The sequence below is a fragment of the Arcobacter cryaerophilus gv. crypticus genome (assembly GCF_002993025.1).
GTDB lineage: Bacteria > Campylobacterota > Campylobacteria > Campylobacterales > Arcobacteraceae > Aliarcobacter > Aliarcobacter cryaerophilus_B.
The window spans coordinates 1-57671 of record NZ_NXGI01000004.1; the positions used below are offsets into that span (position 1 = coordinate 1).

General features: G+C 27.8%; 59 protein-coding genes and 6 tRNA genes (1 of these 65 running past the window's edge). 32 read left to right on the forward strand and 33 right to left on the reverse strand.

Going from position 1 to position 57671, the window contains the following annotated elements:
* The first annotated feature begins 240 nt into the window (after positions 1-240).
* The 7 genes from CJ670_RS02840 (at position 241) to CJ670_RS02870 (ending at position 8153) form a co-directional block, all read left to right on the forward strand.
* Positions 241-1173: a ribose-phosphate pyrophosphokinase gene (locus CJ670_RS02840; RefSeq protein WP_105938781.1), complete on the forward strand. Its 933-nt coding sequence runs from the start codon at positions 241-243 to the stop codon at positions 1171-1173.
* A gap of 61 nt (positions 1174-1234) precedes the next feature.
* Complete coding sequence (locus CJ670_RS11030; protein WP_105938782.1) at positions 1235-2251, forward strand: OmpA family protein; 1017 nt, start codon at positions 1235-1237, stop codon at positions 2249-2251.
* Between the two features lie 146 nt (positions 2252-2397).
* Positions 2398-4185, forward strand: coding sequence for a translation elongation factor 4 (gene lepA / locus CJ670_RS02850; RefSeq protein WP_105938783.1), 1788 nt, complete (start codon positions 2398-2400; stop codon positions 4183-4185).
* Between the two features lie 11 nt (positions 4186-4196).
* A complete protein-coding gene (locus CJ670_RS02855) occupies positions 4197-4769 on the forward strand; it encodes a ComF family protein (protein ID WP_105938784.1) in 573 nt (190 codons plus the stop codon).
* Between the two features lie 34 nt (positions 4770-4803).
* Positions 4804-5409 carry an imidazole glycerol phosphate synthase subunit HisH gene (gene hisH, locus CJ670_RS02860; protein WP_105938785.1) on the forward strand — a complete coding sequence of 202 codons (606 nt, stop codon included), beginning with the start codon at positions 4804-4806 and terminating at the stop codon, positions 5407-5409.
* Positions 5410-5566: 157 nt separating this feature from the next.
* The gene (gene hisA, locus CJ670_RS02865) at positions 5567-6280 is read left to right on the forward strand and encodes a 1-(5-phosphoribosyl)-5-[(5-phosphoribosylamino)methylideneamino]imidazole-4-carboxamide isomerase (protein WP_105938786.1); all 714 of its coding nucleotides are present in this window, start codon (positions 5567-5569) and stop codon (positions 6278-6280) included.
* A 16-nt stretch (positions 6281-6296) separates the two neighbouring features.
* A complete protein-coding gene (locus tag CJ670_RS02870; RefSeq protein ID WP_105938787.1) occupies positions 6297-8153 on the forward strand; it encodes a GGDEF domain-containing protein in 1857 nt (618 codons plus the stop codon).
* Between the two features lie 42 nt (positions 8154-8195).
* Here the strand turns inward: CJ670_RS02870 and CJ670_RS02875 are convergent, their stop codons facing one another.
* From CJ670_RS02875 to CJ670_RS02990, 24 genes are all read right to left on the reverse strand, one after another.
* Positions 8196-8801 (reverse strand): transglutaminase-like domain-containing protein, encoded by a 606-nt coding sequence (locus CJ670_RS02875; protein ID WP_105910912.1) that lies wholly within the window; start codon positions 8799-8801, stop codon positions 8196-8198.
* Positions 8801-9400, reverse strand: coding sequence for a MarC family protein (locus CJ670_RS02880; RefSeq protein WP_105910911.1), 600 nt, complete (start codon positions 9398-9400; stop codon positions 8801-8803). Before CJ670_RS02880 ends, CJ670_RS02875 begins: the two co-directional genes overlap by 1 nt.
* A gap of 84 nt (positions 9401-9484) precedes the next feature.
* The gene (locus tag CJ670_RS02885; RefSeq protein WP_105938788.1) at positions 9485-12439 is read right to left on the reverse strand and encodes a MutS-related protein; all 2955 of its coding nucleotides are present in this window, start codon (positions 12437-12439) and stop codon (positions 9485-9487) included.
* Positions 12439-12858: a heme-binding domain-containing protein gene (locus CJ670_RS02890; RefSeq protein WP_105938845.1), complete on the reverse strand. Its 420-nt coding sequence runs from the start codon at positions 12856-12858 to the stop codon at positions 12439-12441. Before CJ670_RS02890 ends, CJ670_RS02885 begins: the two co-directional genes overlap by 1 nt.
* A 1-nt stretch (position 12859) precedes the next feature.
* Positions 12860-13186: a thioredoxin family protein gene (locus CJ670_RS02895; RefSeq protein ID WP_105938789.1), complete on the reverse strand. Its 327-nt coding sequence runs from the start codon at positions 13184-13186 to the stop codon at positions 12860-12862.
* A gap of 32 nt (positions 13187-13218) precedes the next feature.
* Positions 13219-14769, reverse strand: a complete 1551-nt coding sequence (locus CJ670_RS02900) for a 2-isopropylmalate synthase (RefSeq protein ID WP_105938790.1) — start codon at positions 14767-14769, stop codon at positions 13219-13221.
* A gap of 257 nt (positions 14770-15026) precedes the next feature.
* Entirely contained in the window at positions 15027-15554 is a 528-nt protein-coding gene (locus CJ670_RS02905) for a YiiX/YebB-like N1pC/P60 family cysteine hydrolase (protein ID WP_105938791.1), read from the reverse strand.
* Positions 15555-15631: 77 nt separating this feature from the next.
* Entirely contained in the window at positions 15632-16039 is a 408-nt protein-coding gene (locus CJ670_RS02910; protein ID WP_105938792.1) for a DUF4878 domain-containing protein, read from the reverse strand.
* An 8-nt stretch (positions 16040-16047) separates the two neighbouring features.
* Positions 16048-16794, reverse strand: coding sequence for a DUF996 domain-containing protein (locus CJ670_RS02915; RefSeq protein WP_105938793.1), 747 nt, complete (start codon positions 16792-16794; stop codon positions 16048-16050).
* A gap of 20 nt (positions 16795-16814) precedes the next feature.
* Positions 16815-17633: a hypothetical protein gene (locus tag CJ670_RS02920; RefSeq protein WP_105938794.1), complete on the reverse strand. Its 819-nt coding sequence runs from the start codon at positions 17631-17633 to the stop codon at positions 16815-16817.
* Positions 17630-19234 carry a zinc ribbon domain-containing protein gene (locus tag CJ670_RS02925; protein WP_105910903.1) on the reverse strand — a complete coding sequence of 535 codons (1605 nt, stop codon included), beginning with the start codon at positions 19232-19234 and terminating at the stop codon, positions 17630-17632. The genes CJ670_RS02920 and CJ670_RS02925 overlap by 4 nt, the downstream gene beginning before the upstream one ends.
* 12 nt (positions 19235-19246) lie before the next feature.
* Complete coding sequence (locus tag CJ670_RS02930; protein WP_105938795.1) at positions 19247-20806, reverse strand: OmpA family protein; 1560 nt, start codon at positions 20804-20806, stop codon at positions 19247-19249.
* 42 nt (positions 20807-20848) lie between these two features.
* Positions 20849-22888 carry an ATP-dependent zinc metalloprotease FtsH gene (gene ftsH, locus CJ670_RS02935; protein WP_105938796.1) on the reverse strand — a complete coding sequence of 680 codons (2040 nt, stop codon included), beginning with the start codon at positions 22886-22888 and terminating at the stop codon, positions 20849-20851.
* Between the two features lie 11 nt (positions 22889-22899).
* Positions 22900-23706, reverse strand: coding sequence for a 50S ribosomal protein L11 methyltransferase (locus CJ670_RS02940; protein WP_105910900.1), 807 nt, complete (start codon positions 23704-23706; stop codon positions 22900-22902).
* Between the two features lie 69 nt (positions 23707-23775).
* Positions 23776-24708 (reverse strand): tRNA dihydrouridine synthase, encoded by a 933-nt coding sequence (locus CJ670_RS02945; RefSeq protein ID WP_105938797.1) that lies wholly within the window; start codon positions 24706-24708, stop codon positions 23776-23778.
* A gap of 2 nt (positions 24709-24710) precedes the next feature.
* Complete coding sequence (locus CJ670_RS02950) at positions 24711-25721, reverse strand: hypothetical protein (RefSeq protein WP_105938798.1); 1011 nt, start codon at positions 25719-25721, stop codon at positions 24711-24713.
* Between the two features lie 58 nt (positions 25722-25779).
* Positions 25780-26235 (reverse strand): 23S rRNA (pseudouridine(1915)-N(3))-methyltransferase RlmH, encoded by a 456-nt coding sequence (locus CJ670_RS02955; protein ID WP_105910897.1) that lies wholly within the window; start codon positions 26233-26235, stop codon positions 25780-25782.
* Positions 26225-26836: a thiamine phosphate synthase gene (locus CJ670_RS02960; RefSeq protein WP_105938799.1), complete on the reverse strand. Its 612-nt coding sequence runs from the start codon at positions 26834-26836 to the stop codon at positions 26225-26227. Before CJ670_RS02960 ends, CJ670_RS02955 begins: the two co-directional genes overlap by 11 nt.
* Positions 26836-27702, reverse strand: coding sequence for an acetyl-CoA carboxylase, carboxyltransferase subunit beta (gene accD / locus CJ670_RS02965; protein WP_105938800.1), 867 nt, complete (start codon positions 27700-27702; stop codon positions 26836-26838). Before accD ends, CJ670_RS02960 begins: the two co-directional genes overlap by 1 nt.
* 46 nt (positions 27703-27748) lie before the next feature.
* Positions 27749-28957, reverse strand: a complete 1209-nt coding sequence (gene metK / locus CJ670_RS02970) for a methionine adenosyltransferase (RefSeq protein WP_165785173.1) — start codon at positions 28955-28957, stop codon at positions 27749-27751.
* A gap of 159 nt (positions 28958-29116) precedes the next feature.
* Positions 29117-29347, reverse strand: a complete 231-nt coding sequence (locus CJ670_RS02975; protein WP_105938802.1) for a hypothetical protein — start codon at positions 29345-29347, stop codon at positions 29117-29119.
* Positions 29325-31097 (reverse strand): Na/Pi cotransporter family protein, encoded by a 1773-nt coding sequence (locus CJ670_RS02980; protein ID WP_105938803.1) that lies wholly within the window; start codon positions 31095-31097, stop codon positions 29325-29327. Before CJ670_RS02980 ends, CJ670_RS02975 begins: the two co-directional genes overlap by 23 nt.
* Positions 31098-32900 carry a glutamine--fructose-6-phosphate transaminase (isomerizing) gene (gene glmS / locus CJ670_RS02985; RefSeq protein WP_105938804.1) on the reverse strand — a complete coding sequence of 601 codons (1803 nt, stop codon included), beginning with the start codon at positions 32898-32900 and terminating at the stop codon, positions 31098-31100. It abuts the gene before it with no gap.
* A 51-nt stretch (positions 32901-32951) separates the two neighbouring features.
* Positions 32952-33725 (reverse strand): inositol monophosphatase family protein, encoded by a 774-nt coding sequence (locus tag CJ670_RS02990; protein ID WP_105938805.1) that lies wholly within the window; start codon positions 33723-33725, stop codon positions 32952-32954.
* A 63-nt stretch (positions 33726-33788) separates the two neighbouring features.
* On the opposite strand from CJ670_RS02990, the gene CJ670_RS02995 reads away from it, so the two are divergent.
* Positions 33789-34352, forward strand: coding sequence for a YkgJ family cysteine cluster protein (locus CJ670_RS02995; RefSeq protein ID WP_105938806.1), 564 nt, complete (start codon positions 33789-33791; stop codon positions 34350-34352).
* A 5-nt stretch (positions 34353-34357) separates the two neighbouring features.
* Here CJ670_RS02995 and CJ670_RS03000 read toward each other — a convergent pair whose 3' ends face one another.
* Positions 34358-36286 carry a methyl-accepting chemotaxis protein gene (locus CJ670_RS03000; protein ID WP_105938807.1) on the reverse strand — a complete coding sequence of 643 codons (1929 nt, stop codon included), beginning with the start codon at positions 36284-36286 and terminating at the stop codon, positions 34358-34360.
* Positions 36287-36590: 304 nt separating this feature from the next.
* Between CJ670_RS03000 and CJ670_RS03005 the strand changes: the two genes are divergently transcribed.
* From CJ670_RS03005 to CJ670_RS03035, 7 genes are all read left to right on the forward strand, one after another.
* A tRNA-Gly gene (locus CJ670_RS03005) sits at positions 36591-36667 on the forward strand.
* A 38-nt stretch (positions 36668-36705) separates the two neighbouring features.
* Positions 36706-36782, forward strand: a tRNA-Met gene (locus CJ670_RS03010).
* A 16-nt stretch (positions 36783-36798) separates the two neighbouring features.
* A tRNA-Met gene (locus CJ670_RS03015) sits at positions 36799-36875 on the forward strand.
* A gap of 17 nt (positions 36876-36892) precedes the next feature.
* Positions 36893-36969 (forward strand) — tRNA-Thr (locus tag CJ670_RS03020).
* Positions 36970-36993: 24 nt separating this feature from the next.
* A tRNA-Gln gene (locus CJ670_RS03025) sits at positions 36994-37068 on the forward strand.
* 59 nt (positions 37069-37127) lie between these two features.
* A tRNA-Met gene (locus tag CJ670_RS03030) sits at positions 37128-37204 on the forward strand.
* 144 nt (positions 37205-37348) lie between these two features.
* Positions 37349-37753 (forward strand): hypothetical protein, encoded by a 405-nt coding sequence (locus tag CJ670_RS03035; RefSeq protein ID WP_105910888.1) that lies wholly within the window; start codon positions 37349-37351, stop codon positions 37751-37753.
* Between the two features lie 50 nt (positions 37754-37803).
* Here CJ670_RS03035 and CJ670_RS03040 read toward each other — a convergent pair whose 3' ends face one another.
* The 4 genes from CJ670_RS03040 to CJ670_RS03055 are packed head-to-tail and all read right to left on the reverse strand — an operon-like array spanning position 37804 to position 41702.
* Positions 37804-39225, reverse strand: coding sequence for a leucyl aminopeptidase (locus CJ670_RS03040; protein ID WP_105938808.1), 1422 nt, complete (start codon positions 39223-39225; stop codon positions 37804-37806).
* Positions 39215-39916 (reverse strand): DedA family protein, encoded by a 702-nt coding sequence (locus CJ670_RS03045; protein ID WP_105938809.1) that lies wholly within the window; start codon positions 39914-39916, stop codon positions 39215-39217. The genes CJ670_RS03040 and CJ670_RS03045 overlap by 11 nt, the downstream gene beginning before the upstream one ends.
* 8 nt (positions 39917-39924) lie before the next feature.
* Complete coding sequence (trpB, locus tag CJ670_RS03050; RefSeq protein ID WP_105938810.1) at positions 39925-41151, reverse strand: tryptophan synthase subunit beta; 1227 nt, start codon at positions 41149-41151, stop codon at positions 39925-39927.
* A complete protein-coding gene (locus CJ670_RS03055; protein WP_207761788.1) occupies positions 41148-41702 on the reverse strand; it encodes an adenine phosphoribosyltransferase in 555 nt (184 codons plus the stop codon). Before CJ670_RS03055 ends, trpB begins: the two co-directional genes overlap by 4 nt.
* 50 nt (positions 41703-41752) lie before the next feature.
* On the opposite strand from CJ670_RS03055, the gene CJ670_RS03060 reads away from it, so the two are divergent.
* Positions 41753-42592, forward strand: coding sequence for a DNA ligase (locus tag CJ670_RS03060; RefSeq protein ID WP_105938811.1), 840 nt, complete (start codon positions 41753-41755; stop codon positions 42590-42592).
* A 3-nt stretch (positions 42593-42595) separates the two neighbouring features.
* Here CJ670_RS03060 and CJ670_RS10805 read toward each other — a convergent pair whose 3' ends face one another.
* A complete protein-coding gene (locus CJ670_RS10805; protein WP_165785171.1) occupies positions 42596-42763 on the reverse strand; it encodes a hypothetical protein in 168 nt (55 codons plus the stop codon).
* 117 nt (positions 42764-42880) lie between these two features.
* On the opposite strand from CJ670_RS10805, the gene CJ670_RS03065 reads away from it, so the two are divergent.
* Genes CJ670_RS03065 through CJ670_RS03080 form a run of 4 tightly spaced genes read left to right on the forward strand, consistent with a single transcriptional unit; the run spans position 42881 to position 46434 of the window.
* Positions 42881-44032 carry a trans-sulfuration enzyme family protein gene (locus tag CJ670_RS03065; protein ID WP_105938812.1) on the forward strand — a complete coding sequence of 384 codons (1152 nt, stop codon included), beginning with the start codon at positions 42881-42883 and terminating at the stop codon, positions 44030-44032.
* Positions 44029-45528: a PLP-dependent transferase gene (locus tag CJ670_RS03070; protein WP_228154189.1), complete on the forward strand. Its 1500-nt coding sequence runs from the start codon at positions 44029-44031 to the stop codon at positions 45526-45528. The genes CJ670_RS03065 and CJ670_RS03070 overlap by 4 nt, the downstream gene beginning before the upstream one ends.
* A 13-nt stretch (positions 45529-45541) precedes the next feature.
* Positions 45542-46102 (forward strand): GNAT family N-acetyltransferase, encoded by a 561-nt coding sequence (locus tag CJ670_RS03075; protein ID WP_105938813.1) that lies wholly within the window; start codon positions 45542-45544, stop codon positions 46100-46102.
* A gap of 11 nt (positions 46103-46113) precedes the next feature.
* Positions 46114-46434, forward strand: coding sequence for a putative quinol monooxygenase (locus CJ670_RS03080; protein ID WP_105938814.1), 321 nt, complete (start codon positions 46114-46116; stop codon positions 46432-46434).
* A 75-nt stretch (positions 46435-46509) separates the two neighbouring features.
* Here CJ670_RS03080 and CJ670_RS10945 read toward each other — a convergent pair whose 3' ends face one another.
* The 3 genes from CJ670_RS10945 to CJ670_RS03090 are packed head-to-tail and all read right to left on the reverse strand — an operon-like array spanning position 46510 to position 48877.
* Positions 46510-47241, reverse strand: coding sequence for a HoxN/HupN/NixA family nickel/cobalt transporter (locus CJ670_RS10945; protein ID WP_207763603.1), 732 nt, complete (start codon positions 47239-47241; stop codon positions 46510-46512).
* Complete coding sequence (locus tag CJ670_RS10950) at positions 47220-47972, reverse strand: DUF1007 family protein (RefSeq protein WP_207763600.1); 753 nt, start codon at positions 47970-47972, stop codon at positions 47220-47222. The genes CJ670_RS10945 and CJ670_RS10950 overlap by 22 nt, the downstream gene beginning before the upstream one ends.
* On the reverse strand, positions 47969-48877 hold the full coding sequence (locus CJ670_RS03090; RefSeq protein WP_105938815.1) for a metal ABC transporter solute-binding protein, Zn/Mn family: 909 nt from the start codon (positions 48875-48877) through the stop codon (positions 47969-47971). The genes CJ670_RS10950 and CJ670_RS03090 overlap by 4 nt, the downstream gene beginning before the upstream one ends.
* Positions 48878-48996: 119 nt before the next feature.
* Here CJ670_RS03090 and CJ670_RS03095 point away from each other — a divergent pair, with 119 nt between their 5' ends.
* The 12 genes from CJ670_RS03095 to CJ670_RS03150 all read left to right on the forward strand — a co-directional run.
* On the forward strand, positions 48997-49359 hold the full coding sequence (locus tag CJ670_RS03095) for a Fur family transcriptional regulator (protein ID WP_105910879.1): 363 nt from the start codon (positions 48997-48999) through the stop codon (positions 49357-49359).
* 37 nt (positions 49360-49396) lie between these two features.
* Complete coding sequence (nhaA, locus tag CJ670_RS03100; RefSeq protein WP_425352268.1) at positions 49397-50617, forward strand: Na+/H+ antiporter NhaA; 1221 nt, start codon at positions 49397-49399, stop codon at positions 50615-50617.
* On the forward strand, positions 50607-50921 hold the full coding sequence (locus tag CJ670_RS03105) for a hypothetical protein (RefSeq protein ID WP_105910877.1): 315 nt from the start codon (positions 50607-50609) through the stop codon (positions 50919-50921). The genes nhaA and CJ670_RS03105 overlap by 11 nt, the downstream gene beginning before the upstream one ends.
* Positions 50921-51604: a ferritin-like domain-containing protein gene (locus CJ670_RS03110; protein WP_105910876.1), complete on the forward strand. Its 684-nt coding sequence runs from the start codon at positions 50921-50923 to the stop codon at positions 51602-51604. Before CJ670_RS03105 ends, CJ670_RS03110 begins: the two co-directional genes overlap by 1 nt.
* A gap of 3 nt (positions 51605-51607) precedes the next feature.
* Positions 51608-51847, forward strand: a complete 240-nt coding sequence (locus CJ670_RS03115; RefSeq protein WP_105910875.1) for a hypothetical protein — start codon at positions 51608-51610, stop codon at positions 51845-51847.
* Positions 51847-52200 carry a magnetosome protein MamC family protein gene (locus CJ670_RS03120; RefSeq protein WP_105938817.1) on the forward strand — a complete coding sequence of 118 codons (354 nt, stop codon included), beginning with the start codon at positions 51847-51849 and terminating at the stop codon, positions 52198-52200. The genes CJ670_RS03115 and CJ670_RS03120 overlap by 1 nt, the downstream gene beginning before the upstream one ends.
* The gene (locus CJ670_RS03125) at positions 52193-52561 is read left to right on the forward strand and encodes a hypothetical protein (RefSeq protein WP_105938818.1); all 369 of its coding nucleotides are present in this window, start codon (positions 52193-52195) and stop codon (positions 52559-52561) included. The genes CJ670_RS03120 and CJ670_RS03125 overlap by 8 nt, the downstream gene beginning before the upstream one ends.
* 5 nt (positions 52562-52566) lie before the next feature.
* The gene (locus tag CJ670_RS03130; protein ID WP_105938819.1) at positions 52567-54684 is read left to right on the forward strand and encodes a heavy metal translocating P-type ATPase; all 2118 of its coding nucleotides are present in this window, start codon (positions 52567-52569) and stop codon (positions 54682-54684) included.
* 155 nt (positions 54685-54839) lie between these two features.
* Complete coding sequence (locus CJ670_RS03135; protein ID WP_228154190.1) at positions 54840-55109, forward strand: hypothetical protein; 270 nt, start codon at positions 54840-54842, stop codon at positions 55107-55109.
* Between the two features lie 60 nt (positions 55110-55169).
* The gene (pyrH, locus tag CJ670_RS03140) at positions 55170-55877 is read left to right on the forward strand and encodes a UMP kinase (RefSeq protein ID WP_105910870.1); all 708 of its coding nucleotides are present in this window, start codon (positions 55170-55172) and stop codon (positions 55875-55877) included.
* A 32-nt stretch (positions 55878-55909) separates the two neighbouring features.
* Complete coding sequence (locus CJ670_RS03145) at positions 55910-56128, forward strand: DNA-directed RNA polymerase subunit omega (protein ID WP_105910869.1); 219 nt, start codon at positions 55910-55912, stop codon at positions 56126-56128.
* A 20-nt stretch (positions 56129-56148) separates the two neighbouring features.
* Positions 56149-57671, forward strand: partial view of a RelA/SpoT family protein gene (locus CJ670_RS03150; RefSeq protein WP_105938820.1) — the 5' portion only. 640 nt of this gene lie beyond the right edge of the window; 1523 of the gene's 2163 nt are visible here — the first part of the coding sequence; its start codon is at positions 56149-56151; its stop codon lies beyond the right edge, outside the window.

The following is a 57671-nucleotide window of genomic DNA, read 5'->3' on the forward strand; positions in this document are numbered from 1 at the left end:
TTCAATGGAACTGTTTTTAAAAATATTAGAACAACTAGTTCAAGTCCAAAAAATTGTCAAGAGAAATAAAGATTTAGAACAAATCATCTTAATGCTAAGGGTTTACACTAAAAAACAGTTAGGTTTTATGTGCGAAAGTTGAGTAATTTATTAATCTTTTATTAATTATCAACAAATTTTTATTAAGTAGATTTTCGATACTATTTTAAACAAAAAAATCAAAAGAATAGAGGAATTTTTATGTCTACTTTTAAACTCTTTAGTGGAAGTGCAAATCCTGAATTTGCAAAAAAAGTCGGTGACTACTTAGGAATGAATGTATCTGATGCTAAATTAAATAAATTTAGTGATGGTGAAATATCTGTTCAAATAACTCAAAGTGTAAGAGGTCAAGATGTTTATATTATTCAACCAACTTGTGCTCCTGCAAATGATAATTTAATGGAACTTTTAATAATGATAGATGCACTTAAAAGATCAAGTGCAAAATCAATAAATGCTGTAATTGCTTATTATGGATATGCAAGACAAGATAGAAAGGCTGCTCCAAGAGTTCCTATTAGCGCAAAATTAGTTGCTGATTTATTAGAAAAAGCTGGAATAAATAGAGTTGTAACTATTGATTTACATGCTGCTCAAATTCAAGGATTTTTCAATATTCCTGCTGATAACTTATTTGGTTCTATTTTATTTGTAAACTATATTAAAAGTAAAAATTTAAAAAATCCAATTATTGCGAGTCCAGATATTGGTGGGGTTGCAAGAGCTAGACAATATGCTGATAAATTAGGATATGACTTAGTAATTGTTGATAAAAAAAGAGAAAAAGCAAATGAGTCTCAAGTTATGAACATAATTGGTGATGTAAAAGGCAAAGATGTTATTTTAGTTGATGATATGGTTGATACAGCAGGAACTTTAGTAAAAGCAGCTGAAGTTTTAAAAGAAAAAGGAGCAACATCTGTAATGGCATGTTGTACTCATGGAGTTTTAAGTGGTCCAGCTTATGATAGAGTTGCAAATGGTGTTTTAGATGAATTAGTTATCTCAGATACAATTCCAACTAAAAAAAATGCAAAAAAAATAACTGTTCTAACAGCTTCAACAATAATAGGCGAAGCAATAAGAAGAATACATAATAACGAGTCAGTGAATTCAATTTTTAATAATTAATAAAAAATTAATAAATTATAGATATAATTCGCGTATGATAATTTAAATTTAAGGAAAATAAATGAAAAAAATATTACTATCTTCATTAGCTTGTGCTTCTTTAGTACTTGCTGCTAATAGTGACTATAAATATGAGATTACTCCATTAATAGGAGGAGCTCTAGGTGAAGGTAATCATAATTTAGAAAGAAATTATGCAAATGCTGGATTAGCTTTAGGTTTTAATCAATCAGAGGATTCAATAATTGACCAATTTGAATTAGGTTTTTTAAGAACAGTTCAAGATGTTGATGGAAAAAATTCTGTAAGAAATCAAGATACTTCAATTACTAGAGTGTTTGGTAACTTAGTTAAAGATTATGGTTTAACTACTGATTTATCTTTATATGCATTAGCAGGACTTGGAGTTGAGTTTTTTGATAATGAATTAACTAAACACCAAAAAGATGGTCTATTTGGAAACTATGGAGTTGGTTTAAAATATCAATTAACAGATGCAATGGCTTTAAAATTTGATTTAAGACATTTAATATCTGCACAAAATGGAGACAGTACTTTATTATATAACTTTGGTTTAGCTATTCCATTTGGTGAAAAAGCTGCAAAAGTTGCTCCTGTAGCAGTAGCTCCTGTAGTTGCAAAAGCTGCTCCAAAAGATAGTGATGCAGATGGAATTATTGATGAATTAGATCAATGTCCAGATACAATAAAAGGTGCAAAAGTTGATACTGTTGGTTGTATGACTCTAGTTAATTTAAATGTTAATTTTGATACAGATAAATCTGAAATTAAAGATATCTATGGAACAAAAATTCATGATTTTGCAAAAGCTATGAATACAGATAAAAAATTAAAAGCTGATATAGAAGGTCATACAGACTCTGTTGGTTCAGATAAATATAATCAAAAATTATCAGAAAGAAGAGCAGCTTCAGTTGTTAAAGCTTTAACAGATTTAGGTGTTGATAAATCAAGATTAAAAGCTGTTGGTTATGGGGAATCTAATCCTATAGCTTCTAACGAAACTGCAGAAGGTAAAGCAGAAAACAGAAGAGTTCACGCTGTAATAGTTAAATAATTTTAGTTTTTCACTTAAATTATAAAAGGGGCTAGAAATTCTAGCCCCTTTTTTTTATTCTAAAAATTATTTAACAAAAAACTTACCGCTTTTTAGATATAATCTTGCCACTTTACAAATAATCTTTTAAAATTATAGGAAAAAAATTGCAAAAAAATATTAGAAACTTTAGTATCATAGCTCATATTGACCACGGTAAATCAACACTTGCAGATAGAATCATTCAAGAGTGTGGAGGAATAAGTGATAGAGAAATGACTTCTCAAGTTATGGACAATATGGATATTGAAAAAGAAAGAGGAATTACAATAAAAGCTCAAAGTGTAAGATTAAACTACACTTTAAATGGAGAAAAATATATTCTAAATCTTATAGATACTCCAGGTCACGTTGATTTCTCTTATGAAGTAAGCCGCTCTTTAGCATCATCTGAAGGTGCTTTGCTTATAGTTGATTCAACTCAAGGGGTTGAAGCACAAACAATAGCAAATGTGTATATTGCAATGGATAATGAGTTAGAACTTCTTCCAGTTGTTAATAAAATAGATCTACCAAGTGCTGATCCAATGCGTGTTTTAGCAGAGGTTGAAGAGGCTATAGGAGTTGATTGTACAGAGCATAATTTAATAAGTGCAAAAACAGGACTTGGAGTAAAAGAGCTTATTGAAGCTATTATTAAAAGAGTTCCATCTCCAGTTGGAGACGATAGTGCACCTACAAAAGCTTTAATATATGACTCATGGTTTGATAATTATTTGGGAGCTTTGGCACTTGTAAGAGTTTATGATGGAAGTATTAAAAAAGGTCAAACTTTAAGAATGATGAATACAAAAGTTGAGCATCAAGTTTTAAGTTTGATGTATCCTCATCCACTAAAAAAAGAAGATACTTTAGAGATAAAAACAGGTGAGATTGGGATTGTTGTGCTTGGTCTTAAAACTTTAGATGGAATTGCAGTTGGTGATACAATGACTGATGCAAAAAACCCAACTAAAGAGATTATTGATGGATTTGAACCTGCTAAACCATTTGTTTTTGCAGGACTATATCCAATTGAAACAGATAAATTTGAAGATTTAAGAGAGGCTTTAAATAAATTAAAATTAAGCGACTCATCAATATCTTTTGAACCTGAAAGCTCAATGGCTCTTGGAAGTGGATTTAGAACAGGATTTTTAGGAATGCTTCATATGGAAGTTATTAAAGAGAGACTTGAGCGAGAGTTTGATTTAGATTTAATAGCAACTGCTCCAACAGTTATTTATGAAGTTTTAAAAAGAGATGGAGAAAAAATCGTAATTCAAAATCCAAGTGAACTTCCTGAACCAAACTATATAGAGACAATTTTTGAACCATATGTAAAATCTACTATTTTAGTTCCTGATGAGTTTTTAGGAAATGTTATAAAACTTTTAAACGATAAAAGAGGAATTCAGTTAAAAATGGATTACATAGGAAAAAGAGTTCTTCTTGAATATGACTTACCTATGAATGAAATTGTTATGGATTTTTATGATAAGTTAAAATCTACAACTAAAGGTTATGCATCTTTTGATTATGACCCAGTTGGATTTAGACCTGGAAATTTAAAAAAACTTGATGTTAGAGTTGCTGGAGATATAGTTGATGCACTATCTATTATTGTTCCTGAGGATAAAGCTGTTTCAAGAGGAAGAGAGTTTGTAAAAGCTCTAAAAGAGCTAATTCCTAGACAACTTTTTGAAGTAGCAATTCAAGCTAGTGTTGGAAGTACAATAATTGCTAGAGAGACTGTAAAATCTATGGGGAAAAATGTAACTGCAAAGTGTTATGGTGGAGATATTACAAGAAAAAGAAAACTTCTTGAAAAACAAAAAGCTGGTAAAAAAAGAATGAAATCTATAGGAAAAGTAAATGTTCCTCAAGAGGCTTTTATGGCTGTTTTAAAAATCTAAAAGGTTTTATTTTGAAGTGTACAAGTTGTGACAAGTTATCTTTACAAATCATTTGCAAAACTTGTCAAACTACACTTCTTGCTCCAAACTTTTATAAAAAAGAGTTAGAAAAGGATTTTTTTGTCTACTCTTTTTATGACTACAAAGATTTGGAAGATTTAATCCAAAGCAAATATCACTTTTATGGAGATAAAGTTTTTAATATTTTAGCTAAACTTAGTTTTACTAAATTTGCTTCAAATTTTGAATTCACCCACCCTATTTTGGCTCTTCCAATAGATGACCACACAAGACACGATTTCTCTCAAACTGCTATTTTGGCAAAGCATTTAAAAAGTTCTTTTATAAAACCAGTTTTCAACACTTTAAAAGCTAAAAATATTGTTAAATATGCTGGGAAAAATTTGGAGTTTAGACAAAAAAATCCAAGAAAATTTATCTATAGTGGAGTAAAAAATTGTGATGTAATTTTAGTTGATGATGTTCTTACAACAGGAACAACTATTTTAGAGGCTAAAAAAGCTTTAAAAAAAGAGGGTGTGAATGTTTTGTTTGCTCTTACTCTATGCTCATTTTTAAATTAATAAAAGATATAATCTACGCTTTAAAAGGATTTAGATGCTAGGAATAATAGACTACAATATGGGAAATCTGGCAAGTGTTTATAACGCTTGTTCAAAATTTACAAAAGATTTAAAAATTGTAAAAAATGCAGATGATTTAAAAAATTTAGACAAAATAATACTTCCAGGAGTTGGAGCATATAAAGATGCTATGCAACATTTAGAAAATAGTGTCTTAAAAGATGCTATTTTAGATTTTGCAAATAGTAAAAAACCACTTCTTGGAATTTGCCTTGGAATGCAACTTTTGTTTGAAAGTTCTGAAGAGTTTGGATATACAAAAGGTTTAGGATTAATTGAAGGAAAAGTTGTGAAGTTTGATAAATCAAAAATGAGTAGTGATTTAAAAATTCCACATATGGGATGGAATAAAATAGAAAATAAAGAGAATCAACTTTTTAAAGATTTAAAAAATCCATATTTATATTTTGTACACTCTTATCATATTATTACAGATGATAAAAATATTATTGGAAAAACAAATTATGGATATGAGTTTGCAAGTGCTGTAAACAAAGATAATATTTTTGGATTTCAACCTCATCCAGAAAAGTCTCATAACAACGGACTTAAAATATTAGAAAACTTTATAAATTTATAATAAAAAAGGCTTTGTTCTCTTGTGCCTATGGCACTCTCTGTGAGAAAGCCCTTTAGGTTTTTGCTACTTTTTAGGGGATTTTCAATCCCCGCTATAAAAAGTAGTAATTGAGAAAAAGGTTCCTTTTTAAATAGGAACTATTTAAAAAGGAGAAATTATGGATATATTACCAGCGATTGATTTAAAAGATGGAAAAGCTGTAAGACTTAGCAAAGGTCTTATGGATAGTGCAAAAATCTACTCAGATGAGCCATGGCAAGTAGCAAAAAGGTTTGAAGAGCTTGGAAGTAAGTGGGTTCATATAGTTGATTTAAATGGAGCATTTGAAGGAAAACCAGCAAACTTAGAGCAGATTAAAAAAATTAGAGAGAACTGTAATTTAAAAATTGAGCTTGGTGGTGGTATTCGAGATGAAAAAACTATTCAAATGTATTTAGAACTTGGAGTTGATAGATTAATTTTAGGCTCTATTGCTGTAAAAGACCCTCAATTTGTAAAAGATATGGCAAAAAAATATCCAATCGCTGTTGGAATTGATGCGATGAACGGTATGGTTGCAGTTGAGGGTTGGGCAGAAGTTTCAAATATGGAAGCTAGCTCTTTAGCACAAGAGTTTGCAAATGCTGGTGTTGAAGCAATTATTTGTACAGATATAAGCAAAGATGGTATGCTTTGTGGAGTTAATGTTGAATTTACAGAAAGTATCGCACTTGCTAGTAAAGTTTACACAATTGCAAGTGGTGGAGTTAAAGATATTGAAGATATTAAAAACTGTAAAGCAAATGGAAATATTGGTGGAGTTATTGTTGGAAAAGCTTTTTATGAAGGTACTTTAGATTTAGAAGAAGCTTTTAAAATTTTAATTAAATAATATAAAAGGTTAAAAAATGAAATCAAATACAAAAATAACACTTATTATTTTTTCTATGGTTGTACTTTTAACTTCAATTATTGTTGTCTTAGTTGCAATTGGTTCTAGACAAATAGGATATGATGGAGTTAAAAATAAAGCATATTTAACAGCTGATATAGTTAAAAACTCTCTTACTTCACATATGATAAATGGAAATATGTCTCAAAGAGATGTATTTTTAGATAGTATGAGTCAACTAAAAAATGTGCAATCTTTGTGGCTTGTTAGAGCCAAAAGTGTTAGTGACCAGTTTGGAAATTCTAATTTAGCAAATGAAAAACCAAAAGATGATATTGATTTAGAAGTTTTAAACACTGGGCTTGAAAAAATTGTAATAGAAGAGTCTTTATACACTGCAAATCTTAGAATTACAATTCCATATACAGCATCTTCACTAGATAAACCAAATTGTCTTTCTTGTCACAATGCAAAAGAGGGAGAAGTTTTAGGAGCTATCTCTTTAAGCTTTGATATAAGTGAAGATAGGGGTTCAAATGTTATGGTTTTACTATATATCATTGGAACTATCTCTATATTTTTAATTATTTTCTTAATTTTTATTAGAAAAAGAATAACTCCGTACACAAACTCTTTTGACTCTTTAGCAAATGTATTAAAAAAAGTTCATGAAGGAGATTATTCTGTTAGAGCAAATGCTGGTGTTTTAAAAGAGGATAAAGAGGTTTCAAATTGGTTAAATGAATTAATAGAAAAACTTGAAACAGTATTAACTGGAATTGAGAAAAATTTAACATCTTTTGTTCATAATAGAACATCAAATGTAAATCATGATAAATTAATTACAGCAAAAGAGATAATTGAAGATATTAGTGAAATTTATCACTACAAAAAAACTATTGAAAATGATTTAACTATTGATGATATTTATCATAGATTAATTATAGTTTTAAAAGATAAATTAGAAATAGATTCTTTTATAATTTTTGAGACTGATTTAGTAAAAGATATAAGAAAAACTATATATTCAACAGATGGTGCTATAGCTTGTTGTGATTTAAAACAAAATATTAAAGATATTTGTAGAGCAGAAAGAATAAATAGTATAGTTGCTTCTGAAAACTTCCCAGAAATTTGTAGAGTTGCAAAATGTAAAACTGGTGAAAACTATATTTGTATTCCTTTTTATGTAAATGAACAAAAAAATATTGTAATCCATATTATTTCAAAATCACAAGATGAACTAAATAATTTAAAATATAAAATAGGAATTATTAAAAAATATCTTGAAGAGACAAAACCAATTTTAGAAAGTAAGATTTTGATGGAAGCATTAAGACAAAAAAATCTTACGGACTCTCTAACAGGTTTATACAATAGAAAATATTTAGATGAAATTGTAGAAAAACAACTATCCCTTGATATGAAAAATGGTGTTGTTTATGCAATTATGTTTTTAGATATTGATTACTTTAAAATGGTAAACGATACTTACGGACACGATATTGGAGATGATATTTTAAGAAAACTTGCAATTACTATGAAAAAATCAATCTCTTCAAATGAGATTTTAATTAGATATGGTGGTGAAGAGTTTTTAATCTTAATGAAAAATGCAACACAAGAGAGTGCAAAAGAGTTAGCAAATAAAATAAATGCTGATTTCTCAAAAATAATATTTAACTATGGCGGAGATAGTTTCTCAAAAACTGTAAGTATTGGATACTCTTTCTTCCCAACAGATACAGATCAGTTCTGGAAATGTATAAAATATGCTGATATATCTTTATATGAAGCAAAAGCAACGGGAAGAAACAAGGTTGTTAAATTCTCAAAAGATATTTTGAAAAATGATGATAAGATTGACTACTAAATTTTATAATTCATAAAAATTTCCTAAACTAGAGTATAAAATTTATTTATACTCTAGTTTCTCTATAACTAATTTTTTATTTATAAATGGATTTATAACAGCCTCAATCTCTTCAATTTTATATTTCAATGGAAAAGCTATTTTTGAATTTGTTGCGGTTGTTTCCAAAATATAGTATTTTTTATTATTTACATATAGTGCTTTTTTATTTAAATTTATATCTTCAAGATTTATTATCACAAAAATATGATTTGGAACTAGTACAAAATATGCTTCATAATCTTTTACTTTCAAAAGTGAAATAAGTAAATTTGACTTATCATCACAATCTCCAAAATTTTGTTCAACTACTTTTTTTGGACTTTTTGCAATACTTTCATTTATTTTATATGGAATTTGTGTAACAAAATCTAATATATTTTGAACTTCACACATAGGCTCTTGTTTACAGTTTTTTGCTAAAAAATCTGCTAACTTTTTTGTATATTCATCTATTCTTACTTGATTTACATAAGTTGATTTTCCAATATCTGTAAACTGGTTTTTAACTATAAAAAAAGAGCTATAAATCATATAAAAAAGATTTATTAAAAATATTATAGATATTAAAAAAGATAAATTTCTTAAACTTTTACTCTTTATAAACACTATAATCCTAAGAAACTTTTTATTCCATCAAATATTAGTTGAGCAGATAATGCAGCCAAAAAAAGTCCTGTAATTTTTGATAAAATCAAAAGACCATTTTTTCCAATAAATCTCTCTATTAAGCTAGATAAATAGAGCATACAACCTATTAACAAAATTGCACAAAGAAGTGCCAAACTTCCAATAACTAGTTTTGAAAAGCTATTAAACTCAACTCCCATTACCAATAAAACTCCAATAGTTCCAGGTCCAATAGTAATAGGCAAAGCCAAAGGAACAACTGCTAAATCTGATAAGTTTTTATCTGTTGGTTTTTGTCCATCTTTATTTCCATAAATTAGCCCAACAGCTGTTAAAAATAGCAAAGCTCCAGCACCTATTTTAAAAGCATCTAAAGTTATCCCAAAGATTTTGAAAATATATTGTCCAAAAAATAATAAAACTAAAGAGATAACAACAACTGATAGTGTAACTTTAATTGCCAACTTTCTTTTCTCAATAAGTGTAGCATCATTTGTGATAGTTAAAAAAACTGTAAGTACAAAAAATGGTGTCATAATAAAAAACATTTTAATAAAAGTCGAAATAAAAAAATCCATGATTTTTCCTATAGTAAGCTAATTTTTGGCTTATTCTAGCTTTTATATTTTAAAAGAGTGGTTAATCATTAAAAAAAATAAATTCTACTCTTCAATCATAGTGTAGTGAAGTTCCAGTCCTTTTGAAGTTGCTACAAAACCGTTTACATTTATCTTTCCATCATGTACCATTTTGTGATGAAGTTTACAAAGTGGTATTAGATTATATTTATGATTTGCATTTATATGTCCTATAAATCCATCTTTATTTGCTTTTTTTTGCTCTTGTATATGATGAACTTCATCACAAGCACGACCGCATACTATACAAGTGCTTGTGTATAAATTTGTATTATATTTTGAACTATTTTTTTGTGAAATTCTTTCAATTTTTGTATAATCATCTGCTAATCTTTTTCTAATATCATTTGCAACATTTAAAAACTCTTTATCAATATGAAGAGATTTTGCAAACTCCAAACCATATATAGATGAGCCACTTCCAAAAGCTAATTTTCTATCAAAAATTAATTTATCTTCATCGTTACAATACATCACAGATAAATGAAGACAAATTATATTTTTAAGTTTTTCAATCTCAGAAATTTGTGGTAGTTGATGCAAATGTGTAGCAAATACAAAAAGGGCTTCAAGCTTTGAGAGTTTTAAAATAGCACTTGCAACTATGCTTAAACCACTTAAAGTTTCTGTACTGTGACTTATCTCATCACCTAAAATAAGAGATTTTTTACTTGCACGGTTGAAAATATTTTTTAAATCCATCATCTCAACTGCAAAACTTGATAATCCTTTTGCAATATTATCAGCTCCACTAATTCTTGTAAAAATTGAGTCAAATATTGAAAATCTCATAGATTTACAAGGTACAAAAAATCCAGCTTGAGCTAAAATTACACTTATTCCAATTGCTTTCATTAAAGATGATTTTCCAGAGCTATTTATTCCAAAAAGTAATACTCCATGCATTTTATTACTTTGAAGATTTGTAGGATTTGAATTTTTTACTATAATATTCTCTTCATACTCTTTGCTAACTAAGTTTAGTTCTCCTAAAACAATATCGTTTGTAACATAAACTCCCCTATCCTCATTTGCTTCAATTATTGGATGTCGTAAATCTATAAGTTCTAAAAAATTCTCATCGTCTTTTGTTTTTACAATTTTTGGGCAAGTGTAGTTATATTTTTTACTAGTTTTTATATTTGAAACAGTTAAATCAACTTCAGCTATAAACATTACAAGTTCACTTAAAAGCGTTGAAAACTTTTTCTCGAATTCAAGAAGTTTTTCTTTAAATACAAGTTTATTTATCTCAACTATTTTTTTAAGATTATGAACATATTTATCTGAAATATCATCAGTTAAAGAACAAGATATTTTTACACTATTTGTTTGAGTTTTTATTGAAAAATCTTTAAAAAGTAGAAGTTTATCATCAATTATAAGATGTGATTTTAAAAGTTCCTCTTTTATAAGGTTATATCTATTTTTTGTTATTGAGATATAAAAACCCTCTTTATCAAGCCTATTTACAGTTACAAAACTTTTTTCATCTGATTTAAAAAAAGATAAAATATGATTTTTTAAAATTTCCAATTTATCTAAAAGTAGTTTATTTTGTCTATTTAAATCATCAATTTGAAGATTAATTCCACTTGTTATCATATTTTCATCTACATCTTTTAGCATAAATCTTCCACTTATACTTAAATCAAAAGTCGAGTTAATCGATGTTAAAAAAGAGTTTATCTCATCACTACTACAAGGAGGTGTTATAAATTTATAACTCTCCATAAATTTCACAATCTCTTTTATACTAACTAAAGAATCATACAAATAGTTCAACTCAAAAGGGTGTAGTCTTGATAACTTTATTCTTCTTGTAAGTCTTTCTATATCGTAAATACTTGCTAGTTCATTCTCTATTGGAGTGTGAAAATCGTACAACTCTTTTGATAGACTGTATCTTCGTAAAAGCTCTTTTGAATCTTTTATTGGATTTGTAATTCTCTCTTTTAAAAGCCTTTTACCCATAGCAGTTGAAGTGTTGTTTATTAATCTTATTAGACTTAAATTATGAGTAGTATCTATAATATTTAACTGCTCTAAAGCATTATTTCCAATATATATGTATCTGCTCACATCTAATTTTATAGGATTTGAGAGTTTTTGAATAATTGCACTATCATGAGCTATTACAAAGTCTATTAAAATTGCCAATGATTCACTAGAAAGTGGACATCTTTCCATATCTAAATGCTCTATTGGAGTTAAAAGTGACTCAATACTAAAAACATTTTTAAAAAGCTCATTTTGATATGTAATTTTTGGTCTAAAATTTCTTAAATGAAAACTTTTTAAATTTAACTCCAAATAATCTATTATCTCTTTTTGATTAATATTTTTATCTACAAGGGTAACTATTATTTCGCTAGTTTTGTGCATATTCATATAATTAAAGACTTCGTCAAGTGCAAAAAATTTATCTTCGTGCGTTCCAAAAACTTCGTTGTAATAGCACTTTGCTGTTGTTACATCAATAGCACTATAACCTATTAAGTAGTTTCCTCTTATTTGATCAACTACAATTGAAGTTATAAAATTATCATCTTGTTCTACTACAAAATCAAAGTTTGTACCAGGACTTACAACTACATCCAAATATCTACTCACATTTGGTGGAGTTCCTTTTTGTCGTATTATTGCTATTGTATATTTTTGCTCAGCAATAATACGTGCTAGATGTTTTTCAAATGAAATTGCTGGAACTCCAGCCATAATTGGATTCTCTTTTGAATTTTCAAGTATTGATTTATTTTTTCTTGTTAATTGAATATTTAAAAGTTCTGCTATCTCTTTTGCTTTTCCTATTTTTTCTTTTTCATTGTTTACTTCGTAAACTTCAAAAAAAGTTCCAATTTCCATAAGAACTAAAGCATTTTCTCCATACTTTTTATCAAATAACTCTTGAATCTTAAAATATGTAATAGTTAGAAGTTCATTTCTATTTTGTAAAAGAGCAGTTACTTCTTCTCTCACTATTTTCGCACTCCTGTCCAATCTCTAATTTTTTCTCTCTCTTCTTTTGAAAGTTCTGCTTCAATGTGAGCCCATGTATAAGCAGGAAGAGGCATTGATGAATGAGCTGTTCTATAAATTGCCTTTAATTTTTCATTTTGTTGTGTTTTAGTATATTTTTCCCAATTTGAAAAATTTAAAGCATTTACACCTTCATTTGTATGATTTGCAACAACCCAAGAAAAAGGTGCAACATTTGAGTACCAAGGATAGTTAATCTTATTTGAATGACAATCATAACAAGCTCTTACAAATATCTCTTTTATATCTTCAGGCAAAACTATTTCATATGTTTTATCCTCATTATATTCAACTTTTTGGGGTATTATAAACTGCATCAATACAAAAACTACAAAACAAATTATCAAAGCTCTATTCATTTTAAAATACCATCTCATATAATCTTTTTATTTCATTATTAAAAATATCTAAACTAATATTTCTACCATATCTTTTAAACTCTTTTCCTTCAAAAAAGACCAAAATAGTCGGACTTGAAAAAATATTAAAGTGTGAAGTAATATCTAAATTTTGATTACTATTTATATAATATTGCTTCATTTTAGAAAAATTACAAGAAATATTCATCTCTATTTTTGGTCTCAAAACTTCACAAACACTACAATTTGTAGCTCCAAAATATAGTAAAACACAATTTGATTTTTCTAAAATCTCTAAAAGTTCTTCTTTATTATTTATTTCTATCATAAATTTAAAAAGATAGGAAAACTCCTATCTTTTTATACCTGATGTCCGCAATTTTTAGTAAGCCTATTTTTTTGTGATAAATATGAATTTAAAGCACCCAAATATGCATTTGCAGTTGCTTGCATTGTATCAATACTCAAACCATGACCAACAAAAGATGTACTGTTTTCAAAGCAAACTCTAGTTGTTACTTTTGCTAGAGAATCTTTTCCTTCGCTTACAGATATAACTTTATAATCTTTTAATTCACCTGCAAAACCAGTAATTCTATCTATTGTTTTAAAAATAGCATCCATAGTTCCATCACCCAAACCTGCATCTTTTATAATTTCATCTTTATATTTTATAGATACAGCAGCCATTGGTAAACCCTCTGAGCAATCGCTTATTTGTAATCCTACTAACTCATATATTTTATCGTGGTTTAAAGCTTCATCAGTGATTAACATTCTAATATCATCATCTGTGATATCTTTTTTCTTATCAGCTAAAGTTTTAAATCTTTCAAATACTGCATTTAACTCAACATCACTTACACTATCAAAACCTAATTGTGTAATCTTATCTTTAAATGCTGCACGTCCTGAATGTTTTCCTAAAATCAATGTGCTATCTTTAATAACTCCAACATCCTCTGGTCTCATAATCTCATATGTCTCTTGATGTTTTAAAACACCATCTTGATGAATTCCACTCTCATGTGCAAATGCATTTTTTCCAACTATTGCTTTGTTTTGCTGTGGCTCAACACCTGTAATTGTAGCAACTAATCTTGAAGTTGCATAAATTTCAGGTGTATTTATATTTGTATATAAATCTCCAAATACATCTTTTCGCACCTTTATAGCCATAACAGCTTCTTCTAAAGCAGAGTTTCCAGCACGCTCGCCTAAACCATTTATTGTAACTTCAATTTGTCTAGCTCCATTTACAACAGCAGCTAAAGTATTTGCAGTTGCAAGTCCTAAATCGTTGTGATTGTGAACTGAAATTATTGCTCTATTATTTGCAAATTCGCTTAACTCTTTAACCATAGCACCCAACTCTGTTGGTAATCTATATCCAACAGTATCTGGTAAATTAATTGTACTAGCACCTGCACTTATAACTGCATCCATAACTTCTTTCATAAAAGACATTTCACTTCTTCCAGCATCTTCTAAAGAGAACTCGACATCATTTACAAAAGTTCTAGCATATTGTACTGCATGAATTGCTCTTTTTATAACTTCTTCTGGACTCATTTTTAATTTATATTTCATATGAATAGGACTTGTAGCTATAAATGTATGAATTCTATGTTTTGGCGCATGAGAAACAGCAAGTCCTGCTTGTTTTATATCATTTTCAATAGCACGGCTTAATGAACAAATGCTAGCATTTTTAATAGTTTTGGCTATTTGACTAACTGCATCAAAATCACCAGGACTAGCAGCTGCAAATCCAGCTTCAATAACATCAACTCCCAATTTTTCTAACTGTAAAGCAACTCTTAATTTCTCTTCTGTGTTCATAGAACAACCAGGGCTTTGCTCTCCATCTCTTAAAGTAGTATCAAATACAATAATTTTATTTTTATCCATAATATTTACCTTTTAATTTAACATTTGATTATATCTTTTTTTAAATAAAAAAAGAAAAACAGATTTTTTTGGAAACTTAAACTATAAAATTTATAAATTTAGAGTGAATATTTAAGAAGGAGTAGAGAGTTTACACTTTTTAGAAAATTGCTTTTTGAAATACTAAATATTTTCATTTTTACTCTCCTTTTTTAATTAGGCTAGAAGTATAATTTAATTTAGTTTATTTGTCAAGGATAATTTTTATTGTTTAGAAACTATTTTTGATTTATCTCGATTTGTAAAATCTCTTTCAAATTTTTGTTTTTAAGTATTCCATTTATTGTAATTCCTTTTTTTCCATAAAAATCATATAAATAGCTATATATGTTTTCATTAAAAAGTTTTAAAAATAAATCATTTATTAGCTCTGTGCAGTATAATTTATCATTTTTTAAATCAAAATCCATATCAAATTCTATTTTATTTTTTTCATATTCTTCAAGAATTTGTGCTATTTTTTCTGTATCTACTTCTTTATAATATCTATAAACTGCTATTTTTGAAGAAAATTTAGTAAATTTTTCAAAAGTATCTACTTTTAAATCATCTTTTTCTTGATTTGATTCAATATGATATATTTTTAGATTTTCATCAACTTTAAGTACAATTGCTATGTGAGAATACTCTGATTTATCAATATTAGAAAACATATCACTCAGAAAATTACTCTCTTTTCTAAATATTATATCTCCAGTTTTTATACTATGTAAGCTAAAAGACAAGTCATTTTCTTTGTGACTCATCTTTTCTTGAAATAAATTAATAACTACACATATAACCAAGGTAGTAGTTATAATCAGTAAAAATAGTTTATTTTTCACTATTTACTTATGTTTATCTTCCATTCATCTGCAAATTTTTCTAAGTTGTAACTTTCTTTTTTTATCTTTCCATCTTTAGTATAAATTTCCGCTGTTACAATAGCTGAAGTTTTTCCATTATCTTGTACATCAACAACTTTGTATTTTGAAATATCTTGAGTTATATTTTTTAAACAAGTTGATAATGCACTATCCTCTTTAATAGCACCTTTACACTGCATAGATAGAGCAAATGCCATAACTTGTTGAGTCGTTTCAGTTGAATATTTTCTAAAATCTTGAACATTTCCATCTTTCATAGCATTTAAAAATCCCAAAGTTGCACCTTTTGGACTATTATCACTACATCCTGCTAAAACTAACAATCCTATAATTGTTATAAATATTAATTTAAATATATTTTTCATTTTTTTCCTTATTGTTTTTCAATTTTAAGATAAGCAAAGATTTTCAAAATAAATGTAATAAATAAAACAAGATAACCTATTCCAAACAAAGGAACAAGAACAATTCCAATTACATAACCTTTTGCAACTAGTTTCATCAAAGATACATTGTACTCAATTCCAATAGAGTTAATAGCTTTATACATTTTTATAACCCCATAAATAGCAAATCCTAAGTAGATAAAAATTCCAAAAAACATACCACCCATTCCAATACCAGAACCAGCATTATCCATATTCATAGCGCCACCTATCATACTAGCACCAAGAATCATAGTCATAATAACAGTACCAAGAATAATAGCACCATAACCCCAAATAAAATTTATAAAAATATCTCTTTGTTTTGGTGCATTATCAGATAGTTTTTTTACCCCTATAAATTCTAAAATAATACCACCTACTAGAAATAAAATTCCAAGAATAGGAATAATGCTCAAAAAAGTCAATCCAGAGCCAATAGCAGCAAAAACTGCACCTTTTCTAGCTTCACTTCCATCTATATTTAAAGAACTTGCAAAATCTGTAACTTGACTTTTGAGCAAATAAATAGCTTTTGCACTTTGACCATCTATTTCAAAATCAACAGTTTGATTTACTTTTGGACTTTCACTTGCTTTCCACTCACTGTTTGAAAAACTATATCTTTCCCCATCATCACCAGATATTATTCCTGTACTTTCTTGAATATTATAATCTAAAATTTTACCTTTCATTTATACCCCTTTTTTTAATTTTATTTTATTTCATTTTTTAAAGCTGGTTGCCCCAACTCTACTAAGTTTGCATTTGATTTTTTGAAATACTCTTCCCAAAAGTTTTTTAGAGATATTAAAATTTTTGGGTCTCTATATGTTGTACTATTTTTTCCAGTTACTATTCCTGTTCCAACAACATACAAAGCAGCTCCTCCAAAATCGCTAATAAGATTATTCTTTTCAACTATTTGTATCTCTTTTTTTGAATCAATTATTCTTGTAGTTCCTTTTGAGTAAAAAGAGCTTATAGTTGAGTTTTCAAGTAAATCTGAAGCTAAAATAACTATTTTTTCATCTGCTTCTACTCTTGAAATTACATTTTTACCAAAATCATCTAAAGCATAAAATATATCAGATTTTTCAATATTTTCATTTGGTTTTAAAAATGATTTTTTTATATTTTCAATAGTTTGAACTTTTGCAAAACCAACTTGATCTTTTAAACATTTATCAATTTTCTTTAAACTATCTTTTCTCTCATTGTATCTTTGTTTTTCATCTAGTGGTTTATCTAGCTTAAAATCAAAAACTTTTTCATTGTAGTGATTTCCAATAAAAGCAGAAAATTTAGCAATATAAATATAATTTCCAGCCTCAATATGTTTTATACTGTTTTTTAAAATCTGATCTTGTAGGCTATCATTAAAAAATGTTGTTTCATCTATAAGTACAAAAATTGCCTTATTAATTTTTGTATCAGCTTTTACTTCAGTTTTATAAATTTCATAACAAGAACTGTTTGCATTCAAAGATAAAAAAGCTAGTGTAGATAAAATAAAATATTTTATAAAACTCATACTAACTCCAACTCTTTTCCATCGTTTGAACAAAATTTAACACTATTTTCATAAGTTGTCTTGCATTCTGGACAAGTTGGTACTAACTCTTTTAATACAACTTTCTCTCCACATGATGGACAAAATTTTGAATTTTCATCTAAATTAGTATTACATTTTTTACAAATTAGTATATCTTTTTTTACTTCTGTTCCACAAGAGTTACAAAATTTAGAGTTTGTATCTAAAACAGAACTGCAGTTTGTACATAAAGTAACATGATTTTCTATATTACCGACTTTTATATCTTTTTTTAAATCAGTTTTTGTATAAGTTTGTTCTTTTGTTTTTTCTATGTCATTATGAAAATTTATATTTTCTCTGGCTTCATTTTTTACATACTCTTTAAATGTTCTATAATCTTTTGTTTTTAACATATCCATCTCTTTTGCAGAGGTAGAAATCATACTCCCTTTTTGATACATTTTTTGTTGTAAAAGTTTCAGTTTTTGTTCAGCAATTTTTATTATAGTATCTTTTTCTCTTTTGAAATAGTTTACAAAATCTTGTTTCGTTCTAAAATCACTTGAATCTTCAAAAGCAATTTGGCTCTCTTTTCCTACAAATCCCCACTTAAATCCAAATAAAATACCTAGAAGCTGAATAAATACAAAAAGAACTGCTAAAACTATAAATGTAGCCCAACCACCTTTTCTATCACTATCTTGTACTTCATCAAAAGCTTTTGTATCTGCACTTTCTTGAGATTTAACTATAGTACTAGGTAAAGATTGTTCATAAACATTTGTTTGCGTCATCGACTTTTCTTCTGTAAGTTGTTTTTCTAAAACCTGTCCTCTTACATATGTAGCACCAATTGCAATTACAATAACAAAAATAGCAGTTACAATTGAAATAATCCAAGTTGGAGTAACAGTTGCATTTGTAGTGACTCTATTTAAAAGTTGTAAATAATTTTTTTCTTCATCATCAAGATTATTATTTTCTAATTTTACTCTACTATCTGGCTCTAAATTTTTTTTATCTTCTCTTCTATCATTTGAATAGTAAGTTCTTATTTTCTTTAAAATACTATTTTTATAAATCTCATAACCAGTCCAGTGTGTAAAACCAACTAAAATAATAGATATAATTAAAGCAATACCAAATGCACCATATTGCTGTAAAGATTCACTAGCCCCTGGAATTGTAAATCCAGCTAAAACATAAGCAAACCCTAAAGCTTCTAAAATAACTAATGCAAAAACAATTAACCACATAATTAAAGGAAAAGGTTTTCTTCCTAGTTCATCAGCTTTTGATAAATATGATTTACATCTGTCGTAATGTTCTGGATCTTTATCAAATCTATCATAGTATCTATGGAAAGCAGAACAAAGTGTAGTTTCACTACTAAACCATCCTTTTTCATCAACACTTGTAATATCTTTTGATAACTTAGAAATTTTTCCAATTACTGGAAAACTATACCAAGTGCAAGTCCACCAAAATTTAACTCTATCCCAATATTTCATTATAATAACAGCTGCAATTAATGTCAATACAATAATTGATAATAATGTCTTATGTGTTACTAAAACCTCTTCTAAAAACTCTACCATCTTTTCTCCCTTTTATTTTATTCTTGCTATATCAAACTCTTTTTCAAGAATTTGACTATTTTTTGTGTAATATAAAACACCTTTTGAACTATTTACATTTTTATCATCAAAAACTATATCCATACATTTCATTTGTGAGTTTGTTTCATCAAAAAATACTCTATAAATAAGCCCTTGAGTTCCTTGATAAGTATTTATTGATGTTGCTAGCTCTAAAGTTGGTTTTGCATCTTTTTCACCTTTAAAATCATTATAAAAGCTTGCATTTGGATAAGTTGAAGCAGCTGAGCCATTTTCCAACACAGCGACTGGATTTATAGCAATCAAACTTCCGTTTATATTTGTAACAAATGGTACACTATTTAAACCTTTTTTATAGTCAATAGTTTTATAAACAACTTTATTAGTTTCAAGAGATTTTACATCTGCTTTTGCTCTTGGTTTATCGGCTAAACAATTTTGATACATACTTGTAGATGCACTTGCTTGTGCTTTTGTAATAAAAGAAAAACTACTAGATGAAACAACCGATTCTCCAAAATTTGTCTTTAATGCAAAGCTATTGTCTACAACTTTTTTACCTTGAAAATCAAAAATATCTTTTGAAGTATCTGTTTTTTTTGAATTATCTTTTTCATTTATATTTGTTGATTCTATATCAACTTTAGATAATTTTTTATTTTCTATTTTTGTAGTTTTTTCATTATTTCCTGATTTATCATTTTTAGCAGAATTTGATTTAGTTATTTGTGTAACATTATCTAATTTTTTATTTTTTGTTGCGATAACAACTTTGGGTTCAACTTTTTTGAAGAACTCAGGATTTGAAGTTTTTGAAGCATAATTTACAATATCATTTTCATCTTTTAATTCAACAATTTCAACTCTTCTATTTTTAGTTGCGCCAAGAGTAGTATTGTTATTCGCAATAGGATTATTTTCACCAGCTCCCAAATAATATATATTTGATTTTTTAACACCATTTAAACTAAAAATATTACCTACATTTTTGGCTCTATCTTCAGATAGTTTTTGGTTATAAGATGAGTTTCCACTATCGTCTGTGTGACCAATTATTAAGATTTTTTTATCACTGTTTTTGTACTCATTTGCAACTTTACTAAAAACTTTTTCAGATTTTTGACTTAAATTACTTGAATTTACTGCAAATTGTTCTTCATTTGAAAAAACTGTAAAAGAGTCACCTATTACATTTTTACTATCAACTTTTTCATTTGAATCTTGTGATACAAATTGGTTGTTACTTTGAACAATATTCTGAGATACAACTTCAATTTTCTCTTCTTGAGCTAACTTTGCTAAATTTTCTCTTCTAGTGTCAATTTCATTTCCAATTAAATATCCAATTCCACCACCAACTAATGCACCAATTATCAACCCAGCATCACCACCTAGTTGTTTCCCAATAACAGCTCCAGCTCCAGCTCCAACAGCAGTTCCACCAATTTTTCCAGCATTTTGCTCTAGAACTGCAGCACAACCACCAAATAGAAGCAAACAAGATGTTGTAACTGCAACAGTTTTTGTAATATATAATTTATTTAATAACAATTTTAAATTTCCCCCTAATAGATATTTTTTTTACACAAGAGATTATTGCTCTTCTTTTTTATTCTCCTGTTTTTCTTCATTTTTTTCAGTATCAGATTCTTTAGTTTGAATACCTTCTTTTACATCAGTTTTATCCAAACTATCACTGTGCAAATCGTCTCCTTCAAAAACTATTCCACCATTCTCTTTGATAATCTCTCTTACTCTTTCTCCTGTAATTACCTCTATTTCAAGTAATTCAGAAGTCATTTGCTCAATTGCATCTTTATTATCTCTTAAAGATTGAAGAACTATTTTATATCTTTCATTTAAACTGTTTTTAACATGATCATCTAAATCTTTTGCCATAGCATCAGAGAAATCTTTTTGAGTTTGCCCACCTAAAAATTGATTTGTTCTTCTTTCTAGTACCATAAGTCCAGCAATATCACTCATACCATAAATAGTTGCCATAGATTTTATAATATTTGTAGCTCTTTCCAAGTCATTTCCAGCACCTGTACTAATCTCACCAATAAATACCTCTTCAGCAGCACGACCTCCTAAAAGAACATCGACTTCAGCTATTAGCTCATGTTTTTGCATTAAATATTTATTCTCTTCAGGAGTATTAAGTGTATACCCAAGTGCAGCTAAACCTCTTGGAACAATTGATACTTTATTTACTTTTTTAGCACCTTTTGTAATTTCAGCTATCAAAGCATGACCACTTTCATGGTAAGCAACGATACGTCTTTCTTTTGGAGATATTCTTTTAGATTTTTTCTCTAAACCTGCAATTTGTCTCTCTACAGCTTCTTTAAAATCACTAGCTTGTACTTCATCTTTGTTTGCTCGTCCAGCTAGAAGAGCTGCTTCATTTATAATATTTGCTAAATCAGCCCCAGCAAGACCTGCTGTCATCTTAGCAACTTCTTTTAAATCTACATCTTTAGCTACTTTTACATCTTTAATATGTACATTTAAAATCTCAACTCTTCCTTCATAATCAGGTTTATCAACTAAAACTTGTCTATCAAATCTTCCTGGTCTTAAAAGAGCTGGATCTAAAACTTCAGGTCTATTTGTAGCTGCTAACACAATTACTGGTGCTGTTTCAGTAGAGAATCCATCCATTTCTGCTAAAAGCTGATTTAAAGTCTGTTCTCTCTCATCATTTCCACCCATAGGACCACCGCTTGCTCTACTTTTACCAATAGCATCAATCTCATCAATAAAAATAATTGCAGGTGCAACTTTTTTTGCTTGCTCAAACAAATCTCGAACCCTAGAAGCTCCAACTCCAACAAACATCTCAATAAATGCAGATCCAGAAACAGATAAAAATGGAACATCAGCCTCTCCAGCAACAGCTTTTGCTAAAAGAGTTTTTCCAGTTCCTGGAGGACCTACAAGTAATACACCTTTTGGAATTTGAGCACCAAGTCTTACATATCTATCTGGTGATTTTAAGAAATCTACAACTTCTCTAACCTCTTCTTTAGCCTCTTTATTTCCAGCCATATCATCAAATTTTACATTTGGTTTTTCAGAATTTATCATCTTTTTAGATGAACCAATTCCTAAAATTCCACCGCTTCCACCACCCATAGATTTTTGCATTCTTTTAACCAAAAACATCCAAATAGCAAAAAATAAGAATATTGGTAAAACCCAACCAAAAAGAATATCAGATAAAACATTCTCTTCACTTATTCCACCATAAGAAATACCACTTTTTTCTAGCTCAAGAACCAATGTTTCATCTGGAACAACTCTTCTTGCAGTATAAGTAATTCTTTGAGCTCCATCATTTTTACCAACAGCCCTAATTTGTGTATTTCCAATACCAACATACTCGATTGTTCCACTTGAAATAAGTTTTTTTAACTCAGAATATGTAACTGTTTTGTTTACATTACTTCCATAAGCTTGAATATTTGAGTTTGTAGCATTTGTTTCACTATCAGGAAAAATTGCTTTAAATGCAAAAATTGTTACAAGCGAAAATGCAACAAAAATCAAAAGCGGATTATTGTTAAAAAAATTATTGTTGTTGTTTTGATTATTGTTTGGATTGTTATTTTGTTGTTTATTTATCATTTATCTTCCTCTTATTTTTTAAATACCATCGTTACCCACTCATTTTTGTGAATAATTTTTAGCTCTTTTAAACTAGAAAATTTACTTAAAACTCTCTTTTCATGCTTATCTAAAATACCAGAAACTATTATAACTCCACCATCTTTTGTAGAATTTATCAAATCATCTGAAATCATAACAAGAACATCTGCAATAATATTTGCTAGAACTACATCATATTTTTCTTTGGCAAAATTTACAGAACCAATCCAAGAGTTATTTATCTTTTGATTGTTTAAAATAAAATTTGATTGTGTACTCTCTATACAAATTTCATCTGTATCACAAACATCAACAACGGCACCTTTTTTTGCTGCTGCAATTGCTAAAATACCACTTCCTGTTCCAACATCTAGCAAACTATCATCTTTTTTTACAAACTCATCTATTGCTAATAAACAAGAAGAAGTAGTTTCATGATGTCCTGAACCAAAAGCAAGTGCTGGATCTATCAAAATATCAATTTTACCCTCTTTTGCTTCACTCCAAGATGGTCTTACATAAAAACTTCCAACTTCAACAGCTTGTATAGAGTCTTGATATTTTTTTATCCAATCAATACTCTCTTTTTTCTCACATTTAATATAACATTTCGTATCTAATGCTTTTGCAAATTTCTCAAGTGGTTCCTTGAAATCTTCAAGGCTCTCTTCACTTCTAATAATTATTTCACCATCATTTTCTTCAATTGCATCATCTGTAAGTGATAAAATTAGATTTAAAAACAGCTCATAATTATCTTCTGGTTTTATTAGTAATTCAAAATACTCTTTTGACAAATAAAAATTCCTTTATATTTTTTTAAAAACTCAATATTCTACCTAAATAACTTTTTAATCAAATTAAATCTAAAAAAAGCTCTCTATTAAATCTCTCATTATATTTTTGTCACTAATTTGATTTACTAAATCTCTAAACTCATTCGCTCCAGTATAACCTTTTGAATAAGCATGTAATAATTTTCTAAAAATTATAGCTCCATAATCACCGTGAAACTCAAGCATTTTGTCATAGTGTTCTAAAATAATCTCTTTTTTTATAGAATTATCAATATCTTCAAGCTCATGTTTTAATTGATAAAAAACCCAAGGTTTACCAATAGCACCTCGACCTATCATCACACCATCAGCTTTTGTGTACTCTAAAACCTCTTTTGCTTTTTTATAATCTTTTATATCACCATTTGCAATAACAGGAATTGAAATAGCCTCTTTCATCTGTTTAATTGCATCATAATCTACAGGGGCTTTATATTTTCCAGCTCTTGTTCTTCCATGAACTGATACAAAATCAACTCCACAAGCTTCAACCGCTTTTCCAATTTCAACTGGAATTTTCTCATTTACACCAAGTCTTACTTTTGCACTTGTGTACTCTTTTTTTGAGTATTTTTTGATAGTACTTAAAATCTCTTCAAGCTTTTTTAAATCACCTAAAAGATTAGAACCTGAACCATGAGAGAATACTTTAGGAGCAGGACAACCACAGTTTAAATCAATACCATCAATTCCTTCAACATCATTTAATATTTCAACTGCTTCTCTTACAAGTTGAGCACTATTTCCAGCAATTTGTACAAAATATGGATCTTCTGTTGGAGACTTTTCTATCATTTTAAGTGTTCTTGCACTTTTATAAACCAAAGCATTTGAGCTTATCATCTCTGAAATTGTAAGATCAGCTCCAAATTTTTTAACAACACTTCTAAAAGGTAAATCTGTATAACCAGCAAGTGGAGCAAGCACAACTAGTGGCTTGCTAAAATCAAGTTTTTTTTTCATTTTTATTTATACGACAAGCTTTCTAAACTATAATGTTTTCCAGCATCTTTTAGTTCAATTAGTGCTTTAAAAGGTGCAAAATCAGTATCTTGTGTATTTGCTAAATTTTCTCTTAGTTTATCTTTCATCTCAAATTCGCTCAAAATATATAAATATGCAGTTGTAGCTTCTTCTTGTTCTTGTGAAATTTTTTCAAAAAGTTCTATTAAAACATCTGGATTTAAAATATTTTTATACTTTTTAGCAAGCTGAATATAATCATCTTTTGAAAGTTTTATATTTTTAACAAGTTCTAAAATCTCACTATTTTCAAATCCAAATTCACTATTTTCAATATTTTTTTCTAAAAGTTTAATTGTAAGCTCTTTATCAAGATTTACATTTTTGTAAATCTTTTTAATTGTTGTCATGCTTTTTTCACTTAAAGATTTCAAAAATGCTACTTTTACAATATCACTATCATACTTTTCAGCTTTTTTTACAATATCAACAGCAAAATCAACTTGTGAATTTATTTTATTGATTAAGTTCTGTTTTCCAAAAGATGATTTTTCATCAACTTTTAGATTTTTATCAACATAAATACCATTGTTAACATTTTGTATAGCAGCAACAGTTTTATTTAAATCTTCATTTGTAGAGCTAAATATCTCTTTTGGAACTTCAAGATTTAATTGAGTTAAAATATTTGCCAACTCTTTTTGTTTTTTTGTTCTAAAACCAATTTTATTCTCTTTGTTTAATAGCTTTAATTTGATTAATTCAACCATATTATCCAAATCGCTATCTACTAATCTAAGTTTAAAATAGTTAACAAGCCCGTAGAAAATAATGTGAATATAAGTTAAAAGACTTAAAAAAATTATAGGTAAAACAAACCAAACAGATACAGGCAATGTTTTAGTAAAACCAAACAAACTAAGAGTATATTCTCCAAACTCTAAACTATGAACAAAACCGAACAATACGATTATTAACAGTATTGTTGAAATTATATAACTTTTAAGACCCATCTTCTTTTTTCCTTTTTGAAGAGTTAATTGTGTTTTATTATACAAAAAAGTTTATAAATTACTTATGATATGGATGATTATTTATAATACTTAAAGATCTAAATATCTGTTCTGATAATATTAAAGTAGCAATTTTGTGTGCAAATGTAAGATTACTTAGAGAAATTACACTATCACAAAGAGATAAAAACTCATTTTCAAAACCAAAAGCTCCACCAATAAAGAAGTTTATTTCATTTTTATCTTCTAAAAGCTTAGAAAAAGCAAAACTATCTACACTTTTACCCAAAACATCAAGAGCTATGTTATATCCTTTTAAATATGGTAAATAACTTTTTGTATATATCTTTTTTGATTCACTCTCTCCGATAGTTTGTGCTTTTGCTATATCTTTATTAAATATATAAAAGATTTCAACTTTTGAATATTTACTAGACATTTTTATAAACTCTTTTATAAGTTTATCAAAATCATCGTTACTTGGTTTTACTATTGAGTAAATATTAATTTTCATTTAAAATAGCACTTCCAACACAGTTGAATTTTGTATTTTTGATAATATCATCAACTTTTACTCCACCAATTGCACAAACAGGATGTTTAGATATTTTTGCCAAATATTGCAGTTTTTCACCCAAAATATTTGAAATATCTTTTGTATTTGTAGCTTTATAAGCCCCTAAACCTATCATATCAAGATCAAAGCTATTTGCTTCAAGAATTTCTAATTCATTGTGAGTTGAAAGTCCTAAAAGTTTATTTTTTAGCTTTTTTCTTAAAAATTTTATAGCTAAATTTTTATATTGATGTATTTTTAATACATCATCTTGACCTACATGCAAACCATCTGCATAATCGATTAACTCTATTTTATCATTTATAATAATGGGAATATTTAGATTTTGTCTAAGAAAAATAAGATTTTGTTTTTGTATCTCTAAAGATGAAATTTTATCTCTATATTGTAGAAGTTTTACATCATATTTTTTCAAAATTTCTAAAAAAATTTCAAGAGTTATATTTTTTTTTAAAAGAGTTTCGTAATCACACAAAACATAAAGATAGTTAAAAGCTTCAAGATTAAATCCCAAAGCTTTTTCTAAATTTGAAGGCATTAGCTAATTTTTTCTTGTCCAAAAATAGTTAATAAATCAGTAAGAGTTTTTTTCATCTCTCTTCTATTTACAACCATATCAAGTGAGCCTTTTTCTAGTAAAAATTCAGCTCTTTGGAAACCTTCAGGAAGATCAGTTCCAATAGTTTGTTTAATTACTCTTTGTCCAGCAAAACCTATTAAAGCACCTGGTTCTGCAATAATAATATCTCCTAAAAAAGCAAAAGAAGCAGAAACACCACCCATTGTAGGGTCTGTTAATATAGAGATATATGGAAGTTTATGAGCATCAAGTTTTTTCAAAGCTGCAGATGTTTTTGCCATTTGCATCAAAGAAAAAGTTGATTCTTGCATTCTTGCACCACCTGATGCTGATACAATTATAACTGCTTGTTTTTTCTCTATAGCTCTATTTACGGCTCTTACTATTTTTTCACCCTCAACACTACCTAAGCTTCCACCCATAAATGCAAAATCAAAAACTACAAGTTGAACTCCAATTGAATTAATTGTACACTCACCACTAATAACACTTGAAACTCTTCCAGTTTTAAGAAATCCATCTTCAACTCTTTTTTTATAAGAGAGTTTATCTACAAACTTCAAAGGGTCATTTGGTTTTAAATTTGTATCAAACTCTACAAAGCTATTTTCATCTGCAAGGATTTCTACTCTTCTTTTTGCCCCTATTCTCATATGGAATTCACATTTGGGACAAACATTATCTTGATTTTCAACCTCTTTGAAAAACATCAAAGAGCTACAACTAGGACATTTTATCCAGTGACTTGGAGCATCTTTTTTTGTAGCTTGCTCTTTATTTTTGTTATCAAATGAAATTTTGCTAAATAGATTTTTTAAATCCACTACCTTTTCTCCTTTTTTTCTAAAGCAATATTATAGTTAAATCTAACTAAATATTTTTAAATTTATCCAATTCATCTAGTTTTTCCCATGGATAATCAGGTTGTCCAACTTGACCACGAGCAGCAACATCTGCATAAAGGAAAGTTGTAGCACTTGGTTTATCTAAGTTAAATTTTTCTGTAATCCATCTTGGAGTTAAAGGAAAATTTTCCATTACAAATGCTGATAAAACATCATCATTATGTTTTGTGTATGTTCCCATTGTATCAACAGCAACTGAAGTTGGACGTGCAACACCAATAGCATAAGATATTTGTACAATTGCTTTTTTTGCAAGTCCTGAAGCAACTATATGTTTTGCAATCCATCGTGCTGCATAAAGTCCACTTCTATCAACTTTTGTATAATCTTTTGAACTTTGAGCTCCACCACCAATTGGTGCATATCCACCAAAACTATCAACAATCAATTTTCTTCCTGTTAATCCACTATCGTGTAAAGATGAGTGATTTACATATCTTCCTGTTGGATTAATATGAATAATTGTGCTATTTTTATCATAAAGCTTACTTGGAAGTCCAGAATTATCAATTAATTCTTGAATTATAGTTCTTACTTCTTCTATTTTCATTCCTTCAACACAAGGTGCTGAAACTACAATTGTATGAATTTTTTGAGGAAGTCCATTTTCAAAATTCTCTTTTGTTACATAATCAACTGTAACTTGAGTTTTAATATCAACACCAAACTTATCATTATTTTTTAAAGCATAATTATATACTGTATCACAAAGTCTTCTAGCATATACTATGGCTGCGGGCATAAATTCAGCTGCTTCATTTGAAGCAAATCCAAACATAATACCTTGATCTCCAGCTCCAATTTCTCCAGTTGTTTGATCAACTCCTTGAGAAATATCAGGACTTTGTTGGTTTAATAAAACTTGAACTTGTATATCATCTGGATGAAGTGCTTGCTCTTTTGTAAAGGCACTTTTACCATCGTATCCAATTTTTGCTAATGCATCTTTTACTATTTTTTCATAATCACTTTGTGATAACTTGGCATTTGATTTAACTTCACCACCAATAACAACATGCTTTCCAGCAACAAACACTTCACTTGCAACTCTACTATTACTATCTTCAATAATAAGTCTATCAACTATACTATCAGCAATAATATCAGCACATTTATCAGGGTGTCCAGGGCTTACAACTTCACTTGTAAATAAGTATTGTGATTTTTTTTCCATTTTGTTTTCCATCCTTTGTTTTCCACAAGCTTTGCTTGCATTGTTTTCCATCTTTTGTTTTCCATTTAGTTTTTTTTATAAAAATTAAATTAAAATTTAAAGAGTTCGATTTGCTTTAAAAGCAAAAAGTTTTGTATTCTAGCTAAAGATTTCTTTTATTTACTTTTTTTGCTTTAGTTGTTTTCTAAAATTTTTAAGCATAATTCTTTCATCTTTTAGCTTTAATTTTTCCTCTTCATCTTTTTCATCTCTTATTTTTTTATCAAGTTTTAAAATCTTATCTTCTATTTTATCTCTTAATTTTTCAATCTTTCTTTTCTTAATATCTTCATTGTTTTGTATTAAAAATAGATAATTCTTTGCTTTTTCAAGAATTTTTGCTAGCTTCATAATCTTCTCCCAACTCTTTTATACTTAAATCCTGAATCCATAAAACTTTTGATACACTTATTAAACGACTAATTATTAAATTAGCATGATAACTATCATTTAAAAGACTTGTTGCCATTTTTTTATCAATTCTTTTCTCTCTAATTAATATATCTATTCTTCTAGTTGCAATTACATCTAAACCTTTTAAATACTCTTTTAAAAGCTCTGATTTTGCTAAAACATCTATATCATCTTTACTATTTTTCATCTCGTTTATCGTATTTATAGTCTTTGCAATCGCTTCTCGTATAAAGTTGTACTCATCTTTTATATAGTCATTATTACTTGAGATATATTTTTTTATATTTTTTTGAAGCTCTTTTGTATTTTTTACAGATTCAGCTATATCTCTGCAAGCATTTCTTAAATCATTCAAATATAGTTTTTTTTCATCATCAAGTTCACTTATAAAATATGTAGAGTAATCTATAATATCACTATATAAAGACTTAATTCTGCTTTCATAAAACTCATCTATATTTAAATCTATAATATCCGATGACTCTTTTACAACTTTAGAAATATTACTTTTTCCAATATATCTGTGTCTATGAAGCATAATTGCATGACTTAAAACTTCACTTGCATTGTCATATAAATGAATAGTCTCTTTTCTTGTAGCTCTTAATGCTGCATTTGGTACTGCAACAACTTCCATATCAAGAAATTTTGGTTTAGAAATATAACTCTCTTTCTCTTCAACAAATAGTTTTTTAAGAAAAATTACTAATCTTGGAATAAAAAATGAGAAAAATATAAGACCAACCAAATTAAATAAAGTATGAAAAACAGCCAATTTCATAGCCCAATCATCACTTTTTATTCCCAAATATTGTGATATATAATCAACAAAATCAATCATAAGATATAAAGATGCTAAAGTAATTACAGCAGTTATTCCTTTAAATATAAATAATCCAACTGCCATTCTTTTGCTATTTGCATTTGAAACCATAGCTCCTAAAGCTGCAGTTGTTGCTGTTCCTATATTTGCTCCAACAGCAATTGCCATAGCATTTATATATATGATTTGACCTGTTACTAAAGCTGTTACAGTTAGTGCCATTGTTGCACTACTTGATTGAATAATAACTGTTGCAAGAGCTCCAACAATTGTATATATTATAATTCCAGCATATCCATCAATTGCAAATTGAGCTAAATCTATTCCTTGTTTTAAATCTTCAAATCCATCTTTCATATATCCAATACCCAAAAAGACAAAGCCAAGACCTAAAAGAATATTTCCAACACCTTGAAAATTTCTATTTTTATAAAATCTAAAAATTACACCAAAAATTATCATAGGAAGAGCAAAAGCTGCTATATCAATCTTAACTCCAAGAGTTGAGACAATCCAAGTTGTAGCAGTTGTTCCAACTGCTGATCCAAATACAACTCCTAGAGCACCTGCAAGAGATATTATTTTTGCGGATAAAAATGAAATTACAATAATTGCAATTAAAGATGAACTTTGCAAAATTGCGGTTGCAGTTATTCCCAAAAAGATAGATTTTGAGTTTGTATTTGTGCTATTAGCGATTAGTTTTTCTAAAATTCCACCACTAAAAAATTTAAACCCATCCTCCATAAATTGCATACCAATTATAAAAACGGCAACTCCAGCAACTATATACTTAGAATCTTCATTTATATAAAGTAAATACGCTAAGAAGATTAAAAGTATGTAGGAGAGATATTTTTTCATCTACTCAACTGTTACTGATTTTGCAAGGTTTCTTGGCATATCTACATCATTTTTAAGTCTTATTGATATCTCCATAGATAAAATTTGAAGAGCTACTAACATCTCAAAAAATTCAAGCATATAGTGATCACACTTATTTATTTTTATAAAATCATCTGCAAGTTCAAAATCAGCAGAAGATATTGCACAAATTGTACTGTCCCTTGCACTTAACTCTTCAACATTTGATTTAATTTTATCATACAACATATTTTTTGGCATAAGTGCAATAGTAAAAAGTTCTGGATCTGCAAGAGCAATTGGTCCATGTTTCATCTCACCAGCTGGATAACCCTCAGCATGTAAATATGAAATCTCTTTAAGCTTTAAAGCACCCTCAAGTGCCAAAGGATAAAATACATCTCTTCCAATAAAGAAAAATCCATGCCCATGTAAATATCTTTTTGATAATCTTTTTGCTTTTTCATGAATATTTTCATGAACTTTTAAAGCTTTTGGAACTTCTCTTAAAGTATTAACCTCATTTTCAAGCTTATCTTTTGATATTGTTTTTTTAATTTGCGCAAAATATAGACTTAACATCCATAAAACAGTAGTTTGAGTAGAGAATGCTTTAGTTGATGCAACTCCTTTTTCAATTCCAGCACGTGTTAGAATTGTAAAATCTGCAACTCTTGTCATAGAAGAGTTATCAACATTACAAATTACCAAAGTTCTAAGACCTGCATTTTTTGCCATTTTTAAAGCTTCTAAAGTATCTGCTGTTTCTCCACTTTGAGAAATTACAACAAATAGTGTATCTTTTGTCAATAGTGGCTCTTTATATCTAAACTCACTTGCAACTTCAATACTACATTTTATTTTTGATAATCTTTCAAATAAATACGAAGATGTAAGACCTGCATGATACGAAGTTCCACATGCACAAATTTTAATCTCATTTATTCCATCTAATATTTTTGAATCTATTTCATCAAAATTTATCTCACTATCTTTTACACGACCAAGCATACAATCACTTACAACAACACTTTGCTCATAAATCTCTTTTTCCATAAAGTATCTAAAACCATCTTTTTGAGCAAACTGTTTTGATGTTGGAAGTTTTGACCAAACAATATTTTTACTAAAAAATTCAATCCCATCTCTAGAAGCAACTCCACCAATTTTATCATCAAGATATACAACATCACTTGCAAGTCCAATAAGTGCTGAATCTGAAGATGCAAAAAGTACTTCATCTTTTTCTATACCATGCCCTACAATCATAGGACTTCCAAGTTTATAGAAAAATATTTTTTCTGGCTCTTTTTTTGTAATTAACAAAATAGCATAAGCCCCTTCAAGTCTTTTTATAGTCTCTTGAAATGCTTTTTTTGCATCATTTAATTTATTGTTGTAGTGCTCAAAAAGATGCACTATAACCTCTGTATCTGTTTGAGAAACAAAGTTATGTCCCAAAGATGTTAACTCATCTTTTAGTTCTTTATAATTTTCAATTATTCCATTGTGAACAACATAAGAGTATTCACCTAAGTGTGGATGAGCATTTACTTCTGTTGGTTTTCCATGAGTTGCCCATCTTGTATGTCCAATTCCTAGATTATATCTATCTTTATTGCTTTCATTAACTTTTTCTTCAAGATTTACAAGCTTTCCAACTGCTTTGAATACATCGATTTCATTTCCATTTAAAACAGCAATTCCAGCACTATCATAACCTCTATATTCAAGTTCTTTTAAACCATCTAATAAAATCTTTGTTGTATCGTATTTTCCTATGTAACCAACTATTCCACACATAAAAAGTCCTTAAATATCATTTTAAAAATATAAGATTTTATCAAAAGCAAACTAAATATCTAGTTTGCTTAATAATTTATCATGAATTTTACTATTTGTTGCAACTATATATTTATCTTTAAACATATCAAAAGTTGTACCTCTAATATTTGTAATTCTTCCACCAGCTTCACTTAAAATTATAATTCCAGCACTAACATCCCAAGGTTTTAAATTCATCTCATAATACCCCTCATAAACACCTCGTGCTACTAAACAAAGATCAATAGAAGCACTTCCAAGTCTTCTTAAATCTTGACACTCTGGCAAAATATTCTCAATCTTTTTTATCACATCTTTTAAATCTTTTGTATTTTCACCACTACTATATGGAAAACCTGTAGCTAGAAGTGATTTTTGTAAATCATTTTGTAAACTTACTTTTATTTTTTTACCATTTAAAAATGCACCTTTTTTGTGTTTTGCAAAATATAACTCATCCAAAATAGGATTATATACAACTCCAATATATGGCTTTTTATCTTTATAAACTCCAACTGAAATAGCAGTATGAGGTACACCATTTACAAAGTTTGTTGTACCATCTATGGGATCAATTATTATTGAATTTCCAAACTCTACCAAACTATTATCTGACTCTTCAGCTATAAGATTAAACTCTTTGAAATATTTAGAAAACTCTTTTTTTAAATAATTTTCAACTGCCAAATCATATTTTGTAACTAAATCTTTTTTTGCTTTAAAATTTACATCTTTATTTGAATAGTAACCTTTTTTTAAAATTTTTCCAGCTTTTTTTATAATTTGAATAAGTTTTTTTTGCATAATTTTCCTTAAATTTTTTACTATTTTATCTAATTCTTTTAAAATGTATGTAAAATTGCACATATGAAAAACTTTGTAAAACTTGAAAACAAAAATATTAAATTTGGAGATTGTAAAAATTGTGCTGCTCATTGTTGTAGTGGAGTTTTTGGTTCTATTTTTTCACAAATTCTAAAAGAGGAGTTTGAAGATGTTTATGAAAACTTTCCTATTTTATTTATTTTTGGCTCTTTAGGTTTTGTAAAACCTGTAATTTTACTATCAAATGGTTTTGATTTTTGTCCACACCTAAAAAATTTTAAATGTACAATTTATGAAAATAGACCAAAAGTGTGTAGAACTTATCCTTTAAGTCCAAATATAGATAATTTTATCTATATTGACAACTCATGTCCTGAATTAAACAAAGCAGATAATATCTTAAACCTTGAAGATGAAATATTTGAAAATTATCAAGAGAAATATATGAATACTCATTTTGAGTTTGAAAAATTAAAAAAAGAAGATTTTGAAAAAATTTTATCTATAAAAGGAGTTGATTTTTATAAATTTATTGGAGAGCAAAAATCTAAGTATTTAGATTTTCATAAACTCTCAATTAAACTATTAGAAAACTTAAAAATATAAAAAAACTATTTATCTTTAAATCTCTTATTATTTACATCTTCAATAATAAGTTTTGAAATACTGTTTGTAGATATTGCAATATCTTTTGTTTGTGATGTTACATTTGCATTTTGTTGTGTTTTTTGATCCAAAATGGCAACTGCATTGTTTATCTGCTCTATTCCTAAAAGTTGTTCTTTACTTGAATTTTCAAACTCTTTTATAAGGTCTATTGTCTGCATAATATCGCTATTTAATTCACTATAACCATTTATCATACTATTTGCAATATGTTTTCCTTCATCTGCCTTTTGTGTTGCAATCTGAACTATATTTTTTATCTCATTTGCTGCTTGAGAACTTCTAGTTGCAAGATTTCTAACCTCACCAGCAACAACTGCAAACCCTTTTCCTGCTTCTCCAGCCGTTGCAGCTTCAACTGCAGCATTTAGGCTTAAAATATTTGTTTGAAAAGCTATTTGGTCTATTACACTTATTGCCTCATTTATAGATGAAATTTTAGTATTTATCTCTTCCATAGATAAAACAGTCTGATTTGCTAATTTTTCTCCATTTTTTGCTCTAGAAGTTACGCTTGAAGCTATACTTGTCATTTTCTCTACATTTTGAGTACTACTTCTTAAATTTGAAGTCATCTCTTCTAAAGAAGCAGCTGTTTCTTCAAGATTTGCAGCTGTACTAGTTGAACTTTCATTTAGTTTTTCAACATTACTTAAAAGTATATTTGAACTATTTGATAAAGTTTCTCCATTATTTTTATTTTCAATCAACATTTTTGTTATTGAATCTCCCAAAATATTAACACCATTTGCAAGTTGTAATATATGATTTGAAATTTTTGTTGTATCAACTCTATTTACATAATCATATTTACTATATTCATCTATTACTTTTAAAACATTCACAATATTTTTTTCTAATTCCTGCGCCATTTGATTCATAACAGATTTTAATTTTGATAGATTAATATCATCAACTTCTATATTTAATCTTTGAGATAAATCTCCTTTTTGGAATTTTTCTAAAATATCTATTGTAGTTTCAATAAACAAATTATTATCGTCTATTTCTTTTCTAGCAATCTCAATATTTTTATCAAGAATTTTTGACATATGACCTATTTCATCTTTTGAGTAATTTTTTATAGCTTGAACTTCATTACTTTCATTATTTAAGTATTTAAAAAATGACTCTAAAGTTGTTTGAAATATATTTAGTGGTTTTAAAATAATTTTATTTATAGATGGAACAATTATAGAAATTAAAACAATATTTAATAAAACTGTAACAAAAATAGCTATCCAAAAAAGTGTATTTATATCTTTGTTCATCTCTTCTTGTAATTCATTTATATCTTTTTGAATAGTATCTGCATATATTCCAGTTACTAAAATCCAGTTAAATTCTGGAATAAAAATAGATGAAGCCATTTTTAATACAACTTCTTTTGTTGATGGATTTTCATAATGATAAGTTATGTATTTTTTATCTTTTGAAAATTTAATTAAATCTTCTCTAAAAGCATACCCTTTTGCATCTGGAGCTTTTATATTTGTTTTTATATTGTTTAGCTTTGGATTTGCTGGATGAAAAGCAAAATAATAATCATCACCTCTTTGTTCATAAGCAAAAAAATATCCACTCTTATCATCTAAATATCTAACACCTGTTAAAAGTTCTATAACTTTTTGTTTTGCTAAATCTATATTTTGTTCTTTATCAATAATTGTTTTTATAAGTGTTTGAGCAACTTCAAATTGATGTTGGATTAATGACTCTTTCTCTTTTGTAATAGTAGTTTCAAATTTTTTTAATGTATTATTTAAAGTATTTTGTGTTTTTTCAAAGTTAATTCCTGAAAGAACAAAGATTCCTATAGTAAAAGGTACAATTGTTATTAGAAGTAGTTTTATTTTTAGTGAATTGATATTCATTATTATCCCTTTTTTTGTAACGAACATACATTTTATAAAATAAACTTTAAAGATAGATTAATTAATCTAATATTTATTATAAGAAATACATATTTATCTATATTTACCCATTTTAGCTATTAAAAACAAATATTAACTATATTTTTTATAAATTACTAATTCAAATTAAGTGTTTATTAATATTTAATCTATTATAGTTCCACTCCAATTTAAGAAATGTTTTGATTAATAATATACATTTTAAAATATTAAGTTTGTTTTAATTATTTTAAAGTATAATTTCAATCCTTTTTTAAGAGGTTATGCGGGAGTAGCTCAGTTGGCTAGAGCTTCTGCCTTCCAAGCAGACTGTCGCGAGTTCGAGTCTCGTCTCCCGCTCCACTAATTTGTTTAGTGTGTTCTTTATTATTTTTATTTACCGCGGAATAGAGCAGCACGGTAGCTCGTCGGGCTCATAACCCGAAGGTCACAGGTTCAAATCCTGTTTCCGCAACCAATTATTTAATTTATAGGTCAAAGTAGCTCAGCTGGCTAGAGCGCTGGTCTCATAAGCCGGAGGTCGAGAGTTCAAGTCTCTCTTTTGACACCATTATATAAATAAAAAGTGCTGGTGTAGCTCAGTTGGCTAGAGCAGCTGATTTGTAATCAGCAGGTCGGGGGTTCGACTCCCTTCACCAGCTCCACTTTTATTTTATTTACAGTCCTTCTGGGGTATCGCCAAGCGGTAAGGCAACGGTTTTTGGTACCGTCACTCGAAGGTTCGAATCCTTCTACCCCATCCACTAAAATAATTTTTTATATTAATTTTATAAAATTTTAATTTATGAATCTTTTTTATTATCGCGGAATAGAGCAGCACGGTAGCTCGTCGGGCTCATAACCCGAAGGTCACAGGTTCAAATCCTGTTTCCGCAACCAACTTTTATTATCTCATTTTTATAACAATCTATTTATTTATAAACTCAAATATAATTTTTTCTATTTTTTTAATAAATTTTAAAATATAAGTTACCTATTTTCAATATATTATAGTAAAATTTTAAAATTCAAAAAAGGAGATTTATGTTAAATAAAAGATTTATTATTTCATTTTTAACAATTTGTTTATTAAGTTCATATATTTATGCAAAGCAAGTTGATGATGAAAAAGGAAATAAAAAAAGAGACCATAAAGATAATAATAGTTATCAAAAAAATAAAGATTATAATGATAAAAAAATAAAATATGAAAAACAAAAAGATATTCCTCATGGTTTACAAAAAAAAGTAAACAATGGAGGAACTCTTCCTCCTGGTTGGCAGAAAAAAATAGAAAAAGGACAATTTGCTAATAGCGATATTTTGAGTAATGGAAGAATTGTTACAAGTAAATATCCAAGAATAAAAAATACTGAAGTTTATGAAGTTGAAAATAAAGTTTTTAGAATTTATAAAGATACAAGAGAGATTTTAGATATATTAAAATAGTAAAAGTTGGTATATTTTATACCAACTTTAGTTTGATTTATTTAAAATTACTATTTTGTTAAATCTTTTATAAATTGAACAGCCATTCGAACACCAGTTCCGCTTGCTCCATGAGGATTATATCCCCAAGCTTTTTCAACAAACGCAGGTCCTGCTATATCAAAATGTATCCATTTATTTTTATTTTCTTCATAAATAAAGTTATCCAAAAACATTCCAGCTGTTATTGCTCCACCATATCTTGTGTTTGAGATATTACAAATGTCCGCTATCTCAGATTTAATACATTTTTTTAAATATCTATTAAAATCAAGTTTTGTAGCATACTCTCCAGAGCTTTGTGCAGAAAGTAATGCTTGATGTTTAAGCTCTTCATTATTTCCCATAATTCCTGTTGTATATTCACCAAGTCCAACAACACAAGCACCTGTAAGTGTTGCAAAATCTAAAATATAATCTATATCTTTAATCTCATCTTGTGCATAACATAAACAATCAGCAAGAACTAGTCTTCCTTCAGCATCTGTGTTTCGCACCTCAATTGTTTTTCCATTTTTCGCTCTTAAAATATCATCTGGTTTATAAGCATTTCCACCAATCATATTTTCAACTGCACCAATAATAGCATGCACTTCAATAGGTAATTTTAATTTTGCAATAACTTTTATAGTATTTAAAACAGCAACCGCTCCTGATTTATCAGCTTTCATAGTAACCATAAAATCAGCTGGTTTTAAAGATAATCCACCACTATCATAAGTCAAACCTTTTCCTACAAGTACAACTTTTTTAATTGCTTTTTTAGGTTTATATTTAATATGTATTAGTTGTGATTCATGAATTGAAGCTCTTCCAACACTGTGCATTGACATCATTTTTTGTTTTTCTAAATCTTTTTCACCTAAAACTTCACAATCAAGTTCAAACTCTTTTGCAATACTTTGTGCCTCTTTTACAAAACTTTTTGGTGTAAAATCAGCGGGTGCAGTATTTACCATATCTCTTGCACTATTTACAGCTTCACAAATAGTTTGTGACTCTTTTAAAATAGAAATTAATTCAGAATCTTTATCTTCAACTACAAAAGTTAACTCTTGTTTTTTGCTCTCTTTTTCACTCTTATAATTATTAAATGAATATGAACCTAAAATTGCACCTTCGACTAAAGCTTTAAAGTTATTTTTTAAAATACTATTTAATAATAAATTTACACTCTTATATTTTGTTGAGTTAAATCTCTTAATTGCAGTTGCCATAGCAATTGCTAAACTATCGTATGAAAAATCTTCAAAAGAAACATATATTTTTTTACTTTGTGCTAGTAAAACTGCTGTTTCATCTTTTACTTTAAATTCAAGATTTTCTAAAATCTCTTTATCTTGCTCATTTTCTATTTCATTTAGATTATTTATTAAAATAATCTCTAAATCAAACTCTTTATTTTTTGATATTTCTACAATATTAATCTTCATGCATTACCCTTTTTTCAATTTTTTTTGTTGCCTTATTAAAATAATATACAATTCCTCCACCAAAAATAGCTGCTATTGGAATTGCTAAATACCAGTGCTCTTTTGCCCAATGAAGTACAACCATAATCTCATTTCCAAAATACCAAACAGGAACAATTGTAATAGCAGCCCAACACCAAGCACTTATTAAATTTATAAATGCAAATTTTTTAGCATCATATCTTGTAAGTCCTATAGAAATTGGAATAATTGTTCTCATTCCATACATATATCTTTGAGTAAAAATTATTGGCCAACCATGTTTTTTTAAAAGTAAATGAGCAAAGGCAAACTTTCTTCTTTGTCCTCTTAATCTTTTTAAAACACCTTCTTTGTTAAATCTACCAATATAAAAATATACCTGATCACCAGCAAATCCACCAAGACCTGCAACAAAAATAGCTAAAAATAGGTTCATAGAGCCATCATGGGTCATAAGTCCAGCCATAATTAGCCCCATCTCACCCTCTAACATACTCCATACAAAAAGTATCACATATCCATATTGTTTGAGTAAATATATAAATTTTTCTTCAAATCCATCAACAGGAGCATTGTATAGATTATAAAAAAGAAAAGACAAAAATGTTATTAATACTACTGCAAAAATCTTTCCTGTATATGGCTGAATTTTCCTAAAAAGTTCTCTCATTTTTATCCTTAGTCGAAGTTTAATAAGCTTTTTGCCTGTATCATGTCTTTATCACCTCGACCAGATAGACAAATTATTACTAATTTATTTTTTAATTTTTCTTTTGCTTTTTTCAAATATGCAATTGCATGAGCTGATTCAAATGCTGGAATGATTCCCTCTTTTTGACTCAGCCAAACAAAAGCATCAAGAGCTTCTTTATCAGTTATATTGTCATAAATTACTGTTTTATTATCTTTATGAAAACTATGTTCTGGTCCAACTCCTGGATAATCAAGCCCTGCACTAATACTATGAGCTTCTAAAACTTGTCCATCTTCATCTTGAAGTAAATATGAACACTGTCCATGTAAAATACCAGGAGTTCCCAAAGCTAAACAAGAACCATGATTAGGTGTATCAAGTCCAAGTCCACCAGCTTCTATTCCAACACAAGTAACTTCACTATCTTCTAAAAAGTGTGAAAACATACCAATAGAGTTAGATCCACCACCAATACAAGCAACTACATAATCAGGAAGTCTATTCTCTTTTTCTAAAATTTGTTTTCTTGACTCATAACCAATAACAGCTTGAAAATCCCGCACCATCATAGGATATGGATGAGGACCTGCAACTGTTCCAATTATATAAAAAGTATCTCTTGCATTTGTTACCCAATATCTAATTGCTTCATTCATAGCATCTTTTAAAGTTTTACTTCCACTTTCAACCGCAATTACTTTTGCACCTAAAAGTTTCATTCTAAATACATTTAACTCTTGTCTTTCAACATCTTTAGCACCCATAAAAACAGTACATTCTAAACCCATAAGTGCTGCAATTGTAGCAGTTGCAACACCGTGTTGCCCTGCTCCTGTTTCGGCTATTACTTTTGTTTTTCCCATTTTTTTTGCTAATAAACCTTGAGCTATTACATTATTAACTTTATGAGCACCTGTATGATTTAAATCTTCTCTTTTTAAATAGATTTTTGCACCAATTTCATCACTTATGTTTTTTGCAAAATATAGTGGATTTTCACGTCCAACATAATCTTTTAAGTAGTAATTTACCTCAGCCCAAAACTCTTTATCAAATCTATATTTACTATAAGTAGCTTCAAGTTCTTTTAAAATAGGCATCAATGTTTCAGGAACATATTGTCCACCAAAAATTCCAAACTCACCACCAACACCAAATTCACCATTTGAATTTGGATCAAATTTACTTTTTTTTGGAATATAGTTACTCATATTTCTAGCACCGCATACACAGGAGTTTTTTCTTCTAACTTTGCTTTTCCAGGCAAGATAGAGAAATTTAAAATAAAACAAGCCTCAACTAAAGAAGCATCTAATTTTTCTATTAAATTAGCTGCTGCTATTGCTGTTCCACCACTTACAACCAAATCATCTATTAAAAGAACTCTTGGATTTTTTATATCTCTAAAAGCATCAAAATGAACTTCAACCTCATCAAAACCATACTCAAGTTCATACTTCTCACATAAAGTTGTACTTGGAAGTTTCCCTTTTTTTCTTATTGGTACAAATCCAATTTTAAGTCTTGAAGCAAGTGCCGCTCCAAATAAAAATCCTCTTGCTTCAATTGCTGCTATAAAATCTAAATTATATTTTTTATATCTATCTTCAAGATGGCTCATAAGTAGCTCAAATGCATCTTTATTATTTAAAAGTGTTGTAATATCTTTAAAGCTAATACCATGTTTTGGAAAATCCTCAACTGTTCTTATAGAGTCTATTAAAACCTTTTTTTCGTAATCTGTTAAAATCTCTTTACTCAAAGTTTTCCCTTTTATATTCAAAGTACAATTATTTTAGCTAAAATAAAATTATGATACAGTTTAAAATCAAACTATTTAAGAATTTTATAAAAGTTTTGTTAACACTCTTTCTTTTTATAAATTTTGCTTTTGCTTTAAATTTACAAAAACCTTCAAATTATAAAGATTCTATTGATGTTTCAAATTGGTATATGAGTGAAAAACTAGATGGTATTAGAGCATATTGGGATGGAAAAGAGTTATTTACAAAAAACAGAAATAAAATATTTGCTCCCTCTTGGTTTACAAAAGATTTTCCACCATTTCCTCTTGATGGTGAGTTATGGACAAAAAGAGGTGATTTTGAAAATATTCAAAGCATAGTTTTAAGCCAACAAGAGTCAAAAAATTGGGAAAAAATAACTTACAATATTTTTGAAATTCCAAATGCAAATGGAAATTTTAAAAATAGATTAGATTTTTTACAAAGCTATTTAGATACAAATCCAAGTATATATATAAAAATTATTCCTCAAATAGTTTGTAAAGATCAAAATCACTTAAATAGATTTTTACAAGAACTTTTAAAAAATGGTTCAGAAGGAGTGATTATAAAAAATCCAAATTTATCTTATGAAACTGGAAGAACGAATAACTCTTTAAAAGTAAAAGAGTTTCTTGATGATGAAGGGAAAGTTATTGGACATAATTTTAATAAAGATGGTTCATTTAAAAGTTTAAAAATAGAATTAAAAAATAAAACTGTATTTAATTTAGGTGGTGGATTTAAAAAAGAAGATAGATTAAATCCACCAAAAATCGGGCAGTTTGTAACTTTCAAATATTATGGTTTAACAAAAAATGCTAAACCAAAATTTGCTTCATTTTTAAGAGTTAGAGAAATTGAATAGCATTTAATCCTCGGTTGCTTCGTGAATTGATTTTTTTACATCTTTTACAACTTCAGTTGTTGTCTCTTTTGTAGCTTTCCAAGCTGTTTTGCTATCTTGTTTTACTCCACTCCAAGTTGCACAAGCTTGAAAAAATATTATAAATATTAATAATAATATACTTTTAAGCATCTCTTATCCTTTTATATAAATAAACTTTCAAATAAATTTATAGCAAAATTTTGTATCAAATAAGATTAAATTTATTTGGGTACAATTTCCCAAAAATTAGCCAATTTAAGGATTTTTATGAATAAAAGTTTAGAAACTATGCTTTGCCATTTAAAAGATTTTGCACCTTTTAAAGAGCCTACAAACTCTTCACACTTTCCAATATACAACACAGCAACTTTTGATTTAAAAAACCAAAATGGCGATAAGATATATGATTATACAAGAAGCGATAATCCTACAAGAGCTACACTTGAAAACTTTTTTGCTTTTGCTGAAAATGGTTCTGGAGCTGTTTGTACTCACACAGGAATAGCAGCTGTTTCACTTCTTTTTGAAACTGTTTTAAAAGCAAATTCATCTATTTTAGTTGAAGCTGATTGTTATGGTGGAACATTTAGACTTTTAAAACTATTTAAAGAAAAATATAATATTGATGTAAACTTTACAGATTTTACAGATTTAAATATGCTTGAACATATTTTAAAAACAAATAATATAGATTTAGTTTTATGTGAAAGTCCTACAAATCCAGGCTTAAAAATAATAGATTTAAAAGAGATATCAAAGCTTTGCAAAACACACAACTCACTTTTTGCGGTTGATAACTCACTTGCAACTTTTATTAGTCAAAAACCTCTTGATTTAGGAGCTGATTTTTCACTTTTTTCTACAACTAAATTTATAAGTGGTCACGGAAGCGTAATTGCTGGTGCTATTGTTGCAAAAACTAAAGAGGACTCAGACAAACTTCACTACTACTCAAATGCCTTAGGAAGAAATCAAAATCCTCTTGATGTTCATCTAATATCACTTGGAATTAGTAGCCTAAAAGTTAGAATGAAAGCAAGCGAAAAATTAGCAAAAAAATTTGCTAAATGGCTTGAAAAACAAGATTTTATAGAAAAAGTTACATTTCCAGCACTTAAATCACATCCGCAAAGAGCTTTAGCAAAAAAACAGATGAAGATAATTCCTAGTGTTTTTTGTGCTGATTTTAAAAGTGTAGAACTAGCAGAAAAATTCATAGAAAATGCAAAAATATTTGGAGAAAAATGCTCTTTTGGAAGTGCTGATAGTAGAGTTGAAATACCTTCTAAAATATCTCATGCATCTTTTTCAAAAGAGGAATTAAAAGCAATTGGAATATCTGATAGTACAGTACGATTTTCTATTGGTTTTGAAGATTTAAAAGATTTAAAAGAGGATTTATTAGAAGCTATAAAATGATAAAAGAGTCTATTTTTAAACCAATCTCTTGTGGTGAGACTTTACCAGTAAATAATATTCATGCAGTTTCTACATCTATGCCAACACTTCAAGATGTAATTGATTATGAGGAACAAACACCGCAGATTTTAGAAAAAATAACAGTTGCATATCCTAGATTTATAGTTCATCCTTATCTTAAAAAACTTGCAATTTATTTAAAATCAAAATATAAAGTTAGTGATAAATATGAACTTATACTTCTTAGTAGTAAAAAGGCAGTAAAAGTTGTAAGTTCTAGATTTTATATAAATAATCCAATAGATATTGATGAAGATTTTGGTGTAATTATGGTTTTAAAAGGAAGACAGTACCAAAAAGTTTTAAAATTTATTCAACATGTTGGGTACAATTTATCTTCAAGATTAGCAGAAGATTATCTATATAATCTAGAAATTATTTCAAATATTCATCAAGAAGAGCTTGCAGATGAAACAAAAGCAAAAAATATTCTAATTTCAACTTTATCAAATGCCTATAATCAACCTCAGAAAAACATATCTTTAACTCCTTCAGGAATGAATGCAATGTATTGTGTTTTAAAAGGAATTAAAAATATTCAAGCAAAAAATGGAAGAACTATTTTAGTTCAACTAGGATGGCTCTATCTTGATACTATGAATATTGTAAATCACTATTTTGAAGAGAGTAAAATATTTTATGATGTTACAAATCTTGATAACTTTGAAAATTTTTTAAAAAAAAATGGATTAAAAGTTTCAGCAATCGTTACAGAAATTCCTACAAATCCACTTGTGCAAACAGTTGATTTAAAAAAACTGAAAACTCTTTGTAAATTTTATAATATTCCTTTGGTTATAGACTCTACTTTTGCAACACCATATAATCTTAATTTAAACTCTTATGCTGATATTTATGTTGAATCATTGACAAAATTTGCTTGTGGAAATGCAGATGTTTTAATGGGTGCAATTATTTTAAATAAAAACTCAAAAATCTCACATATTTCACAAGAGTTTTTTAAACACTGTGATGAACCATATATAAAAGATATTCAAAGATTGGCTTTAGAAATACAAGATTATAAAAATAGAGTTAAAAAAATATCTTCAAATACAAAAAAGTTAGTCGAATATTTTCAAAAATCATCTTATATAGATGAAATTTTTTACTGTTTAAGTCCAAAATATAAAGAGAATTATGAAAAACTTATGATTGATGAAAATAGTCTATGTGGAATAATATCAATCACCTTTAAAAAAGATTTCCAAAAAGTTTATGATAGTTTAAACTTTCCAAAAGGTCCAAGCCTTGGAACTGAATTTACACTTCTTATGCCCTATACATATTTAGCACACTATGATTTAATAGTAAGTAAAGAGGGTAAAGAGTTTTTAGAAAAAATAAATCTTCCTATAAATCTTCTTAGAATATCTGTTGGGGTTGAAAATATAGAAGATATTATTGAAGAGTTTGAAAAAATAAATAATATTTAGGTTTAAAAAATAGATGATAAAACAAGCGAATAAAAATAATATAGAAAATATTTCAACACTTATTTACGATGCAATTCACGATATTGCAAATACTTTAACAGGTGAAAATGAAGAAAAAAAAATACTTGAAACTTTAGATTTGTATGCAAAAATGGATATAAATAGATTGAGTTACAAAAATATTTGGGTTTATGAGCTAGATAATCAAAATATTGCCTTAATAATTGCCTATAATTCAAATGATGTAGAAAAACTAGATAATCCAATACTCAAGCACTTAAAAACAAAAAATATTTTTTTAGACTCTTTTGAAAAAGAGTGCTTTAAAGATGAGTTTTATATAGATACAATTAGTGTTCTAAAAGATTTTCAAGGTAATGGAATAGCAAAAGAGTTATTTAGTTTTATTGAAAATAAAGCAAAAAAGCTAGGATTTAAAAAACTTTCACTTTTGGTTGATTTTGAAAATAAAAAAGCATTGGCTTTATATGAAAAATTAGGCTTTGAAAAAAATGAGATACTTAAAGTTTCAGGAAGCAACTTTTATCATATGATAAAAAAATTAAATTTATAAAAGGAAAAATGATGTCAAAAAAAATATATTGTATAGCTTCATTTGAAGCAAAAGAAGGTTTAAACGAACAGTTATTTAAAGTACTGCAATCTTTAGAACCACAAACTATAAGAGAAGATGGTTGTATTCAATATATTGTTACAAAACATATAAGTCATCCAAATGCAACTGGAAAAAGCTTTCCAATAGTATTTAATGAAATTTGGGAATCAAAAGAGGCTTTTGAGCTTCACTGTAATAAACCTTATATCAAAGAGTTTTTTCATAAACATTGTGTTTTAAAAGATGGACTTGTAAAAGATTTTAATGTTTGTGTTTATAGTGATGAATAATAACTTTATTAAATTTTTCTGGAATTGAAATTTAAAGCTCTATTATTAACTAAATTTTATAATATTAAAAATACTTTAAGAAAAAATTCCAGAGCTAATAAGCATCAAAAATGCTAGAATAAACATAAAAATAGGTGCAACTATCTCTAATATATTTACAATATTTTTAGAGTTTGAAGATATTTTATGTAAACTTACTCCAAAAAATGATGAAGAAAAAATCACAACAGCCATACCAAGGCTAATACTAATGCTAGCTAAAAATACTGCAAAATAAGTTTTAAGTAAACAAGCATACATAAATAATAAAATAGTTCCTGGACATGGAACTATTCCAGCTGTTAAAACAAATATTAAATCTTGTTTTTTACTTCTTTTTTCAAAAATTACTGGCTTATTTTTAGAAGGTGCTATAAAATTTATTTTTTGAAAATTTGAAGAAAATTTTGTTGCTTTTGTATCAGACTTACAAACCACACAAGAACAATATTTTTTCTTTAATTTTCTATACAAAATAAAAATTGCTAAAAACATAATTATAACAGCACTTAAAGCTGTAATATATGTAGCCGAATTTGATACGAAACCACTTAATGCTGTTTGAAGAATTAAAATAGATATTAAAACTATAATCAAAGCTCCAAATATATGTACAAACGCTGTTAAAACAGAGATTATAAAAGCTTCAAAATATGTACTTTTTTGAGATGAGAAGTATGAAAATGCAAAAAATTTACCATGTCCTGGTCCAATAGAGTGAATAACACCATAAAGAAAAGATGCTATTAATAGAAAAATAAAGCAAATTTATCTCCATTTTCAATATCTACTAAATGTTTTTTTATATCTTCTGTAAATCTATCAACTCTATTTTTTGGTGCATCACCCTGCTCTTCTTCAAACTTTATATCTTGTTCTTTTTCTTGATTAAAAGTATTGTTTATTGAATCTTCATTTTTAATATCTTCAAAATTTAAAGCTAGTTTATTATCATTAAAAATATAATTTACTTCATTTATCTTTGTTGATTTGTTAAATTCATAAAAAGTATCAATTTTTTGATTTTTTGCTTCAAATATTGTAAAAAAATATCCATCTTTATCAAAAATTACAATTTTAATACTAGATTTATCATAAATTATTTGATTTAATTCAATATTATACTCAAATCTCAAAATTCCATTTTGAAAACTAATTTGATATTTTTTAACTACAAAATCTAATTTTATCTCTTTTTTTCCATTATCAAAATAGATATTTGTTATAAAGTTTTTTGAAAACAGATATTCAACTAAAGAGTCTTCTATAAGCTTTAACTCTTTATTATCAAAACTTTTATCTAGATTTAAATCATAAATTAAAAGTAATTCTTCCGTAAACTCTTTTTCAAATTCCCATTTTATATCTATGTTTTTTATACTATCATTTTCTAATTTTATATCTGTAAAGATATTTGTTTTTGGAGTATAAACTGAGCATAAAGCACATCCAAAAAGGATGCCTTTTACAATAAAAAATAGAACTAGAAATCTAATCATTTATAACTTTTTGCAATCTCATTTGCTACTAGAAGCATATTATTGTACCAATCATCACTTAATGGATTTATAGATACTACATTTGCACCAATATTTTGTGAAATTGTTTTTGCACTTTTTTGTGAAAATTGAGGTGCGACAAATACTATTTTTATATTATGTTTTTTTGCTTCTTCTACTAATTTAAGTAACTCATTTGGTTTTGGCTCTTTCCCTTCCATCTCAATAGAGATTTGCTCAATATCATACCTTTTAGCAAAATATCCCCAAGATGGATGAAAAACCATAAATGCAGAATCTTTATATGGTTTTAAAATATTTTTTATTTCATTATCTAAACCATCAAGCTCTTTTACAAATTCTTCATAATTAGCTTTATAAAAATCACTATTTTGTTCATCTATTTTAATCATTGTTTCATAAATATTTTTTGCTTGAGTTTTTACACTTATTGGGTCTAACCAAATATGAGGATCAAGTCCATCTTCTGCATGAGAGTGTTTATTTTTATTTTCATGTTTATCATGAGAATGCTTATGCTTTTTGTGCTCATCTTCTTCATCATGATGAGAGTGTTCAACCATAGCAATTTTTTCTACTCCAATAGTTGTATCAACAAAAATTGTATTTTTTGCATTTTGTTTAAATCTTTTAATCCAAGCTTTTTCACTAGGTTCACCTATCATAAAATAAGCTTTTGAATTACCCAAAGATTTCATCTGAGATGTTTTTGGTTCAAAATTATGAGGAGAACTTCCTGGCTTTACCATAACATTAATATCAAATTTATCTTTTACTATTTTTTGTACAAAATACTTTTGTGGTAAAATTGTAACTGTTAACTCCTGCTTTGAAGCAAATAAAATTGTTGTAAACAACATAAAAACTACTAAATAATTTCTCATATTTATCCTTTGTGTTTAGTATATTATGCAACTAGGTTGCAAATTTTTTGACATTCTAAACTTTTTATTCTTTAATGCAACTTAGTAGCACTTAATTAAATTTTAGTTAGAATAAATTTATGATAAAAGAAAATTTTTCAAATATAAAACTTACAAGTGCCAGAAAATCTATCTTGGATATACTTATAAACTCAAGTAAACCATTAAGTTACGAAGATATAAAAGATAAAATATCTATGGATAAAGCAACTTTTTACAGAAATATCACAATTTTTGAAGAAGAAAATCTTATAAACTCTTTTGAATCAAATGATAAAAAAAGATATTTTGAAATAAAAGATATAGACCATTCACACTTTGTTTGCAATAACTGCTCAAATATTGAGTGCATTTTTGAAAAACCAAATTTTCTTTTACAAGATTATAAAATTGAAAATATTATCCTAAAAGGAAAATGTAAGGAGTGCAATAAAAATGGCTAAAATACTTTCTGCTAGCTACTTAAGAAAAATTGTTAACATAAAAAATCAATACAAATTTATAAGAAGCTTTATATCAACTGCAACTTTAAGTGGGATTCAGCTCTTTTTGGTAACAGTTTTGGCTGTTTACATAGCAAACTCTATATTTGCTCCACAATATTTCGAAATTTTAAAAACTCATTTTAGTTTCTCTTTTGGAACACATACTTTTTCTATGAGCCTTCAGCATTGGATAAACGATGTTTTAATGGCACTATTTTTCTTAGTTGTTGGTCTTGAAATAAAAAGAGACATGCTAATAGGTGAGCTTTCAAGCATTAAAAAAGCATCTTTCCCTATAATTGCAGCACTTGGCGGAATGGTTATTCCAGCAATACTATATTTAAGTGTAAATCAATCTCATCCAACAGGATTTGGAATTCCTATGGCTACAGATATTGCTTTTGCTTTAGGAATTTTAATGCTTTTAGGAAAAAGAGTTAGCCTATCTTTAAAAGTATTTTTAGTAACTTTAGCTGTTGTAGATGATTTAGGTGCAATAGTTGTAGTTGCAATATTTTATACAAGTGAACTTCATTATGATTTTTTAATTTATTCAGTTTTAACATATTTTATTCTTATGATTTTTAACTATTTTAATTTAGTACGTGTTATGCCTTACTTATTTGTTGGTATTTTTCTATGGATTTTTATACATAGTTCTGGTATTCACTCTACAGTAGCTGGAATTCTTCTAGCTTTTGTAATTCCTTTAAAAGCAAAAAATACAACTGTTGAAGAGATTGAAGAGCATAACTCAAAAAGTCCACTTTTAAGAGTTGAAAATGCTCTTCATAACTTTAGTGCATTTATCATAATGCCTATTTTTGCTTTTGCAAATGCAGGTGTTGAGCTAGATTTTGCAAGTGTTGTAGATAATAAAACAATTGTTCTTGGAGTATTTTTAGGTTTACTTATTGGTAAACCTATTGGTATTTTAGCTTCAACTTATATTGCATCAAAATTTAAAATTAGTGAAAAACCATCAAATGTAACTTGGAGTGAAATTTTAGCTGTTGGATTCTTAGCAGGAATTGGATTTACAATGTCAATTTTTATCTCAGTTCTAGCTTTTGATGATCCACATATTGTAAGTGCTGTAAAAATTGGTATTTTTGCTAGTTCAATTAGTGCTGCAATTATTGGAGTACTTCTTCTTATAATTCTAGGAAAAAAAGAGACTCAAAAAGAGTTTCTAGAAGGTCTAAATGATAAATAGTGAAACTATAATAAAACTTTCTAGTTATTTTACTATTATTGCTCATAGTCCTGGAAGATTAAGAGTTAGAGTAAATCCAAAAATAGTTAATGAAGGAGATAATATATCTTTAGATGATATTACAAATCTACCAAAAAAAATATCTGGTATTGAAGAGATTAAAATAAATAAAATTATAGCCTCAGTTACAATTACATATAACCCCACTATTTTTAAGCCAAAACTTTGGGAAGATTTGATAAAAAATGAAAATATAGATGAAATAACACAAATAATAAATAATCTTGCAAAGGAGTCTATTTAATGGCGATTGACTACAACATTTTAATTCAAAAAAGAGTTGATTTAAATTCAAATATCAATATTGATGAGCAGATTTTACAAATTGCTATTTATGATGAGTTTAAAGCTTACGAAACTTACAGCAAAATAATTGAATCTTTTGGAAATATAAATCCATTTATAAATATAAAAGAGTCTGAAGCAGTACACTATAGTATGCTTATAAAATTGGCAGAAAAATATGGTGTAGAAGTTCCAATTAATGACTGGAAAGATAAAATAGAAATACCAAATAATCTAATAGAGTGTTATGAATTAGGAGTTGCAGGAGAAATTGAAAATATTGCTATGTACAATAATCTTTTAACAAACTCAACAAAAAGTGATATTACAGATACACTTTTCAGACTTCAAGCTGCTTCTTTTAACAATCATTTACCAGCTTTTAGATCTTGTGTAATAAATCATTACAATGCCTTTAGCTCTTCTTCAAATAGTGAGGATATTATGCAAAAAATGCAAGAGTATCAAGAGATTGTAAATAATCTTATGAGTGGAAATATAGATGAAAGTACAATTTCAAATCTTAGTTCAAAACTATTTTCAAATATAAGTTTTCAATTTTTAGGTGGAGCTGTTAGTGGAGCCGCAATTATAGCGCTTTTAAATCAGTTTTTAGAAAATCAAAATTCAAACAAGGAGTAAAAAATGGCATTACCATTTATAGCTGGTTTAGCTCTTGGAGCTTTGGGAGTTGTTGCTTATAAAAATAGAGAAATTATTAAAAAAAAGGGTGAGATTTTTTTTAATGATGCAAAAGAAAAAGGTGAGATTTTAAAAAAAGATATTGAAACAAAAATTTCACAAACAAAAAAGAAGTTTGAAAAAGAAGATACAAAAAAGGTAGTTAAAAAACCAAAAACTACTCAAACTAAAGAGGCAAATTGATGAAAAATATAAATACAGGAACACCTAGAAATGTTTTAGGTCATGTAATAAGTGGTGCAATAGCAAGTGCTGTTATTAGTGGTGCAATAAATTATAAAAAGTATCAAAACGGTCAATTAAAAAAATGTGAAGCAATAAAAGATATAACAAAAAAAGCAACTCAAGGTGCTATTGTGACAGGAAGTGCAATTGCAACAACAAACTATATTGGTGAAGGAAACTATCTTAGAGCTTTAACATCAGCATCTATTGGAATGGCTGGAATTTATGCATTAGAAATAATTGAAGAAAAACTAGAGCAAAAGTACTTAATAAACCAAAATCTACAATTAGAGGAAAACTCAAATGACTAATAACAATCAAAATTTTAATCAATACAGCACAGATATAAACAATACAAGAAATAACAATCAAAATGGACTAAATATAAACCAAAATCCATATATAAACAGCGGTGTAAATCAAAATTTTATAGGACAAAATACAAATAGTCAAGCACAAAATCAGTCAAACTCTTTTTTAAATGGTGATTTTATAAAAGGTGCATTAATTGGAGCAGTAGCAACTTACATTTTAACAAATAAAAATGCGCAAGAGAGTATTTTTGAAGCAATAAATAAAGCAAAAAATCTTGCAACTGCTGGATTTGAAGAGCTAAAAGAGAGAATTGAAGATGCAAAAGCAGCTTCAAAAGTAAATGAACAAGAGTTCTAAAAACAATGAATAACAAATTTATAAAAGTTCATCAAAAAGGACTTAGAGCTAGATATAAGCTTGAAATACTAAAAGATAATTTTATAGATGAAGAGATTTTAAAAGGATATTTTAATAAATTTAATGAGATAAAAAGTATAAGAGTAAACAAAAAAGCATACTCAATAATTTTTGAACTAAAAAAAGATATCTTTGAAAAAATAGAGAAGAGATTAAAAAGTATCTCATTGGAAACACTTTTAAAATCTGCATCAAAAAATGAAGCTAGTGTTTGTGTATCTTGTGTAACAAGCGAAGAGCCATCTATAAAAGGAACTCTACTTGCAAGTAGTGCTTTAGTTGCCGAAAGATTGGTTACAAATAATAGTTTAAAAGCTACTATTACAACTCTTGCTTCAATTCCTCTTTTAATTGATGGTACAAAAGAGCTATTCAAGGATGGTTTAACTTCTCATGTACTTGAAGCAGCAGCTGTAGCTATTTCTATTTATAGAAAAGATTATCTTGCTGCAAACTCAACAAATGCTATGCTAGAACTTGGTGAATACATAGAAGAAACAACAGTTCATAAAAGTGATGATTTACTAAAAGAACTAGCTAGACCTAATATTGAAGAAGCTTGGGTTGAAAAAAAAATAGATGGAAAAATTGTAGAAGTTTTAGTAAAAACAGCTGAACTAAATATTGGTGATATTGTAGTTGTTGGAGCTGGAAGTACTATTTGTATAGATGGACATATAATAGACGGAGCTGGTACAATTAATCAAGTATCAATGACAGGTGAAGCCGAACCAATCGCAAAATATAGAGGGGATAGAGTAATATCTGGAACTATTGTTGAAGAAGGAAGATTTAGAATTTGGGCTGAGCAAGTTGGTGCAAATACTGCAACTCAAAGAATAAAACATTATATAGAAAACTCTTTAAACGAAAAATCATCTGCTCAACTAAAAGCAAATCGTCTTGCGGACAAGCTAGTTCCTGTTACTTTAGGATTAGCAACTGCTGCTTATATTTTCACAAAAGATTTTCAAAGAGTTGCATCTGTACTTCAAGCTGATTATTCTTGTGCTTTAAAACTTGCAACTCCTGTTGCTTTTAAATCTACAATTTCAAAAGCTGGTCATAGCGGAATTATGATAAAAGGTGCAAAATCTATTGAAGCACTAAGTAGTGCTGATACTTTTGTTTTTGATAAAACAGGAACTCTTACAAGTGGTGAACTAGAAGTTATAAGTGTTGATTCATATGATAAAAATTGGAGTGAAGAAAAACTTTTAAATCTTACAGCTTCAACAGAAGAACACTATTTTCATCCTGTAGCTGAAGCTGTTGTAAAAGCAGCCAAAGAGAGAGGTTTCGTACATATGCATCACGAAGAGGTACAATTTATAGTAGCTCACGGTGTAAAAACAGAAATAAAAGGTAAAAATGTAGTTATAGGAAGCAGGCACTTTTTAGAAGATGATGAAAAAATAGATTTTTCTTCATACAAAAAAGAGATTGAAAACTCTTTAAGAAAAAGTGATACTTTACTATATGTTGGGTACGATGGCAAACTTTTAGGAACGATTGGGCTTAGTGATGAGTTACGAGAAAATACAAAAGAGAGTATAAAAAAATTAAAATCTCTTGGTGTAAAAAATATTGTAATGTTAACAGGAGATACAAAAGCAAAAGCTCTAAAAATTGCTGATGAGTTGGGTATAAATGAAGTAAAAGCAGAACTTTTACCTCAAGATAAAGCAAATATTGTAAAAGAGTTGATGCAAGAGGGTAAAAAGGTTGCTTTTATTGGAGATGGTATCAATGACGCTCCAGCACTTATATCTTCTCATGTTGGAATTTCAATGAGTCGTGGAGCTGATATAGCAAAAGCAACTGCTGATATTAGCCTATTAAAAGATGATATTGCTGCTGTTGTTGAAGCAAAAGAGTTTGCAAATAAAACTATGAATTTGATAAATACTAACTTCAATGCAACAGTTGGAATAAATAGTGTAATTCTTTTAGGTGCAACTTTTGGTTTATTTTCTCCGATTGTAACAGCTATATTACACAATGGAACAACAATTGGATTGCTATTAAATTCGATAAAAGGAGTAAAATTAGCAAAAAAATAGATTTTAATAATAGTTATCAGTTTTGTTTAAGAAATTAAATAATACAATTCTTGTAATTTATTAAAGGATATATTTTATGCCAATTTTATTACCATTAGCGACTTTAATCACAGGTATTTTGACAGTTAAAACTGTAAATAAAACTATAAAAACTTATGAAAGAAGAAAAAAGAGAGATGAAAGAGCTAAAATTTGATTTAGAGCTTCAAAAAGAAGTTGCAAAAATTGGAATGAGCGCAACTTTGGGTGCAACTGTTGTAACTTCAATGTTTATGAAAAATAAAATTGCCAAAAATACTCATATTATTGCAGGTGTTGCTTTTTGTGGCTTTGCACTATGGCATCATATGCTTTACCAACCAAAAAAATCAAAAAAAGAAAATCAAAAAACTATTATTACAACAACAAACTCTTCAATAAAATAGACTAAGTTTTTGTTAATTATATTTTAGATAGAATCCAAAAATTGTTGAAGGATAAAATAGATGATTAAAAGAGTTCTTGTAAAGTTCTCAGGCGAAGCATTGGCTGGAACTGAAGGATATGGAATTGATACAAAAATATTAGATTATATTGCTGAAGAGATTAAAACTTTGGTTGAATATGGTGTTGAAGTTGCCATTGTTATTGGTGGTGGAAATATTATTCGTGGTGTTACTGCTGCTGCTGATGGTGTTATTAAAAGAACAAGTGCAGATTATATGGGAATGCTAGGAACTGTAATAAATGGTGTTGCTATGCAAGAAGCTTTGGAATACAAAGGTTTGAGTGCAAGATTGCAAACTGCTATAAAAATGGAAGAGATAGCCGAGCCTTTTATTGTAAGAAAAGCTATGAGACACTTTGAAAAAGGAAGAGTTGTAATATTTGGTGCAGGAACTGGAAATCCATATTTTACTACTGATACTGGGGCAACACTAAGAGCAACTGAAATTGGTGCTGATTTACTTATAAAAGCAACAAAAGTAAATGGAGTTTATGATAAAGACCCAATGAAATATCCAGATGCGGTAAAATTGGAAAATCTAACTTACGATAGAGCTTTAGAAGACCATATAAAAGTTATGGATGACACTGCTATTGCTTTAGCAAAAGATAATAAACTACCAATTGCAGTTACAAATATGAATGAAAAAGGAAATTTGCTAAGAATTGTACAAGGCGATTATAGCAAATGTTCTATAGTTAAATAGTTCAAAATAGATTTTAAAAAGGATATTAAAAAATGGAAAGATTAGAAGAGAGAATTTCAAGAGCTTTAAAACAAGTTGATAATGATAGATATATTCTAGCAATTGCAGTTGGACAAAGAGCTGATGAGTTAAGTAAAGGTGCAAAACCACTTTTAAGCCAAAATACTCAAAAAATGAAATATACAGATATCGCAATTGATGAAATAGCAAGTGGATTGCTAAAAATCAACGGTCTTACTGAAAAAAAATAGATTTCTACTTAGTAGATTTTATGAATTTATTCTTCAAAGAGCTACAACTAGTAAATACAATTGAAGGGGCAATAAACGAGCTTAAAAAGCAAATTGATATTAGCCCAAAACTATATGAGATTATTGATTTTATTATCGAAGCTCATGAAGGTCAATTTAGAAAAAGCGGTGAACCTTATTCGGTTCATCCAATCTTAGTAGCAACAATAACTAGTACTTTTTCAAAAGATGAAGATGTTATTGCAACTGCACTTCTTCACGATGTTGTAGAAGATACACCTTTTACATTAGAATTCGTTGAAGAAAAATGGGGTAAAAATGTCTCTAATATGGTTAAAGGTCTTACAAAAGTAGCAGATATTAGAGAAGAAAATTTTATCACTTCAAAAGATTCAAGCGATACAAAAATAGTTCAAGCAGCACTTACGTTTAGAAAAATGCTAATAGCATCAATTGATGATCCAAGAGTTTTAATAGTAAAACTTTGTGATAGACTTCATAATATGCTTACTCTTGCTGTTTTACCGCAACATAAACAAAGAAGAATAGCTGAAGAGACTTTAGTTGTTTATGTTCCAATTGCAAATAGGCTAGGTATTTCAACACTTAAAAATGAGCTAGAAGATTTAGCATTTTTTTATATCTATCCAGATGAATATAAAAAAATTGATGATTTTTTAAAAGAAAGTGAACAAGCACTACAGCTTAGTTTCAATACTTTCATTGCTATTACAAAAAATTTATTAGAGAAAAATGGTTTTGAAGAAAATGATATAAAAATCTATTCAAGAATTAAACACCACTACTCAATATATTTAAAAATGCAAAGAAAAGGTATTACAATTGAAGAAGTACTTGATCTTTTTGCAATTAGAATATTAGTTCCTAATGATATAGATTGCTATAAAGCCTTAGGACATATTCATTTAGAATTTAAACCGCTTGTTTCAAGATTTAAAGATTATATAGCAACACCTAAAGAAAATGGATACAAAACTATTCATACAACAGTTTTTTATAATTCAAAAATATATGAAATTCAGATTCGTTCTTTTGATATGAATAGTGTTGCAGAGTATGGAATAGCAGCACATTGGGCATATAAAAATGGTGAAAAAGTTAGCCAATCAACAGCAGCAAATTCAAATCTAAATTGGTTAAAATCTTTAGAGTTTTCTAATGACAATATAGAAGAGTTTTATAATGAAACAAAAGAAAACTTATTTAACGATGAGATAATAGTTTATTCTCCAAAAGGTGAAGTTTTTATTCTTCCTATTGGATCAACTGCTTATGATTATGCATTTGCTGTTCATACAAATGTCGGGAAAAAAGCAATTTCTTGCTATATAAATAAAATTAAAAAACCTCTTTTAACAGTTTTAAAAAGTACAGATATTATACAAATAGAACTAGGAAATGAAGCAATTATAAGATGTTCTTGGATAGATATGGTAAAAACTTCAAGAGCAAAAAAACAGTTAAAATTTCTATGCATGCAAAGACAAAGAGAGATAGATGAGCTTGCTGGAAAAAATATTAT

Coding starts and splice junctions, on each gene's coding strand:
- CJ670_RS02840 (WP_105938781.1), top strand. CDS start 241: ATGTCTACTTTTAAACTCTTTAGTGGAAGTGCAAATCCTGAATTTGCA.
- CJ670_RS11030 (WP_105938782.1), top strand. CDS start 1,235: ATGAAAAAAATATTACTATCTTCATTAGCTTGTGCTTCTTTAGTACTT.
- hisH (WP_105938785.1), top strand. CDS start 4,804: ATGCTAGGAATAATAGACTACAATATGGGAAATCTGGCAAGTGTTTAT.
- hisA (WP_105938786.1), top strand. CDS start 5,567: ATGGATATATTACCAGCGATTGATTTAAAAGATGGAAAAGCTGTAAGA.
- CJ670_RS02870 (WP_105938787.1), top strand. CDS start 6,297: ATGAAATCAAATACAAAAATAACACTTATTATTTTTTCTATGGTTGTA.
- CJ670_RS02880 (WP_105910911.1), bottom strand. CDS start 9,400: ATGGATTTTTTTATTTCGACTTTTATTAAAATGTTTTTTATTATGACA.
- CJ670_RS02890 (WP_105938845.1), bottom strand. CDS start 12,858: ATGAATAGAGCTTTGATAATTTGTTTTGTAGTTTTTGTATTGATGCAG.
- CJ670_RS02895 (WP_105938789.1), bottom strand. CDS start 13,186: ATGATAGAAATAAATAATAAAGAAGAACTTTTAGAGATTTTAGAAAAA.
- CJ670_RS02900 (WP_105938790.1), bottom strand. CDS start 14,769: ATGGATAAAAATAAAATTATTGTATTTGATACTACTTTAAGAGATGGA.
- CJ670_RS02905 (WP_105938791.1), bottom strand. CDS start 15,554: ATGAGTCACAAAGAAAATGACTTGTCTTTTAGCTTACATAGTATAAAA.
- CJ670_RS02910 (WP_105938792.1), bottom strand. CDS start 16,039: ATGAAAAATATATTTAAATTAATATTTATAACAATTATAGGATTGTTA.
- CJ670_RS02915 (WP_105938793.1), bottom strand. CDS start 16,794: ATGAAAGGTAAAATTTTAGATTATAATATTCAAGAAAGTACAGGAATA.
- CJ670_RS02920 (WP_105938794.1), bottom strand. CDS start 17,633: ATGAGTTTTATAAAATATTTTATTTTATCTACACTAGCTTTTTTATCT.
- CJ670_RS02925 (WP_105910903.1), bottom strand. CDS start 19,234: ATGGTAGAGTTTTTAGAAGAGGTTTTAGTAACACATAAGACATTATTA.
- ftsH (WP_105938796.1), bottom strand. CDS start 22,888: ATGATAAATAAACAACAAAATAACAATCCAAACAATAATCAAAACAAC.
- CJ670_RS02945 (WP_105938797.1), bottom strand. CDS start 24,708: ATGAAAAAAAAACTTGATTTTAGCAAGCCACTAGTTGTGCTTGCTCCA.
- CJ670_RS02950 (WP_105938798.1), bottom strand. CDS start 25,721: ATGGGTCTTAAAAGTTATATAATTTCAACAATACTGTTAATAATCGTA.
- CJ670_RS02955 (WP_105910897.1), bottom strand. CDS start 26,235: ATGAAAATTAATATTTACTCAATAGTAAAACCAAGTAACGATGATTTT.
- CJ670_RS02960 (WP_105938799.1), bottom strand. CDS start 26,836: ATGCCTTCAAATTTAGAAAAAGCTTTGGGATTTAATCTTGAAGCTTTT.
- metK (WP_165785173.1), bottom strand. CDS start 28,957: ATGGAAAAAAAATCACAATACTTATTTACAAGTGAAGTTGTAAGCCCT.
- CJ670_RS02975 (WP_105938802.1), bottom strand. CDS start 29,347: ATGAAGCTAGCAAAAATTCTTGAAAAAGCAAAGAATTATCTATTTTTA.
- CJ670_RS02980 (WP_105938803.1), bottom strand. CDS start 31,097: ATGAAAAAATATCTCTCCTACATACTTTTAATCTTCTTAGCGTATTTA.
- glmS (WP_105938804.1), bottom strand. CDS start 32,900: ATGTGTGGAATAGTTGGTTACATAGGAAAATACGATACAACAAAGATT.
- CJ670_RS02990 (WP_105938805.1), bottom strand. CDS start 33,725: ATGCAAAAAAAACTTATTCAAATTATAAAAAAAGCTGGAAAAATTTTA.
- CJ670_RS02995 (WP_105938806.1), top strand. CDS start 33,789: ATGAAAAACTTTGTAAAACTTGAAAACAAAAATATTAAATTTGGAGAT.
- CJ670_RS03000 (WP_105938807.1), bottom strand. CDS start 36,286: ATGAATATCAATTCACTAAAAATAAAACTACTTCTAATAACAATTGTA.
- CJ670_RS03035 (WP_105910888.1), top strand. CDS start 37,349: ATGTTAAATAAAAGATTTATTATTTCATTTTTAACAATTTGTTTATTA.
- CJ670_RS03040 (WP_105938808.1), bottom strand. CDS start 39,225: ATGAAGATTAATATTGTAGAAATATCAAAAAATAAAGAGTTTGATTTA.
- CJ670_RS03045 (WP_105938809.1), bottom strand. CDS start 39,916: ATGAGAGAACTTTTTAGGAAAATTCAGCCATATACAGGAAAGATTTTT.
- trpB (WP_105938810.1), bottom strand. CDS start 41,151: ATGAGTAACTATATTCCAAAAAAAAGTAAATTTGATCCAAATTCAAAT.
- CJ670_RS03060 (WP_105938811.1), top strand. CDS start 41,753: ATGATACAGTTTAAAATCAAACTATTTAAGAATTTTATAAAAGTTTTG.
- CJ670_RS10805 (WP_165785171.1), bottom strand. CDS start 42,763: ATGCTTAAAAGTATATTATTATTAATATTTATAATATTTTTTCAAGCT.
- CJ670_RS03065 (WP_105938812.1), top strand. CDS start 42,881: ATGAATAAAAGTTTAGAAACTATGCTTTGCCATTTAAAAGATTTTGCA.
- CJ670_RS03070 (WP_228154189.1), top strand. CDS start 44,029: ATGATAAAAGAGTCTATTTTTAAACCAATCTCTTGTGGTGAGACTTTA.
- CJ670_RS03075 (WP_105938813.1), top strand. CDS start 45,542: ATGATAAAACAAGCGAATAAAAATAATATAGAAAATATTTCAACACTT.
- CJ670_RS03080 (WP_105938814.1), top strand. CDS start 46,114: ATGTCAAAAAAAATATATTGTATAGCTTCATTTGAAGCAAAAGAAGGT.
- CJ670_RS10950 (WP_207763600.1), bottom strand. CDS start 47,972: ATGATTAGATTTCTAGTTCTATTTTTTATTGTAAAAGGCATCCTTTTT.
- CJ670_RS03090 (WP_105938815.1), bottom strand. CDS start 48,877: ATGAGAAATTATTTAGTAGTTTTTATGTTGTTTACAACAATTTTATTT.
- CJ670_RS03095 (WP_105910879.1), top strand. CDS start 48,997: ATGATAAAAGAAAATTTTTCAAATATAAAACTTACAAGTGCCAGAAAA.
- CJ670_RS03105 (WP_105910877.1), top strand. CDS start 50,607: ATGATAAATAGTGAAACTATAATAAAACTTTCTAGTTATTTTACTATT.
- CJ670_RS03110 (WP_105910876.1), top strand. CDS start 50,921: ATGGCGATTGACTACAACATTTTAATTCAAAAAAGAGTTGATTTAAAT.
- CJ670_RS03115 (WP_105910875.1), top strand. CDS start 51,608: ATGGCATTACCATTTATAGCTGGTTTAGCTCTTGGAGCTTTGGGAGTT.
- CJ670_RS03120 (WP_105938817.1), top strand. CDS start 51,847: ATGAAAAATATAAATACAGGAACACCTAGAAATGTTTTAGGTCATGTA.
- CJ670_RS03125 (WP_105938818.1), top strand. CDS start 52,193: ATGACTAATAACAATCAAAATTTTAATCAATACAGCACAGATATAAAC.
- CJ670_RS03130 (WP_105938819.1), top strand. CDS start 52,567: ATGAATAACAAATTTATAAAAGTTCATCAAAAAGGACTTAGAGCTAGA.
- CJ670_RS03135 (WP_228154190.1), top strand. CDS start 54,840: ATGAAAGAAGAAAAAAGAGAGATGAAAGAGCTAAAATTTGATTTAGAG.
- pyrH (WP_105910870.1), top strand. CDS start 55,170: ATGATTAAAAGAGTTCTTGTAAAGTTCTCAGGCGAAGCATTGGCTGGA.
- CJ670_RS03145 (WP_105910869.1), top strand. CDS start 55,910: ATGGAAAGATTAGAAGAGAGAATTTCAAGAGCTTTAAAACAAGTTGAT.